Source organism: Vagococcus silagei (genome assembly GCF_004795745.1).
GTDB classification, from domain to species: domain Bacteria; phylum Bacillota; class Bacilli; order Lactobacillales; family Vagococcaceae; genus Vagococcus; species Vagococcus silagei.
Genome location: NZ_SDGV01000013.1, coordinates 1 through 43,291, shown reverse-complemented (window position 1 = coordinate 43,291; position 43,291 = coordinate 1). Strand labels below are relative to the sequence as shown.

The following is a 43,291-nucleotide window of genomic DNA, read 5'->3' as shown; positions in this document are numbered from 1 at the left end:
TTTAAAAGATATTCTGAAGAAGAACTTAATCAGGTTCAATTTCTTGTTACAGATATGAACGCTGCTTACTTTAAACTTACAAAAACATGCTTTACAAACGCTAAAATAGTGATTGATCGATTCCACGTTGTTAAGCATATCAATACTGCGTTCAATGAATTTAGAGTGAGAGAAGTAAAGAGATTAAAAAAAGAAAAACAAAAAAAACACGCTCAAAAAATTAAATCCAATTGGAAGTTACTCCTAAAAAACCAAGCCAATATTGATTGGTCGGACTTTCATACTTGGAGAAGTTTTAGAACACCTATCTATCCTTTACTTACCGAAGGTATGGTGATAGATCGATTACTATCTTATTCAACTCAATTAGAAGATACGTATTACTGTTTTCATTCATTGTTAAATGCTTTTAGAAGCAAAGATTCACATCTGTTTTTCTATCATTTAAATCATCTTCCTGAACATATTGATGAAGAGTTTAAATCCAAAGTACAAAACCTCTTAAATTATGAAGAAGGCATCACTAATGCTCTGAATTATCCATACTCAAATGGAAAATTAGAAGCTAAAAATACTCACATTAAGACATTAAAACGAGTGTCTTATGGATTCAAGTCCTTTCGTAACATGAGAATTAGAATTTTTATGATTAATAAATTAATACAAATAAAATAACGAAAAAGGAACTGATTAAGAGCTTCCGCTCCCAATCAGTTCCTAATCAAATATTTGCTCATCAGTCCAGTTTGACAAAGAGCCTTTTTATGTTTTCAAAACTATAGTTTACTCTACATTTTGTAATTCCCAGTAAAGAATTCCTTCATTATATTTTCCTTTTAAATTACCCGTAAACACATCTAAATATAATCCTACACTGTTATCAGCAGAGAATAAATTCAATTGATTACTGATTGCAGCATTTGTTTCGGTTTTTAATGTGGTCATCTGTTGTGTAGAAATTAACTTAGGTTGAGCAACCGTCGTTTCTTGGTAATACATTTGCCCTAACAATTTTTGTGAGGCTTCATTAGACATCTCTTTTTGCAGACGAACGCCTAATTTCCAAGCACTTGCACTCCCTTGGGTATTCGTCACATCAACTTTCTCCATTTTAGTTAGAGGAACGCGTTTTTGTTTCGTTGCAAGGATTTTTTGCTTCACAAAAGTTAACTCTTTTGGTGCTTGTAATTCTAAGCTCCCACGATAAATTAAGTTAACTTCAAAATTATTTTTAGGTACTAATTCAGGTAACGGTGCAAAATTATTTGTGCCATTCTTCAATGTCGCTTCGGCAAAACTATAGCCTTTTAATTTCTTATCAATTAACGGTTGTAGTTTTGACATCACAACAGTCTCAACTTGGATCGGCACCTTAATAGGATCTTTCTTTTGTTCGCCATCTTCTAAATCTTTAAGTGGCTCTAATTGATTGTTTTTATTTTTCAACCAATAATTAACGGTCATGGTCACTTCGCTAATTTCCCAATCAGCATATAATGTGCGCGAACCGCGTAATTCTTTCGTTGATATACTTTGTCCAGGGCTATATTTCACACCAACGGGATCATTTTTTCGCAAAGTCCAACCTGTAAGTTTATATCCTTTTTTTGTGACAGCTGACGTATCAAGTAACTTCACGGATTGATCTTCCATTGTAAATATTTTTTCAGTTGGCTCCGTCGAGGTCCCACCATTCAAATCATGAATTAATTTATATTCATTCGGTTTATATTTATCAACAATTTTTTGAGGTGTCGCTGATATCGTTTGAACACGTTCCACTAGATTTTGCGGTTCATAATGCTCGATATTTGCTGTTATTAATGTCCGTTTATCGCCAATTTTAATACCATCCGCATAATATTTAACTTCTTTTAAGGTTGAGCCATTTTTAGTACTGATAAACTCTTGTTGAATCGGCGCCGGAATTTTGGCGGATGCGATTGCTTGAATCTCATCTTCATCGGTATCAACCTCGACTTCACCACCATAAGGGGAGAATTCAACATAGAAGCCTAAGATTTTTGAAGTAATATAAGTATTATAGGGAATATCATTCCACCATTTCCCCCTCTGTGCAAACTGAGTCACCGCTTCGCGTCCACCTGAATCATTCGGTTCTTCTCCTCGTGGTTTTTCCGTTTCTTCTGGTGGATCATCCACCGTAAATTTCATGTTTTTAGGGTTATTAAAGCCGTGATAAACGGGTGTTTTTTCTTCATCTGATCGAGGATCAGCTAGATAGTCTTTGTATGTAGCAAAGTGATAAAATACTTGTCCCGCTTCAGGACCATCAGCCCAATACCATTTTTTTGCTTCTTTACGATCATAATTATACTTATTAATGTCTCGATCTAGTTGAACCGGATCATTAATCATTTGCTTCGTTTTAGCGTCAATCATTCGCGTCCCGCCAAAATAGCCTGAATATTTGGCGATATTATCATAAACAAAAGCGTGTTCTTTATAACTAGTTAAAGTAGCTAAATAACCACGCATCCCACGATAACGCATTTTTTTTGCATCATTATATGCATCAAACCATGTATAACCTTCATTATCACTAGGATTAGGTTTACTAACAAATTGATAATAGTGACGGACACCATCTGCACCTATTTGAGAGGTATAAACATCAGAGAATAGTGTAATCTTAATTGAAGCGTCACTCAGTTTCCCCTTTGGATTATCATCTCTGAAACGAACCGATTCCAAGAAACCTTTGATAACTGCGACATCATTATTTCCTTCCATCGATAAAGTCACATTGTTTTTCTGGTCGTCATCATCCGATTTTACCAATTGGAACCATTTTTCTGGTAACTCAATTTCATCCTTACCGGCAACTTTTTTCGTGACAACTTTAACACCCTCTGGTAAGGTAAACTCCATCATCCGATAATCGGCTTTTTTGATTTTCGCTGTATCAAGAACAACATTTTCAAAATTTAAAATATCATCTGTTCGCTTGATGAGCATTTTGACATCATTCTCAGTAGTTGGATCAAAATGCGCTTCCGCTTTATTACTTATTATTTCTTGGCCATTAATTTTTAGAATAGGTTCAATTTGTAATTTTAGGGCATTATTTTTTTCAGAATCAATCGTTTTGCTATTTATTCGAATCGAATAGCGACGATCATAAAACTCTGGATTCGTCACGCGATCGCCATTTTTCTTCGCAATAATTGATAAATTATTATTGCTTACTGATACATCAAACAGATTTGTTCGATCCTGACCTAAATCATTGACAATCTTAACATCACCTGCTGCCACTTCAAGCTTTGGCGAGAGTGGTGCCTGAATTGAGTAATCTGTAAAATACGCTTTTGGGTCTACGTGTGGCACCCTTTGCTCAATTTCATAGGTTAAAACTTTTCGGTTCCTATTTTGACCTCTAATCGTCTTTCCTTTTGAAAAAATTTCAAAATTGGTAATTTTACCTAAGGATTCAGAATTATAAAAGACGCCAAATGTTGGGCGTTCGTCCACACCTTGAATAGTCGAATTTAATTCCGATTTATTGTTAAAAGTCAGTGTTAAAAAAGTGACGTCGCCACTTGTTGGATCTTTCCCAAAGGCACTGTTTGTGAACAATGCTTGATCACCATTTAGACTATAATGAAAATCAGCATTATCTTTCACATAGTATTTATCAAATTGATGACGGTTAAACATCAATTTTTTTAAAGTATTGATTTGCGAATAGGTCCAGTGACCATTAATCGTTAATGGTTTAAGATCCTCATCTAAAAATTCATACTTAATATCAATTTTTGTTTTGTTATTCGTCTTAACTGAACTTTTTGCAAAATAAACACCTAATGCATGTGTCTCGTCTAAACTTAACGCAATCTTTTCATAATTTGATTTAAATGACATTCTAATATTTACCATTTTATTCTTTGTTCTGCCCATATTTGTATAAAGGACAGACCCAGAATTCAAGTTTGTATCACTCGCATTTTTTCTCGTAAAGGTCGCAACTTTGCCTTTAAAATAAATATCATCAAATTCTGATTCTTCTAGTTGCTGTAATTCAACATTCTTATCCGCTGTCGTTGGTGTTGCCTTTGACTCTTCTTTACTAAATTTTGGTGTATAACCATTATATTCAGGAAGTGGTTCTTGCCCACGTTCAGAGACTTTTATCACACCAGGATATTGAGTAACAGGTTGATAACTTTCGGCTGAACAACTATAGTTAGATTTAAATACAGAAAGCAATCCAATCAATAAAACAAGCCATAATCTTTTCTGTGGTCTCATATTCTAATACTCCTTTTTTGTGCATGTTATATTTATTGTATCTTTTTATCGACACATATACAACACCATCACCTAAGCTTGTCTGATTAGTTAGTCACAATCCCCAAAATAGCACACTTAAGAAGAACAATGAATTCAAAATAATAAAATTATTTTATACTTTAATTCGCATATATAAAAAAAGACAAAAGAAAAAAACAGTAGAAAAATCTACTGTTTAAATCATGTTATCCTTATTGTTTAGGTAATATTTTCTAATACGTTCAGTAACTCCTGCCTCGATTCTTTCTACGGCTTCCGAAATCACATTAAATGCTTCTTCGTAGTCATATTCACGAGCAAACAGGCTCATACTTTTATCGATTGCGTTTTTAATTTCTGGATGTGAAAAGCGGAAACGGTTAGCATATTGAATCATTTGCTCAGTTAGTGCAGCACTATCAATCAAGTTCTCCGTCTTGTCTTTCAGAGACGTGATATCTTCTTGACAAGATTGCACTAGAAAATCGATATGATTCATATCTATTCTAATCTTGTTAAGTTCACGACTTAACTCCTCAATTCTTTCTGTCGTTACAAAGAAGAACTCTAAATAATTATTCGGGATGCCCGGCAATCTTTGTTTTTCAATGTAGCGTTTCAACATACGCAATTCTAATTCATAATCATCGATACTTTCCAATGCTTTGCGCTCTCTTGGAATAAAACCTTTAATCGATTGATCAATGTTTAATTGTTCAGCTTCAATATCTTTTAACTGAGCTAAACTTTCTTTGTAAAAGGCTGCAATTTGAGAGAAAATTGCTTTCTTTTCTTCTAAAGCGATTTCTGTTACTTCTAATTCTTTATGAATTTCTTCCATTTGTGCTTGGAAACCTCTCGCTTTACCAATTTCATTATCATTTAAAACATAACTTTGAGAAACATGATCCAATTCGACCATTAATGATTCATTGTTACTTTCGGCATGTCTTAAGAAATTAGTTAGTTGAGCTTTATGATCATTTACGTATTGACGAGCTTTGATTTCTCTTTCCATCAAATCGTATAATGAATCAATATCTTTTGCCATTTCTTTATTTAATTTTGCCACATTTTCAACTTCAAGTTTTTCTAAATTCATTAAAGTTGAGTGAATACGACTTTCCAGTTTTTCGATGTTCGCTAAAATTGTGTCATTTTCAAACACATAGTGGTCTTTTTTAAGGGTCTCATAACCACTTTTAATTTCTTTGAGTTGTTTTGGAAAAACTTTATCTAAAGTTTCAAACAATGGCGGAACTTGCTCAATAACTTCTTTAATTTCATAAGTTTTATTTTCAGCTTCTTCTAATACAGTACGAGCTTCCATTGGGTCACCAGCTGTATTCAAAGCCTTAAACTGAGTGAATTCTCTTTCGATGCCTTGAATTTGTTTTTCTAATTCCTTATATGCTACCCCATAAATTTCTGGGTCTTCAGCTACTGATTGACTGATTTCATTGTAAGCATCTAAGGCTTCTTGGACAACTTCAGAGTTTCTTTCTTCACTTTCAGCTAATTCTTTTAAGCCGAGGCGAATTTCTTCCACTTCTTTTTCCATATTCGCTAAAGTTTTGCTTGCTTCCTCACAAGCATCTTTAACTTTAAAAAAGCGGAATGTTTCATTTAAGTTTTCAATTTCAAAGATAAGACTTTCTAATTCTGCAAAGGAGATAGTTGAGATGTCGACCCATTTCTGGTTCCACTCTCTAAAGGTGTTTTGACTTTGGCCTACCAAGTGCATTTTCTTCACGCTGTCAATTTCTTCAAGTATCGGCAAATCAAACAGGTCAATTTTTCGAGTTTCTAACTCCTCCAAACGTTCCAAGTTTTTTCGCTTGATCAAGAAGGTTGCTAAGTAGCCTAAAACTGCAGCAATGACTACAATTAGTAGTATCCACAACCAAAGTGTATTTTTCATGAAATTTCCTCCATATTATGTTTAGTCACCACTACCCTTTCCATACATCAGAAATGAACAGTTTTACCCGCAGCAAAAAAGCCGCAAATAAAAGAGCTGTTCTTCATGCAATCGGTTAACATATTAGAAAATTTACATCTAACTAAGATTATATCACAATCAATTGATTGTATCACTAAGAATTTATTTAAAAAAAACAAATTATGAACAGTTTTTAATAATTCAATCATTAATTCGTTTTTTCGTTATCATTATTGCCTTTGTCGTTGCTTTTCGATTTCACTTTTCAGTTTTGCTTCAGGAGCAAAATCTTTTTCCCAATTGTCTGGTTTTAATACTTTGCCAGTAATTTCATGATAATGTGGTTCGCCATCTGGAAACATTTTTCCCATATTTGCTTGATGAACAATGTTAAATAACGGTTCTGGATCGATACCCATCATCACAAATGATCCGAAAGTAAAATACAGCAAATCTATTAAGCCGTCCACCTCATCTATTAATGGATCAACTTGGCCTTGTTTCTTACTATCTATTTTCTGTAAAGATTCATCTAATTTTATTTTAAGATAATTCAAGTCTTGGGTTACTAACTCAGTATCGCCCTCTCTTGCTGCATAGAGAAATTCAACAATTTCTTCAATTTTAAAACCAGCACGATTTTTCGCAGTTTCACCGGAGAGTCTTTTGACTCCCTTAATGTCAACAGGATCAAAAAACTGATGAAATTCCTGAACACTTTCATAATAATCCTTCATTCGTTCCTCCTAGTGTATAACCTCTAATTTTTGTAATGCACGATAGATGCCATCCTCTTCATTCGATGATGTAACATCGTACGCTAGTTTTTGTACGCCTTCTGGTGCATTTCCCATCGCAATACCGTACTTAACACCTGTTAGCATCTCAACATCATTCCAATTATCGCCAAAGGCTATGCAATTATTCAAATCTAAATTCAAGTGTTTTGCTAAGGCACGAATGCCATTAATCTTTGAACCACCTTTTGGGACGATATCAACTGAAAAAGGATTAGAACGTGTAATCGTACAATTCATAAAACGTTCTTCTAACTCTTTTTGCTCGGCTTCCGGACTTAATAAAACTGCTTGATAAATTCGTTTATCATAAATTGGTAATGATTGATAATAATGTGTCCGTACTTTATTCGGAATCAAGTCTTCTAACATATGATCCATTTTTTCATTTGAATTAACTTTTGGTAAATAAGCATACATTTTTTTCATTACTTTTTTTTGACCCAAACGAATTGAGCGACTGCCATAAAACTCTTTTCGGCCACCAAATACAATTTCACGTTTGTTTTCATCAGCAAATTTGGCTAAATCATGTAACGTGTCTGCATCAAAATAATGTTCAAATACACCCTCATCTTGCGTAAAGACAAGCTGTCCGTTATATAAAACAAATGCATCCATGGGAATCCCGCGAATTAGACTCCTCGCACTTTTAGGTCCACGACCACTTGCGATTACACATAATATCCCCTCTTGATGCAGTTTTTCAATCGCACGTAATGTACTATGAAGTGGTTTTGCTTGGCCCGTTAAAAGAGTGCCGTCAATATCAAAAAATACTGCTTCTATCACATCTCTTCACTCCCTCATTTAAAATTATCTGCATCTCCATTGTATCAAATTTTCGAAATACAGCCAAAATTTAAATAAAAAGTAAAGCCTGCGCGTCCAAAACTGTAAACGCGTAGGCCTTTTAATTTGAGCTGAGAGCAGGGCTCAAATCTTTACTTAAGAACGGACTAGATTATCACTGGTTACAGGTGATAAAAATATATGTTCGTCGATTGTTCTAGTCCTGAGGAGCTGTTCTTAATCATAATATTAGTAAAACATGATTTTATTTTTTATTTTCTGCATTATTTTTTAATTTTTTTTCAAGTTGCGATAAATCAACAGTCTCCACATCTTTGGCAATCATTAAAACACCATCACCTAGTGGTAAAATTGTGACTGTTAAATCCGGATGATTTAAAACTGTATCATATAGTAAATTTAATTTACGATGAATCGTCCGTTGACTTTTAGGAACGTCCAAGCGGTCATGCATCACAGTGCCAGCTTGAAAAACATCATCAATCATTAATACACCATCTTTTTTTAAGACACGTAAGCAATCAGGTAAAAATTCGATATATTTTGATTTTGCACTATCCATAAAAATAAAGTCATAAGAGTCCGTCAAACTTGGGAGGATATCTTTGGCATCTCCTTCAAGTAAGGTTACTTGCGATTCAACACCTAATTTCTTAAAGTTGGCCTTCGCTTTTCGAATCATCACGTCAAAACGATCAATCGTTGTCACATGTGCGCCTTCGCCAGCCGCTTCTAACATCAGGCTTGCAGAAAATCCAATAGCTGTTCCAATTTCAAGAATTGATTTTGCTTTAATTTGCTTCACGAAAAAACGTAAAAATGACGCTGTTTCGTTTGGAATTACTGGAACACCATCCACTTTAGCTTGCTGTTGAATCTCGCCAACACGACCTTGAATTTCTGGTTGACGAACACGGATTAAATCGATTATTTCATCTTTCAATACAGGACGGTGCATCATTTCATTTCTCATCTTTCGTTCTTCCTTTCTCATTCCATATTGATTATACAAAGATTAATCCATGAGTTCAACATTGAAATCTCATAAGATTGGTACGGTTGACAATACCTACCTTTTCACCTATCCTTAACCTATCATAGTGAAAAGAGGTCTAGTTTTTTTATGGATAAAAATAAGTACTTTGAATTATTGGGAAAGACTTTTCAGTCGACAGAAGAAATTGTAAGCGAAATCATTAATTTAAAAGCAATTTTAAATTTACCCAAAGGAACTGAACACTTCGTCAGTGATCTCCACGGAGAGTATGACGCATTTCAACATCTCTTAAGAAATGCTTCTGGTAATATCAAAGAAAAGATTAATGATTTATTTCACCAAACTCTGACAAGTAAAGAACAAAAAGAATTAGCGACACTTGTTTACTATCCCGAATTACGTCTAGCTCGGATTGAACATGAATTATCAGCTACTTGGTATAAAGAGACGATTGATCAACTGATTCAATTGACACGACTTTCAGCAACAAAGTATACACGTTCTAAAGTCCGTAAAACATTACCAAAACGATTCAGCTATATTATTGAAGAATTGCTTTACCAAAATATCGCGACTAATGATAAAAAAGATTACTACGATCAAATTATTAATGATGTCATTCAACTTCGACAAGCACAACCTTTAATCATTGACCTCAGTTACACAATTCAACAATTAGCAATCGATCACTTGCACGTTGTCGGCGATATTTATGATCGTGGACCAGCACCTGATAAAATTGTGGAAGCACTAATTGAGTATCACTCAGTTGATGTCCAGTGGGGAAATCACGATATTATTTGGATGGGGGCTGCTTCCGGCTCGGCAATCTGTATGATGAATGTCATTCGGATTTGTGCACGCTATAATAATCTATCCATTATTGAAGATGCTTACGGCATCAACTTACGTCCTTTATTAACTTATGCTGAAAAATATTATCTTGATAATCCAGCCTTCCGACCAAAATTAGCAAGTGATGATCACGTGTCAAAAGAAAATTTAGATGAAACAACTAAAATGCATCAAGCAGCTGCCATTTTACAATTCAAACTCGAAGAACAACTCGTTCGTCGTCGTCCAGAATTTGATATGGAACATCGTTTACTCTTGTCGAATACTAATTTCCAAACACAAGAAGTCTTAATTCACGGTAAACTTTACCCACTTGAAAATACCTGTTTTGCTACCGTAAATCCTGAGCGACCTGATGAAATTACGCCCGAGGAACACGACTTGATTGAACACTTACTAAGTAACTTCGTCAATTCAGAAAAATTGCGTCGTCATCTTAATTTCTTGATGAAAAAAGGCAGTATGTACTTAGTCTATAATGAAAATCTCTTAATTCACGGCTGTATTCCGTTACAATCAGATGGCTCATTTAAAGGGATGACACTTAATGGTAAAACTTATGCAGGAAAATCACTCTTAGACTATTTCGAAACATCACTGCGCGCAGCCTATAAAGAGCCACACATCACGCAAGACTATAATACCGACTTAATTTGGTATCTTTGGTCCGGCGAATGTTCATCACTTTTTGGTAAAAAAGAAATGACAACATTCGAACGCTATTTTATTGCTGACAAAGTAACACATACTGAAGAAAAAAATGTTTACTATGAACTTCGTGAAGATGAAGCCGTGATTCGCCAATTGCTAAAAGAGTTTGACTTAAATGGTGATGATAGTCATATTATCAACGGTCACACGCCAATTAAAGAAGTCAAAGGCGAAGACCCGATTAAAGCTAACGGTAAAATGATTGTTATCGATGGCGGTTTTTCTAAACCCTATCAAAAGACAACCGGCCTAGCTGGATATACACTTCTGTATAATTCATATGGTATGCAACTTGTTGCCCATAAAGCTTTCTCTTCAATTGAACATATCTTAAGCCAGCACGACGATGTCCTCTCAATCCGACGCGTCGTCGACCGACCAGTAGACCGCAAAAAAGTCTCCGACACAACCGTCGGCGCCCAACTAAAAACCGAGATTCAAGACTTAGTAGGCCTACTCGCTTATTCATCCCTAGGTGATTTTTAAAGCGATTTGAGGTGAGTCGCAAGACGAGCTTACGAATAAATCGTTCTTTGATTTAATCGTAAGATTGACTTGGGACCGAACCCCAGCTTTAAAAAATCCTATTTCCAAAAGAAAACCCATCTCATCGTCAATTTGTACTGACTCCGAGATGGGTTTGTTTTATTATTTATTACGATTCTTTTGTACACCTTTACGCACTTTTTCAATCGTACGCATTTTATGATTCCAACATTCTTTCGATAAATCGACCGGATATTTTTGCGGGTTTAAATTACGTTTATATTCTTCCCACAATGAATCCAAACTTTGTTGAGCCGTTTGCTTAATCTCAAATAATTCAGGTAAATCATAGACACGTTTACCTTTATGATAGATATCAACTAATATTGGGCGAGCATCAAAATTTTCGACAGTTTTATTAATAAAAGTATGGACCGGATGGAACATAAATAATTCATTTTGTTTACGAGGATCTTCATGCCAAAGTGTAATATAATCACCCTCTGACTTACCATCTTCAGCAGTAATACGCCAAACTTGTTTCTTACCAGGAGTCGATACTTTCTCAGCATTACTTGATAACTTGATTGAATCGACCATTTGACCTTGATCATTTTCAATCGATACTAGTTTATAGACAGCTCCCAATGCAGGCTGATCATACGCTGTAATTAACTTCGTACCCACACCCCAAACATCAATTTTTGCTCGTTGCATTTTTAGATTTAGAATAGTTGACTCATCTAAATCATTTGAAGCATAAATTTTAGCATCAGGAAATCCTGCTTCATCTAACTGTTTACGCACTTTCTTAGAAATATAAGCCATATCGCCACTATCAATTCGAACGCCTTGGAAATTAATCTTATCACCCATTTCACGCGCAACACGAATCGCATTTGGCACACCACTTAAAAGCGTGTCATAGGTATCAACTAAGAAAACACAATCTTTATGCGTCATTGCATAAGCTTTAAAACCTTCGTAATCATCCAAGTATGATTGAATTAAACTGTGAGCATGTGTTCCCGCAATCGGAATCCCAAATAATTTACCCGCTTTAACATTACTTGTCGCGTCAAAACCGCCAATAAATGCCGCACGTGTGCCCCAAATCGCAGCATCCATCTCTTGCGCACGTCTTGTGCCAAACTCCATTACAACATCGTCTTCAACTACTGACTTAATACGAGCAGCTTTTGTCGCAATTAAAGTTTGATAGTTAATAATATTTAAGAGGGCCGTTTCAATCAATTGACATTGAGCAAGCGGACCTTCAACCTGAACAAGCGGTTCATCATTGAAGACCATTTCACCCTCAACAGCCGAACGAACTGTACATTCAAATTTAAAATCTTTTAAGTAATCTAAAAATTCTTCCGGATAATCTGTGACTTCTCTTAAATAATCAATATCATCTTCAGAGAACTTTAATTGATCAAGATAATTAACCAATCGTTCTAATCCCGCAAAAATCGCATACCCACTTTTGAAAGGCATTTTTCTAAAGTAACACTCGAATACTGCTTTTTTATCAGCACGCCCTAACTCCCAATATGTTTTCATCATATTGAGTTGATAAAAATCTGTGTGAAGCGCTTGAGAATCGATCATTTGTTGCATTACCATTATTACCCAACCTTCAATCTTAATTTAATACCTTTATTTTACGTGAGATGAAAGATATTTTCAACTTAACGAACTAGGTGGTGAAGGGAGCGCTTTGAGCTGAACATTAAGATGAGCCTGGACTACAGACGGTTTGTGTCTGAAGACCAGGATTAGCTTAATGTTCAGCTCAGCTCACTAAACCCCAATAACCAGGCGCCCCAACCTCTTCCACCTCCCCAGCAAAACAACCAAAAAAATCGAGACTATCCTCAGACAATCTCGACTTACTATTTACAATACTTCAATTAAACTTTCAAACAATAGTGCACTTGAAGCGGCACCTGGATCGATATGGCCAATCGAACGTTCACCCAAATATGAGGCACGTCCTTTTTTAGCTAACATATCTTTGGTATTGTTTTTCGCAGCTTCTACAGCCTCAGCTGTGAAATCACCTGCTTCGATTAACCCAACAATAGCATCCCACACATCAACCATTGTTTTATCATCAACTTCAGCTTTGCCGCGTTGCTTAATTCCATCTAACCCTGCCGCAATAATAGTTTGTAATTCATCTTGTGAAGTAAATGCATCCATTCCTTGCGCAGCTTTGGTCATGCCCATAAATGCTGAGCCATAAAGTGGGCCTGACGCACCACCAACTTTAGAAATCATTGCCATTGTCATAACTTTAAATGTATCGGGAATTGTCGTTGGTTTTTGTTTAGCAAGCGATTCTTGATACGCTGCAACACCACGTCCCATATTATTTCCGTGATCCCCGTCACCAATCGGTGTATCTAAATCACTTAAATAAGCTTTATTTGCTTCAATTTTTTCTGTAAATTTATCTAACCATACTTGAATTTCTTTAACTGTTAATTCCATACTTCTCTCCCTCCATTACCAAGATATTGTCTCAACAGAACGATTCAAACTTTCTAACCATGATTCGTCTTCTAAATTAATTAATGTTACTGAAACACCTTGCATATCAATGGAAGTCATATAATTACCAACCTTAGTAAAGGCCACTTCAACGCCCTGTTTTGCCAAAACATCTAGGCAATCTCTCATGAATACAAATTGTTCCATCAATGCTGTACCACCCATTCCATTGACTAAAACGCCAACACGTTTTGGTTTAGTGGCACCATCAGTTAAAATTTTGGTTACCATGTGTTCTGCCAAAACACGTGAAGGTTGGATTTTTTCACGATGATATCCTGGTTCACCATGAATACCCACACCATATTCAATTTCATCATCTGAAAGTTCAAAACCGGGTTTGCCAACTTCAGGAACAGTCGCTGCTTTTAAAGCAATTCCTATTGTTTTAATTTCTTTAACTAAGCGGTCGCCCAGCACCTTTAACTCAGTAAGTGAAGTACCTTCACGCGCAGCATCACCTAAAATTTTATGAACTAAAACAGTACCAGCAACGCCTCGTTTACCAGCCGTATAAGTGCTATCTTCCACTGCGATATCATCATCAACAACAACCATCTCAACTGAGATATCTTCTAATTGCGCAAGGTCCATCGCCATTTCAAAGTTTAAAATATCTCCCGTATAGTTTTTAACAATTAACAAAACACCTTGACCATTATTGGCAGCTTGAATGCCTGTCAAAATTTGATCTGGTGTTGGAGAAGTAAAAACATCTCCGAGAACAGCAGCTTGTAGCATACCGTCACCCACAAAACCAGCATGTGCGGGCTCATGACCACTACCACCACCAGAAACTAAACCAACTTGATTCACTTTGGCCACTTGGGTAACAACACGTGAGTCATCGACACGTTTGATTAATTTAGGGTAACTTAGAATCATACCTTCTAGCATTTCTTCAACAATTGCACCTGGTTCATTGATAATTTTTTTCATTATTTGTCCCATCCTTTTCCGCCTGATTTTTTTGCTTCAGCCATAATTTGATCGAGATCATCTATCACACCAGCTGTAATCGCTGCTGCAAACGCACCCTCAACAAGTGGCGCATCAACTAAATAATAATTTTTTTGTTGTGCCTCATCCAACATGTCATAAGCTAATTCAGAACTCATTACCGCACTACCTAAATCAGCGAAGACTAAAAAGATTTCAGTCGGTGCTGCGTCATTTACAACGGTTAAAATTTTCATTGGATCAGACCCTAATAAATCATCAAATGTGCCGCCTAACGAGTGAACTTCAACTTGATCTGACTGATTCATTTGATCAATCATTTCTTTTAAGCCATCCGTAATTTGTTTACTATGTGAGACTAAAATGATATTTTTCTTCATGCTACACACCCCTGTTCTAACTATTTGTGGTTCATTTTATAATCATGACCAATTTTATCTGCAACAATAATCGCATTCGCCACTTCTTCTTCGACAATTGGGAATGGCATTGCGTGAATTGATTCTTCTGGAATACATGCAATTTTAGCTACCGCTAAAGCTTCTTCATAAGAAATATTGTCGACACCTAAATCGTTTAAAGTCACTGGTAGATCAACCGATAAACAGAAGTCTAACACTGCTTCAAGTTCCGCCTTTTCAGCGTCTTCTAAGACCAATTGAACGATTGTTGCAAACGCTACTTTTTCACCATGTAACGCGCCATGAGCGCCTTCAAGAACTGTCATACCATTATGAATGGCGTGAGCTGCTGCTAAACCAGCACTTTCAAAACCTAAACCAGATAAAAGAATATTTGTTTCAACAATTTTATTTAATGCTTCAGTTGCTAAGTTTGCATCACAGGCAATTTTAGCTTGTAAGCCGTCTTCTTGTAAGAATTTCCAACATAAGTGTGCCATTTCTAAAGCAGCATAAGTACCTACTGCATTTGGTGTTAGACCTTCACGAGAACCCATTGGTAAACTTGCATTCACACGAGAATATGAATTATGACTTGCACGAGCTTCAAAGTATGTTGCTAACGCATCTCCCATTCCAGCTACTAAGAATCGTGTTGGTGCTTGTGCAATTACTTTTGTATCGACTAAAACGACACTTGGACTTTGTTTAAAGTACGCATAATCATCAAAACTTCCGTCTGCATGATAGAGAACTGCCGAATGAGAAGTTGGTGCGTCTTGCGCAGCAATCGTAGGCACGATAATTAAATTTTCGCCTTCCGCTACAACTTTAGAAGCGTCAATTGCTTTTCCACCACCTAAACCAATGACACAATCAGTTTTTTTAGCTAACGCTTCTTCTTGTAATCGTTTCGTTTCTTCACGTGTAACCTCACCACTGAAACCGCCTTCAATAAACTCAATACCAAATTTTTGTGCTGTCGCATCCAATTGAATACGTACTCGGTTTACATCATCTGGATGGGCAATTAATAATGCGGACTTTCCAAAAGTTTGTACAAAATAGCCTAAATTATATAATTCGTCTTCCCCTTGGACATATTTTGTTGGTAAAATAAGTGCTTTTCTCATTATCAATCATCCTCTCTTCTTAATACATTCATCATAAAGCGTTTTCACAAAGAATTCATTAGACAATCATGATGACATTTAATCTTTACATACTGACTTTTTTTATCAAATAGACTTTTTTTGCGATTTAGCACTTTTTTTTGTATAATAAATAACGAGGTGAAGAATATGGGAATGTCTTTTGAACTAGAGAAAGTATTAGATTTAGAGAAATGGGAGCGCGTTCAGGATTCAATCGCAAAAACAACAAAAGTTGCCATCATTTTAGTCGACTATCGAGGGCGTCCTGTTTCAAAACATAGTAAAATTCAACCCTTTTGTCACCTCGCACGTTCAAATCCGGAACTTTCAAAATACTGTGAAACTTGTGATGCTAGAGCTGGACTAGAGGCAGTACGGACAGAAAAACCCTATATCTATCATTGTCATTTTGACATTGTCGATATGGCCATTCCGATTCTTATCAATGACCGCTACGTGGGCGCGATTATGGCCGGTGAAATTCTGTTAGATGACGACAATCAAAAACTAGAGAAAATCTTACATGTACCTGATCAAACAATCTTAGATGATTTTAAAACTAAAAACCAAGAATTATTTAATCAATATCCCAAACTATCCTTAACAGAACTCTTACAGGTTGCAGATATGCTAGCTAGACTTAGTGAATATATTGTCTCAGAAGCAATCAAAAAAGAATACTTAATTAAAATGTACCAACAAACAATTCATCTGACACCTAAAGAGCATGATTCTTTAGTACCACCAACAACTGAGAATTTAGAAGTCATGCAAAAAGATTTGAATTCAACACTTTTAAATCAGCGACTTGAAGATTTTAGTCAAGGTTATCAAACTAAAAACCAGCAACTCCAACCTGCACTAGATTATTTATACGCAAATAAAACACAACTCGTCACACTGAAAGACTTAGCAAAAGTCACAAACCTCAGTCAAAGTCATTTAAGTCGCTTACTAAAAGAAGAACTAGGTGAGTCATTTAAAACGATGTATATCAAGATGAAAATGACTTGGGCCAAAGAACTTTTAGCAACAACTGATCTAACAATTACTGAAATTAGTGAGCAATTAGGCTATCTTGAGTCGAGTTACTTTGTTCGTCTATTCAAACGTACTCAAGGTGTCACGCCACTTAATTATCGTAAGATTTCACGAAAACATTAAAAAAAGCTCATTGCAATTGCTTGCAATGAGCTTATCATTTTCATTAAAAAGATTATTTTAATGTAATTGAAGCGCCAACTTCTTCTAATGAAGCTTTTAATGCTTCAGCTTCTTCTTTAGATACGCCTTCTTTGATTGGTGCAGGAGCGCCATCTACAACAGCTTTAGCTTCTTTAAGACCTAAACCAGTTGCTTCACGTACAGCTTTGATTACTTTAACTTTTTGGTCGCCAGCAGCTGTTAATTCAACTGTAAATTCAGTTTGTTCAGCAGCGCCACCTTCAGCAGCAGCACCAGCAGCAGCTACAGGAGCAGCAGCAGATACGCCAAATTCTTCTTCGATAGCTTTAACTAAGTCATTTAATTCTAAGATAGTTGATTCTTTTAAATCAGCAATAATTTGTTCAATGTTTAATGCCATGATATGTTTCCTCCATATTAATCTTTCGATTTGTTTTTTTATTTTTTGTTTAGATTAAGCAGCAATTAAGCAACTTCTTCTTCTTTTGTTTCTGCAACAGCGTTGACAGCGTAAGCCACGTTTCTGACTGGAGCTTGTAATACAGATAGTAACATAGATAGTAAACCTTCGCGGTTTGGTAATTTTGCTAAAGCTACGATTTCTTCTACTGAAGAAACTTCACCTTCGATTACGCCACCTTTGATTTCTAATGCTTCTGCATCTTTTGCAAAGTCATTCATGATTTTAGCTGGTGCTACTACGTCTTCGTTACTGAATGCTACGGCTGTTGGTCCAGTGAATACTTCACCTAAACCTTCTAAACCAGCTTTTTCAGCTGCACGACGTAAGATACCATTTTTGATAACTTTCATTTCAACGTTTGCGTCACGTAATTGTTTACGTAAGTTTGTTACTTCTTCCACTGTTAATCCACGGTAGTCAACGACTACGATAGATGCAGCTTCTTTAAGTTTTTCTGCAACAACGTCTACTTCTTGTGCTTTAATAGCGATTGATGCTTCACTCATTATTTTCACCTCCTGAATTAATAGATGGTGGAATTTTTTTGCAATAAAAAAACTCCATGCCACCGTTGACATAGAGGGACCTTGATTCGATCAAATCAGTCCTCGGTAGGAAATTAAGACTTGCGTCACCTACTGTCTTCGGCTTTTATTTAATAACCTAGATAACTATAACATATACAGTTATCTAGGTCAATAAATTTTTTATTAATTAGAATGAAAATTTGTCAACTTTAACCCCAGGGCCAAATGTTGTTGTTACAGTCAAGCTTTGGATGTATTGTCCTTTAGTTGCTGCAGGTTTAGCTTTCATGATTACATCATGAATAGTGTTGAAGTTTTCAACTAATTTAGCTTCGTCAAATGATACTTTACCGATTGGAACATGGATGTTACCTTGTTTGTCAACACGGTAAGTTACTTTACCAGCTTTAACTTCTTCAACTGCTTTTGTAACATCCATTGTTACAGTACCAGTTTTAGGGTTTGGCATTAAGCCTTTAGGTCCTAAGACACGTCCTAATTGACCTACTTGAGCCATCATGTCTGGAGTTGCTACGACAACGTCAAAGTCAAACCAGCCACCTTTAATTTTTTGAACTAAGTCTGCTTCTCCAACGTAGTCAGCACCAGCTGCTTCAGCTTCTTTAGCTTTTTCACCTTTAGCGAAAACTAAAACTGATTGAGTTTTACCAGTACCGTTTGGTAATACAACAGCACCACGGATTTGTTGGTCAGCTTTCTTAGGATCAATATTTAAGTTATAAGCAACTTCAACTGTTGCGTCAAATTTTGCAATGTTAGTTTCTTTTGCTAAAGCTACCGCTTCTGCGACAGCGTATTCTTTTGTTACATCAACTTTCTTTAATGCATCTTGCATTTTTTTGCTTTTCTTAGCCATTTTGTTTCCTCCTTGATTGTGGTTATAACGGATGAACCTCCCACTTATTTATATCTTTCAACATAAATTCGTCTGAGAAGCTACTTCTAGATAGTCAGTTATTAATTACTCAACAACGATACCCATGCTTCGTGCAGTACCTTCTACCATGCGCATAGCTGCTTCTACGTCAGCTGCGTTTAGGTCTTCCATTTTTGTTTCAGCAATTTCTTTAACTTGATCTTTAGTTACAGTTGCAACTTTTTTAGAGTTTGGTTCACCTGAACCTTTATCAATCTTAGCAGCTTTTTTAAGTAAAACTGCAGCAGGTGGTGTTTTTGTAATGAATGTAAATGAACGGTCTTCATATACAGAGATTACAACTGGAATAATTAAACCAGCTTGATCTGCAGTACGAGCGTTGAATTCTTTAGTGAATCCCATAATGTTGATACCCGCTTGACCTAATGCTGGACCTACTGGTGGAGCTGGTGTTGCTTTCCCTGCAGGAATTTGTAATTTAACTAATTTTTCTACTTTTTTTGCCACGAGACATACCTCCTTAAGTCCGTGATGTGGTTTAATGGAGATGAAAATTTCTCCTCCCACACTTCCATAATAAAAAATACGTATAAAACACGTACCTCATTAATTATAAACACTTTAGAGAATTTATCAAGTCTTATTGTCACTTTTGTTAAAATTTTTTCACTGTTGAAACAACTTTCTTCTATTATATAGGCACTTATTTTCAAACAGTTAAAGTTGCGAGCAGTCAGAAGTCGTGATAAAGTGTACCATGAATACTGAACGAGGAGGAAAACATATGATTAGAGCAGCTCGACCAGAAGATGCCGTTAAAGCAATGGAACTAGTAATGATTGTCCTAAAAGATATGGAACTTGAGGTCTTTAATAAATTAACTGAAGCACAACTTTTAAAACTTTTAGCTGAAGCTTTCCAAGACTTACCAGACTATCGTTATGGTTTCAATAATGCGATTGTTAAAGAAATAAACAATGACATTGCTGGTGTTGCATTTGGCTACACTGATGAAATGGAAAAAACAATTGATACACCCTATCATCAATTTCTACAACAAAAAGATTTTTCAACAGAATATCATCTCTTTGACGAACTTGAAACATACCAAGATGAGTGGTACTTGGATACCATCGTTGCGTCACCAAACTTTAGACGCCAAGGTGTTGCGACTGAGCTATTAGGTGCCTTACCATTGAAAGCTAAAGAACGTAAGCGCAATGTGATTGGTTTGAACGTTGATCAAATTAACTTAAGTGCTCAAAAAGTTTATCTAAATAATGGTTTTGAAAAAGTTGGCGAAATGATGATCGCTGGACACAAGTACGATCATTTACAAAAAAATATTTAACTTTTTAACTATGATAATAAAGGAAAAGATTACCAGTAAAAAGCGGTAATCCTTTCCTTTATTTTTTTCTTAAAAAAGTTCATTTTTTAGTTGTCATTTTCACTATAATATGATATGATATTCATATGAACAGGTATTCATATCAAAAGAGGAGGTTTTTACTATGTCAAATCACGAACACAACCATGATCATGAACATGACCACAATCATTCACACGATCATAACCACGAACATAGTCATGGCGCATTGCCAACAATTTTATACTTTATCGGGTTGGGAGCATTTATCTTAAGTTACTTCCCATTTGGAACCCTTACAGCAAATATTTTAGCTACAGTGACAATCTTTTTATCAGGGTATCATATTATTATTGAGGGCTTCTCTGATACAATTTCGCAAACAAAAGAAAATCGTAAATTCACACCTAATGTTCATATCTTAATGGCATTCGCTGCCTTTGGTGCGGCAATTATTGGTGACTTCAAAGAAGGTGCCCTACTGATCGTTATCTTCGCCGGTGCTCATTTCCTTGAAGATTATGTTGAAGAAAAAAGTAAAAAAGAAATTACAAACTTGATGGCAATGAACCCAACAGAGGCGCGCTTAATTTTAGACAACGGCGACACAAAAATTGTACCTGTTGGCGAACTAAAAATTGGCGACCATTTACAAGTCTTAAATGGTGATCAAATCCCAACTGACGGGGAGATTCTTTCAGGATTTGCCAACATCGACGAATCATCAATTAACGGTGAAAGTATTCCCGCTGAAAAAACAACTGGGGATTTCGTTTTTGGTAGTACAATGAACGGCCAATCTTCATTTACAATGGTTGTTACAAAAGATAGTAGCGACACAGTTTTCGCTAAAATTTTAGAATTAGTAAACCAATCACAAAGCAACTTATCAAAAACAGCAACTAAAATTAAAAAATTAGAACCTAAATATGTCACTCTTGTATTAGTGTCGATTACTTTATACATTATTTTAATGCCACTCGTATTTGGTCATACTTGGTATGAAAGTTTCTATAAAGGTATGGTCTTCCTGACTGTTGCTTCTCCTTGTGCCTTAGCTGCAAGTGATGTACCGGCTACACTTTCTGGTATTTCAAATCTTGCTAAACGTGGTGTTTTATTCAAAGGTGGTTCTTACCTTTCAAACTTAGTCGACATTAAGGCATTTGCTTTTGATAAGACTGGTACTTTAACTCAAGGTAAACCAAGCGTTACTGATGTTTATTTCTTAAATGAAAACAAAACTGAAGCAGAAAACTACAAAAATATTATTGTGGCAATGGAAAAACAAGCAAACCATCCATTAGCAACTGCAATTATTGAAGGTATCCCTGTGACTGAAGAACTTGACTTAGTCGTTGAAAATCAAATTGGTCATGGTTTAGTCACAAGTATCCAACAAGATCTATACAAAATTGGTAAAGCAGAACAATTCAACGTCTTGCCTCTACAATTGGAACAAAAACGTGAAGAATTTGCTCGTGAAGGTAAAACTGTCGTTCTCTTCGGTAAGAACGATCATGCGATTGGTTTAATTGCCATGATGGACTTACCAAATGAAAAAGCTGTTGATATGATTAAATACATGAAACAAGCCGGTATTCATACAATCATGATTACTGGTGACAATGAAGTGACTGGTCAAGCCATTGGTAAAACTTTAAATGTTGATGACGTTAAAGGAAATGTCTTACCTGAAAACAAAGCGCAAGCTGTCGAAGAACTTCAAAAAGTTTACGGTCAAGTTGCGATGGTTGGGGATGGCGTCAATGATGCCCCTGCACTTGTTAAATCTGACATCGGAATTGCCATGGGTGAAGGTACTGATATCGCGATCGATGTAGCTGATGTAGTCCTAATGAAAAACGATTTAGATCAATTGACATATGCACATCGCATCTCTAAACGCTTAAATCGCGTTGTCATGCAAAACATTACATTCTCAATGGCAGTTGTCTTACTCTTAGTTGTCTTAAACATCTTCGGTAAGATGAACTTACCAATCGGTATTCTAGCTCACGAATCAAGTACAATCCTTGTTTTACTTAATGGTATTCGCTTATTAAAACCATTAAAATAAAAAATAAAAAAGCATTTCCTTCTATTATATAGGGGAAATGCTTTTTACTATTTAAATGAAATTAACCGATGTACATCGCGGAAAACTTTTTTATCAAAATTTAGATTATTATAAACAGCAACTTTTTCTGTTGCCTGAAACATCAAGATTCGAATTTCTTTGGTGAAGTCAGCCATATCCTCTTCAAGTAAAGGTGAGTAACTTTGCAAGAACTCTTTTTCATACTTCGACAATTTTGAACGTCGTCCCTCATATTGACTCCAATCAAACGTCGCATTAGGTGCATAACCTTTTTCGATATACCACATTGACACCAGTGAATGTTTCAGATAAAGCGAAATAAATTCAAGATCATTGAGCTCTTTTCGTTTCAAACTACGATATAAAGCAAAATAATGTCCATAATATTTAAAGACTAAATCATCAAACTCAGCTTGATCAATTCGATAAACGACACTTTGAGAAACATATTGCAATTCGCGAATCATACCATTGTCTTTAACAATTTCAATATTTTTTGACCAAACACTTGGTTCCAAGTCTGCTTCATAATAAACAAATAAATCCAATTTAATAAATGTAGCGTAATGAATCACAGCATAATTTAAGCCTTGTGTTTCAATAAAGAGGTGTTCACCAATTGCATTAATAATTTCACGCTGTTTTCTTTTGAGATTAACATGTGGTTTGACGACAATTCGAGCATCAATATCCGAATAAAAGTCTTCTTGATTACTCCCAATTGATCCATCAAAGAAACATCCCACAATTTCTCGGTCTTCTTTGACTAAACGAATCAATCTATTTTTCAATCGATCACGTTCTACAGGTAAATTTGAGTCTACTATCATTATCTCACACCCTTCATCTTTAACTTTTTAGTGTTGTCTGATACTAGTATAAGAAAAAACGGCTTAAATAGCTATTTTTTTCGCACATTTTTCATCAAAACAACTCCAAAAACCCATAATTTAATGCTACAAACACATTTCAAGCGTGATATATATGTAACACTTGTAATAATTATGACTAATAACTTTCAAACTTTGATAACTGGTTTCATCTCTAACATCATCTATTATACAACATTTGTAAGGGTTTATTAATAACAATTTCATAAAACTTGTTCTTTTTAACGTTAATTTAGAATCATTACAATATTTCTTAACGTACAGAAATATTACATATTTGACGATTCTTGTTACCTAATTTCATTCTTTTATTCACCTACGAAATCTTTTTTGATGATAAAGTATATTTTGTTGAGGCAAGCTAAAAATTATTGCCCAACCGAAAAAATTTTTAAACACAGAAGGGGATTTAATTATTTATGAAATCACTAAGATATTTATTATTTGGGTCAACGTTAGCCTTTGGATTATTTTTGGGAACTGAAGCAAATGCAGAAACTTTATACACTGTTAAAGCTGGCGACACTTTATCAGGCATCTCACATCAATTTTCAGACAGCAATGCGTTAATTGATTCAATTGCAAAAGACAACAAAATTCAAGACATTAACTTAATTCATGTTGGTCAACAATTAGTGATTAACGATGATAAGAAAAAAGTTGAAGCAACAACTGCTCCTGCTGTTCAAGAAGAAACTTATGTTGAAGAACCAATTCCAGCAGAAGAATTCCAAGCAGAAGAATTCCAAGCAGAAGCTATCGAAGCTCCAGCAGTAGCATCAAACGCTGGTTCTAACTATGCTGGTCAATCTTCAAGTGCTAAAGAATGGATTGCTCAAAGAGAATCTGGCGGTAGTTATACAGCATCTAACGGATACCATGTTGGTCGTTACCAATTAGATCCAAACTATTTAGGTGGAGACCACTCTCCAGAAAATCAAGAACGTGTTGCTGATCAATACGTAGCTGATCGTTATGGTTCATGGGAAAATGCACAAGCATTCTGGATGAACAACGGTTGGTACTAAAATTAGTTACTAAGGAGTCGGGATTATTCCCGGCTTTTTTATTTTGCATATTTTCAATATATCAAAAAAGGCCCTCGTAAAATGATGATCATTTTACAAGTGGCCTTATTTATTTAAATAATATCTAACTCTTTAAAGTCACTTAGTATTTCAACATCATGCGAGACACTTACGAACGCGTGCTCATCGACGTCTTTCATTAATTCTTTTAATATTTCCATTTCATAGCGCGTGATAACAGTAATCAAAACGGCTTTATCTTGATGCATGTAACCACCTTTAGCGTTTTCTATTACCGTAATCCCTCGCGTTAACCCCTCTTGAAGTCTGGCTACAACTCTATCGGGATAATGCGTAATTATCATTACTTGAACCTTTTGATGCTTAATATAGACCATATCTGTTGCCTTTGCGCTCACAATAATAGATAAGACACTATAAAAAGCATGTTGCCAACCAAAAATAAAGCCAGCTGTTAAAACAATAATCCCATTAATAATCATCGAAAAATGGCCAATGCTCTTACCCGTAATTCTTCTTAATCCGATTAAAACAATATCCATACCACCAGTAGACATACCATATTTAAGTGCTAGTCCTAATGAATAGCCCCCAATAGCTCCACCAAAGATTGCACAAATTATGGGATCTTTCGTGAGCGCTACGACAGGCATTGTATCAATCGCAAACGACGCAAAAGTAACACCAATAATCGTGAAGACCACAAATTTACGATCAACAATAAACCAGCCCACTAAAAGAAGTGGAATATTTAGTGCATAATAGATATACGCAATTGGGATATCTAGGGTTGTAGTTTTACTTAAGAAAGTCGTAATGATTTGCGAAATTCCAGTGATTCCCCCTGAATAAATATTACCATTCTGCCAAAAAACATTCAGTGCTATCGAATACAGAAACGCATAAACCATTAAAACAAATATTTTGGTACCATACTCGTATAAGCGATTGCTATACGGTTTTACCTTGTCCAACTAAACCCTCTCCTTGATAAAAAGTAATTACTCCCATTTTAGCTAAAAAATCACCGATTGTAAAACAGAAATTTGAGTTTTCATGAATAAATTTTCATAAAAACCTATTTTTCACTATCAAAAAAAGACAGACCTGTAAAAAGTCTGTCTTTAAAATATAGAGGATTAGAATTCGATTGTTAAATCGATTTTTTCTTCAACAGCTCTTAATAGGTCGCCCTTGATTAATACATCTGTTGCTTTTTCTAATTCGTCATAGATTTCGATTTCTTTGTCTAACTCTAAGAATTTAACGTGTTGACGGAAGAAGTCGTACGCGATTTGAGTACCTTCTCCTAGTTGTCCACGGTCTTTCACGAAGTCGATACCTTGACAAGCAGCCATTAATTCAGTTGCTAAGATACGACGAGAGTTTCCAACGATGTCACGAGCAGTACGAGCTGCAGTTGTACCCATAGAAACAAAGTCTTCTTGGTTTTCACATGAAGTGATTGAGTCAACACTTGCTGGATGAGCTAAAATTTTGTTTTCTGATGCTAATGATGCAGCAGCATATTGAGTGATCATGAAACCAGAGTTAACACCAGGGTGTTTAACTAAGAATGATGGTAAGCCACTTAAGTTAGTGTTTACTAAACGTTCAACACGACGTTCAGATACGTTACCAATTTCTGATGCACCAATTCCTAAGAAGTCAAATGGTTGTGCCATTGGTTCACCGTGGAAGTTACCACCAGAGATAACATCACCACGACGAGTAATGATTGGATTGTCAGTTACAGAGTTGATTTCAATTTCAACTTTTTTAAGTACGTAAGCGACAGTATCTTTACTTGCACCATGAATTTGTGGCATACATCTTAGTGTGTAAGGATCTTGTACACGTTCAGCAGTAGCTGGAGTTGTAAGTGTACTTCCTTTGATTAGATGGCGGATATTTCTTGCTGTAGCTAATTGTCCACTTTGAGGACGGATAGTATGTAAATCTTCGTCAAACGCATTTACGATACCATTGTGTACTTCTAATGATAAAGCACCGATGATGTCTGATAATTTTAATAATTCAATTGCATCATATGTTGCTAAAGCACCGATACCAGTTAAAACTGTAGTACCATTGATTAAAGCTAAACCTTCTTTAGCTTCTAGGAAGATTACTGGCACGCCAGCTTTTTCCATTGCAACTTTACCAGGTAATAATTCACCATTGTAGAATGCTTTACCTAAACCTAACATTGGTAATACCATGTGAGCAAGTGGTGCTAAGTCGCCTGATGCGCCTAGAGAACCTTTTTCAGGAATGTGTGGCACAACGCCTTTGTTTAACATAGCCATTAATGTTTGGATTGTTAATAGACGAATACCTGAATATCCTTTTAATAATGAGTTGATACGGATTAACATAATCGCACGAACTTCATCTTCTTTTAATGGATCACCGAAACCGCTTGAGTGAGTACGGATTAAGTTTTCTTGTAGTTGACGAGTTTCTTCTTGAGGAATACTTACTTTAACTAAAGAACCAAATCCAGTGTTAACACCGTAAGTTACTTTTTTGCTTGCTACGATGTCGTCGATGATTTTACGAGAAGTATTAACAGCTTCAACTGCACCTTCTGAAATTGATACTTTAGCGCCTTTTCTTGCTACTTCGATCACTTGATCTAATGTTAAGCTTTCGCCATCTAAAATAATTTCTTTTGTCATAATTCTAATTCCTCCTAAAATTTATACATAAGTTTTTAATAATGTAATACTCTAATTAATTAAGCTTCTTTAGCACCACGGTTAAAGATGAAGTAGAATGCTAATGCTACTACAATACCAATACCTCCGGCGATTAAACTTTCTTTAGAAGCTCCAACGATTAACATCCAACCACTGACTAAGATAGCTAGAAGTGGAATTACTGGACCTAACGGAAGACGGAATGCAGTCTTCATATCAGGATTTTTCTTACGTAACATAATTACAGCACCTGCTGTTGGGATGTATTGGATGAAACGGAACACTACAGAAAGTTCTGCTAATTGTTCAAATTCGCCCCATGCTAACAAGCCACAAGTTAAGATTGCTGAGATGATGATTGCGATAATTGGTGCATTTTTACCATTCTTTTTAGCAACTGGTGCAGGTAATAAACCTTCATCAGCAATTGATGCACCGTAACGAGGAATCATCATTGAATCTCCAACGTTTAAGCCTAAAATTGAAATTAAGGCACCAATTGAGATTATCCAGCTACCTACAGGTCCAACCATTTCTTTAAATGCGTCTTGAACTGGTGCACCACTTTGTAAAATACCAGTACCTAACATTGCAATTGTACCAGCAATAATCATGAAGTAAAGGATTGACACGATACTAATTGAACCAACAATTGCTTTTGGAACGTTTTTCTTAGCATCACGCATTTCACCAGCAACAACTGGTAAAGCTTCGAATCCGATAAATGCGTAGAAAATTGTAAGTGACGTAGCACCTACGGCTTTTGAAACTGTCATTCCTGGTTGTAATTGTAGGAATGGTGTAAAGTTACCTTTATCAAATCCACCTTTGATAAAGAAGATACCGATAAATACAAATGCGATAATTGGGATTAATTTAGCAACAGTAATTGTGATTGTAAAGATTTTTGACGTTTTAAGACCAGTACTATTAATAATAGATAGTAAAATAACTAAAGCGATACTAATGAACTTATTTTGACCTTCCAATGCAGGAAATGCCATAATCAACAGTTTTGCAAAACCAGCAGCCATTGCTGACCATGCAATAATCGTTACAAACCAACCTAGTAAACCGACAATAAATCCAACAACATCACCAAAGGCAGCTTTAGAATATTGGAAAGCTCCTCCGTTTTTGTCAAAGTAACAAGCAACTTCCGCGAAACATACTGCTAATAATAACACTAATATGGCATCAAAAATCATTGCTAAAAGGGAAGCTGGTCCTAAGTCTTTATAAATTGTTGCTGGAAGTAAGAAAATACCTGATCCGATTACGGCATTAATTCCGTAAAGGGTTGCTCCACCCAGACTAAACTTAGATTTTTCTAATTCATCCATTTCTTCTACGCGAACATCTTCCGCTGTGTTTTTAGTTTCCATTATTCTTATCCTCTCTCGATTCCCGGCACACTACTATTTAGTCTATACCTATTTTTTATTGAATCTTTGAACAAATGACAATTGGTTGAAAACTTTCTTGAGAATTAAATTCTAACTGATATTCATCAGTCATATCCTCGAGAATAAGACTACTATATTTTTCTAACTGATAACTTTTTATCAACTCTTTATTTTTTTTAAGATCGATTGCGACATCTGCTAAACAGTAGATAATCGTTACTCCTGTATCCAAAGTCTCTTGTTCGGCTTTGTTAAGCGCTTTCATACTACCTTTATACATTGGCTTATAAATCAAATTAAAATCTGTACATTGTCCGTACGATGTTGTTTGGTCATCTCCTGAAAAGGCATGTGCCTGAAATGGCGGTAATGTCAATTCTTGAATACCTTCTGGACTTTCATGTTTTAAGCGTATTTCATTGTCGAGGGACATGATCAACCGATGATAGTCAGTGAGTTCAGAGAAAATTGACTCTTTTAACTCAACCGTTGCTGAAGATAACCGATAATCAAATTTTCCAATTTCATAAACCCCATGGGCGGGAGAGAGAAAGACTTGTCTTGTCTCTCCTCCACTCCATTGAGAAATTTTCAACTCTTCTTTCGCTAGGACACGAATCTTCATTTTAGAATAATCCTGAAATGTTTCCTTCAGCATCAACATCAATTCTTTCTGATGCAGGTGATTTAGGTAAACCAGGCATTGTCATTACAGCACCTGTTAACGCTACGATAAATCCAGCTCCTGCTGAAACTTTTAAGTTACGGATTGTAACTGTAAAGTCTTTTGGTGCACCAACTAATGTTGCATCATCAGAGAATGAATATTGTGTTTTTGCCATACAGATTGGATAATTTCCAAAGCCAAGTTTTTCTAACTCTTGTAACTCACGACGAGCTACTTTAGTTAATTCAACACCTTTACCTCCATAAACCTTTTGCACAATTTTATTTAATTTTGTTTCGATTGAATCTTCTTCATCATATACAAAACTAAAGTTGTTAGGTTTATCTGCTAATTCAACCACTTTTTCAGCTAATTCTTCGGCACCTTCGCCACCTTTAGCCCATACATCTGCTAAAACGATATCAACGCCTTGTGCTGAAACAGCATCTTCAACAGCTTTGATTTCTGCATCTGTATCTAATGGGAATTTATTAATTGCGACAACAACTGGTAAACCATAAACATTTTGAATGTTATCTAAATGTTTTTCTAAGTTAACGATACCAGCTTTTACTGCTTCAACGTTTTCTTCGCCTAATTCAGTTTTTGGTACGCCACCATGCATCTTAAGCGCACGAACTGTTGCTACTAAAACAACTGCATCTGGACGAACTCCTGATAAACGACATTTAATATCGATGAATTTTTCTGCTCCTAAGTCTGCACCGAAGCCTGCTTCAGTGATTGTATAGTCAGCATATTTCATTGACATTTTTGTTGCGATAACACTGTTACAACCATGAGCGATATTTGCGAATGGTCCACCGTGGATAATCGCTGGTGTATGTTCTAAAGTTTGAACAATGTTTGGATGAATTGCATCTTTAAGTAATGCAGTTAAAGCTCCTTCAGCTTTCAAGTCGCCAGCAGTAACTGGTTCACCAGTGAAGCTATACGCCACGATCATTTTTTTTAGTTTTTCTTTTAAGTCAACGATATCATTAGCTAAACATAAAACAGCCATGATTTCAGAAGCTACAGTAATATCATAGCCATCTTCACGGGGAACACCATTTACGCGACCTTGTAAACCGTTTACGATATGACGTAATTGACGATCATTCATGTCAACAACACGTTTCCAAGTAATTTTACGGCTATCAATTTGTAAAGCATTACCATGGTGAATATGGTTGTCTAATAAAGCAGCAACTAAATTGTTAGCAGCGCCAATCGCATGGAAGTCACCAGTAAAGTGTAAGTTAATATCTTCCATTGGGACAACTTGTGCATGTCCACCACCAGCAGCTCCACCTTTAACACCAAATACTGGTCCTAATGATGGTTCACGCAAAGCGATCATTGATTTTTTACCAATACGGCTTAATCCATCTGCTAAACCAACTGAAACAGTTGTTTTTCCTTCGCCAGCTGGTGTTGGCGTAATTGCAGTTACTAAAATTAATTTTCCGTCTTCTTCGTCTTTCATCTTAACAAGTTCGTTAACATCTAATTTTGCTTTGTATTTACCATATAGTGTTAAATCATCTTCTGTTAAGTTTAAAGTTTTTGCAACCTCTGTAATAGGTTTCATTTCAACTTGATTTGCAATTTCGATATCTGATAAATGTGCCATGTATGTAAAACTTCCTTTCTAGATTTAGGGATATATTAAACTTGTTTTAAAATTTCTACGTAAACACGATCTGCGATTTGGCAACCTTCTTCTAATAAAGCTTCGCCTTTTTCGCGATATGTTTTCACAAATGCTTCGTCTTTAATACTTGATAAGTTAATTAATACGTTTAACCATGCTCCCTGAAGGCCTGCTTTAAGGTTTAATGCAGCAACACCTAAGTCACTTGCAGCGTTAGCGTTTGATTTGCCAACTCCTTTTTCAGTTACTTTAAGCGCGGCAACCATTAGAACCATCATATTAAATGGTGATTTAGCTGCACCTTGTAATGCAGTTTGCATTGCTTCACGACGCGCTGCTTTATCTGCATCAGTTTCTTTTGGCATTGAGAAAACTGCTGATACTTCATTAAATGCTTCCGTATCTTTATCGATTGATTCAAGTAATTCGTCTTGTAAACGAATTGCTTCAGACATAATTTCATCTGTTAAAGTTTCAAACTCAGCATATTTTTTCTTACCTTTTGTTAATTCAGAAACCATTTTTACTAAAGAAATACCCATTGTTGCTGATAATGCTGCTGCCGAACCGCCACCTGGAGCTGGTTCGTCTGAGCCTAAAACTGTCATAAATTCATGAACTTTTAAATCAACTAATTTCATTGTATGTTAATCTCCTTTAAAGTTATTAGTTTAATAAGTGGTTTTCTAATACTTGTTTACCATAATCGAAATCTTCAATTTGTAGGTAGTATTCAGCCACGTCAACTAACGCTTTAGCTGGAGTTAAACCAATTACTTCACTACCGATAATGTTAACGCCGTAACGTTTAGCTTCGAAACGAATTGTTTCAAATGCACGGTAAAGTGGAGTTCCTTCAAAGTTAACCATGTTCATAGAAACTTGAGCAATGTTACGATCTTCTAACATTACGCCAATTCCTTTACAATATTTGAAACCGCCACCAGAAGCACGGATAATTTTAGCAATGTTATTTGCAATTGTAATATCTGATGTATCTAAGTTTACGTTAAAAGCAACTAATGGCATTCTAGCGCCAACTGCAGTAATACCAGCTGTTGGATGAATTGCTCTTTCACCAAAGTCAGGAGCCCAATCTTCTTCTTTTAATTTTTCAGGCATGCCTTCGAATTGACCTTTTCTTACGCGAGCTAAGTTTTTACGATCAGGTTTTTGTGCTGAGTCTTCATATAAGAAGATAGGAATATTTAATTCATCATTAATACGTTTTGCAACTTTTTTAGAAATTTCAACACATTCTTCTGCTGTAATATCTTTAATTGGTACAAAAGGAACAACGTCAGTTGCGCCCATACGAGGATGTTCTCCGGTATGTTTTGTCATATCAATATTTTCACTTGCAAATTTTACTAATCTAAATGCTGCTTCTTGAATTCCCTCTTCGTCTCCCACTAAGGTGAAAACACTACGGTTATGACTTGCATCTGATGAATGATCTAAAAGTGTAACACCGCTAACGCTTTTTGCAGTTTCTACTAAACCATTGATGATTTTTTCATCTCTACCTTCACTAAAGTTTGGGATACATTCTACTAATTTTGCCATTTAATTCCTTCCTTTCAATTAAAAAAAATATAATACTTTATTCATTGAATCAAATACTATTAGATAAAACTTTGATCTTGCCATAAAATGACTCAACATCCACAAAGAAATACAACGTCTTTTCACTTGTTGTCCTAAAACACCTTAGGAAATTGCTCTATTATAAAAAACAATCTTCATCTCCAGTTTTTCCGTTCGCCCCGAATAAATTTACGACTATCACGACTTTTGTTTCCTTTTAAAAGATGTTTTTGTTGAATTCACTCTCCTTTAGCAAGTTATTAAGCTAAATCACGAATAATACTTGATTCAACTCATAAAAACTATTTCTTTCAATAACTCAATCTGACTGACCTAAAAGTACCATTCTGGTGCTTATAAGTCAAATTATTGTAAACGCTTATATACCAACGTTTACACGTATATTTTTGACTTTTTAATCGACATTCTCTACATTGAAACCGTTATCAATTATCCTGTTTAGACTTTTTTTAGACTCACCTGAGCTATAATAAAGTTCGTACTGACTATTTTACACTTTAACGCCAATAATACATTAGTTTAAAGGTATTTCGATACCTTTTACACTCCGAAATAAATTGTGCTTTTAACAAGATTCACATAACTTTTAAAACCAGATTATCGAATTTTTTGTGAGGAATTATACAAATTTGACGTCTTTTAGATTATCGTTTTGACGTTTTGACGAAAAAACTCTAATCAAATTTTAATGTTTAAAGCTATAAAGGGGGAGTTCCATCATGGCACACCATGTTTTATTAATCGATTTCGGAAGCACAGACACAAAAGCAACCTTAATCAATTTAGACCAAGAAGAAATAATCGCAACTACAAAAACAAAAACAACCGTAACATCTAATTTAATGAATAGTTTTCTTCAATTGAAAAACGATTTACTACAATTTTCAAATCGTGATGTAATCGAAGAAGCAGAAGTTTTGATTTGTTCCTCAGCTTTTGGTGGCTTCAAAATGATCGCCATTGGCTTAACTGATAGTTTAACAACGGATGCGGCGAAGCGTGTCGCTCTCGGAGCTGGAACTCGAATCATGAAAACTTTCTCTTACACATTAACTGATGATAATATAGAAGAAATAAATAATGACAAACCAGATATCATCCTTTTAACAGGAGGAACAAACGGTGGTAATCGCGATTTCATCGTAGAGAGTGCTACCAAATTGGCTCATACTTCACCTGAGATTCCAATCTTAATTGCTGGAAACGAGCAGATTCAAAATCAAGTAGAAGAAATATTAACATCTCGTGGTAATTTCTTCACTTCAGATAATGTTATGCCAAAATTAAATGTCCTAAATCCCGATAAAACGAGAAAACTTTTACGTAAAATATTTTTCGAAAAAATTATTTATGCCAAAGGCTTTGGCGAAATCGTCAAATTAACTGACCAGCCAATTATTCCAACACCTTCAGCAGTTCTTTCCGCAGCCAATCTGCTTTCAGTTGGAACAGAAAAACAAGCGGGAATTGGTACCTTAAGTGTTGTCGATGTTGGTGGGGCAACAACTGATATCCATTCCGTAGCGCATAATATCTCCGGACTACAAGAAGTCGTCTATGAAGGATTACAAGAACCTTTCTTAAAACGAACTGTCGAAGGTGATCTTGGCATGCGTTACTCGGCTAAGAGTGTCTTAGAAACAACCGGAGTTAACGCCTTCAAAAATTTCTTACCTCTTTTAAGCGACCAAGACATTTTTGATGCTTGCGCTTTTCGTGAAAAAAACACAGAATTTATTCCTAAAAAAGCTGAGGATCGTGAATTTGACTACACAATCGCAAAACTAGCGATTGCAAACGCAATGCGACGTCACGTTGGACACTTACGTGTTGAACAAAGACCAAACCATAATCTCTATTTTCAAACAGGAAAAGATTTGAGAACAATTAAATATCTCATTGGAACAGGAGGCGTCCTCGTACACAGCGAAGACCCAGCAACACTCTTAAAAGAAGCCCTCCAAACCAAACCAAGAGAACTCTCACCACAAAACCCAACACTCATGCTAGACGAAGACTACCTCCTATCATCATTAGGATTACTAGGAGAAAAATACCCCGAACACGCATTAAGAATGCTGAAAACCAAAGTGGTGAAGAAGGCGGTTAGGAGCGAGCAGTAAAAAAAGTGATGAAGCTGGTGTTTAGGGATGAGCAGTAAGGTAGTTCTGATAATCAGGCGCACTTTGCCTGAATAACAGAACGGACTTAGTGCCGAATCCCTGCCAGCTAAATCCCGTTCGTAAGGTGATTTTTGGAGCGCTTTGGAGCGATCAATAAGGCGTGCACGAAAAAAACTGGTTTTTAGTTTATTTTCGTAATTGACTTATTGCCGAGCTCCAGCACAGAAAATCCCGATATTCTCAAACCCAAATCAAAACTCAATACATCAAAAAACCAGCTCTTACATCAACTTAAATGTAAGAACTGGTTTTAATTATTTAATCATGATTTTGATTAATACTAACCTCTGGACTCTTAGTTAATATATCGTCAAATGTTCGATGCAAAAGATTCGTTTCAAGTTTATTACGGTTAGGACTCAAATGATTAATCGCTTTTTCGAAATAATACGCTTCATCTTTATTCAAGATTTCATTCAAATCTTTTCCCTTATCTTCAGGAAAATTCACTAACTCATGTTTAATCATCGCTTCAGCAAAGTAAATCGTGCCCAAAACACGAGAACTATTAAACTGTTCCATATACTTTTTAGAACTTGAAAGATAAACAGCTACCTTGTCATAATTTCCCTCATACATATTGATTAATGACATATAAGCATCTAACTGCGGACGTTTCCATAAAGAAGAAAAATGTTCATAGATTTGGTAAGCCTTGTTAAAGTAAATCTTTGATTTTCCATAGTCTTTCTTACCAAATAGAATAATGCCCATATTAATATAGAAAACAGATAAACTAGAATAGGCACGTTTGTTTTCACATAAATCAATCGAATGTTGTTGTAAGACAATCGCCTCATCAAATTTTTCTTGAATGCTGCGTATCTCAGCCAAATAATCATAAGCAGCCGCAATATTGACTGCATATTTTTTCTCAATGGCTTCCGTCAATTTAAACGTTCGGATTGATTCGTTTAACTGTTGTTCGGCCATCGCAAGATTACCAACCATTAGATAATACAAGCCTTTTAATCGCAGTAAGATTCCAATTAATTCATGGTTATTACTACGAATCGCTTCACTTAAGGCTAACTCCACATAACGGTTCATCTCTTTTTCGTCTTCAATTTGAATGCAATAATAAATTAAATGTTTATATCCTTCAAGAAGGAACGTACTATCATTTAATTCTTTCGCAATCTGAATCACGAGATGACTAGCTTTAAGCCCTTCTTCATATTGACCATAACGAATATAAAAACGACCTTCCATACTGTAAAATTGCATCAATAATCGCTCATAAACAGGATCATTCTCATAAGTTGGTTTTAACTCATCCAAACGAACGCGAATTTTCTCAAACTCAGCAATCGTTTCTTTCTTTTCAAACTTAATCTGTTCGACTGCCATCTCTTCAGGATGATCATTAACAGGGAAAAGTTCATGGTAAAACTTATAATATGTTTGAAGATACTTAATTTGATATTCTAAAGCCTTTATTTTTTCTTTTGCTCGGTCAAAATGATATGAAATTTTTGCGTAGATCAAATGATCATCATTCAAACGTGGTAATTCTTTTTCCAATAACTCGGCAATTTCACGATGGACTAAACACTTCTTAGACTCGAGTTCATTCATGTATATAAATTCACGAAAACGATTATGACAAAAACTAATTTTAATATCTTCGTTCACAACGTGTTCCGTAAAAATAGACTCATTAACTAGTTTTTCAATCATCTCTGCTAATTCAATATTAGGTATTTTTAAGATTTCAGATAAAAATTTAATCGAGACGTAATCATAAAAATAAGAAACAATACTCACAACACGCAACTCTTGCGAAGTTAAATTAATAAATCGATTCCGAAGTGCATCCTGCATTTTGATATTCATGATATCCAACTTATTATTGTTTTTAATCATATTAATATACTCAACTAAAAAGAAAAAGTTTCCCTCTGTTAATTGATAGAGACGATCCACGATTTGAGTCGTTGCTTTTTTTTCGCCCAACTCTTTAATCGCATATTCTTTTGTTTCATCATAACTCAATGGCTTTAGTTTTAATTCCATTAATAAATCATATGAGTTTAGAACCGCTAGGAAATTATGCACATGCATCGGGATATCATCTCTTAAAGTAAAGACAAATAGGACTTGATCATTATTAATATGTAACATTGTGCTAAGTAATAAATTAAAACTCGCTTCATCAATCCACTGAATGTTTTTACAAACAATGACAACTTTAGTGTTACCTGAAATAATGCGTAACGCATCGACTAAAACTTGCGACAGCATGTTCAAATCTAAATGTTTCTTACTTTCTGTGTCAACAGTTTGCGTGATATCACCTTCAACACTTGGGAAATAAGTTGCCACAATCGATTCCCAACCCTTTGGTGCCTGAATTTGTTCTTGCGCTAAAATTTTTGTGATTTGAGAAAATATTTGACGCCACATTCGTAAGTCATAATTAATTTCGAGTTCATAACATTGTGTTTCGAGAATATGATAATTATCATCAACATTGTCTAACACACGATTGACTAAGCCTGTTTTTCCAACGCCACCCGGTCCTTCAACTAAGACTGAATAGGCCTTTTCGCCTTTTGAGAAAGACTTAAAGTTGCTCTCCAACTGCTTAATTTCTTCTAATCTTCCAAAGAAACCTGAAGTAAAGCGTTTTGGTTTAGAAATATTGTTAACGTTCACAATATTTAGCGAAGTTTCAAATAATTGACGTGTCTCTTGACTTGGGTCAATTCCAAGTTCTAAATGAAGAATATCAGCCACTTCATAATAGACTTCTATCACCTTATCATGACGATTAATTTTTTGATAATAATCCATTAATAGACGATAATTTCGTTCGTCAAATTCATCAATATCGATCAGTTGTTGAATATGTTTCTCAACATCTTTGTATTCTCCTTGCGCAATATCATCTTTAACTTTTCGATAACATTCATTTATAAAAGTTTTCTCAAAATAACTACGCATTTTTATGGTCCATAATTCAAAATCCTCAGAATCTTTTAGGAAAAAGCCTTTTAGAAATTGATTACGATAAAGATTTAAAAATTTATCGGGTTGTTCTTTAAACTTTTCCACATCGCTAGTAATTTTAAGTTCTTGATTTAGAACTAATACTTTACGATTTGGTGAATAGATAAAATCATCGCCAAGAATTTTATTCGCTTGATAGATGGTATTGCGGAGATTTTTTTTCGCATTTTTCTCATCCATCTCTGGCCACAATAAACCGGCAACTTCATCACGACTGACAGTTTTATTTACGAACATATAGAATAACAAAGCATTAATTTTGCCAAAAGAAAAAATGACAGGTTGTCCGTCTAAAAAAACTTGCGGGCTGCCAAATAATTGACCGTATACTTCTTTGCTCAAACACGTCACCACCTCAATCAAGATTGTTTTGTACCATTACTAATAATCATACTACAAAATTGTGTAAAAAAACAGAAAAGGAAAACCCCTATTTTAATAATAGGGGCTCAAAACAAATTATCACTAAATTCTTGCGAAATCTTTCACAACTAGTTGACCATCTTTGTAAACATCTTTCACCAAGTTGGTAGCAAAGAAGTAAAGTGGGTAGTCGATATTAGCTGCATCAAAGATTGCAATATCGGCACGTTTTCCTTCTTTAAAGCTTCCAATCGTATCCCCACGATCGATTGAATAAGCAGCATTAATTGTGACTGCATTAAAGACTTGAATTGGTGTTAATCCCATTTCGAAACACCCAAGTTGCATCATAAATTGAATGTTTGCAGTTGGACAACTTCCTGGATTACTATCTGTTGAAAGTGTAATTGCCATGCCTGCGTCTAACATTTTCTTAGCTGGTGCATAAGTGTTAACCATTAAACTAAATGTTGTTCCTGGTAAAAGATTACCAATGACATTTGCGTCTGCCATTTTTTTGATACCTTCATCTGTAGCAGCCATTAAGTGTTCCGCACTAACTGCGCCAACTTCAGCCGCAACATCCACACCACCAATTGAATCAATTTCATCCGCATGAATTTTTAATTTGAAGCCCATTTCTTTAGCTGCTAATAATAATTTACGTGATTCATGAGCATTGAAGACTCCTGTTTCACAGAAGATATCGCAAAATTCTGCAAGATTTTCTTCTTTAACTTTTGGTAACATTTCTTCAATAATAATATCGATAAACCCTTCAGGATTTTCTTTAAATTCTGCTGGAATCGCATGTGCTCCCATGAATGTTGACACAAGATCAATTGGTTCCATCTCGTCTAATTTCTTCACAACGTCCATTTGACGTTTTTCAGTTTCCCAGTTTAAACCATAACCACTTTTAGCTTCAACTGTTGTCACACCATGGACTAACATTTTATCTAAAAGATTTTTTGTTTTATCATACATTGTGTCAAACGAAGCTGCTTGTGTCGCACGGACTGTACTTAAAATACCGCCTCCTTCTCTTAAAATATCTAAATAGCTCACACCATTTAATTTTTTAGAGAATTCATTTTCTCGACTACCTCCATAAACTAAATGCGTGTGACAATCAATCAAACCAGGTGATGCCATTTTACCTGTATAATCGATAATTTCTGTTTGCGCATTAACTAAACTTGCGTCTGGTTCACCACTACCTAGCGCTAAAATTTTTCCATCTTTAATGGCAATAAATCCATCTTCAATAATTGTTGCGTCTGACATTTCTTTTCCTTTTAAAGGACGACCTAAATCAATCGGAGAAAAAATTTGGTTAAAATGTACTAATACTTTATCTGCAAACATAATATGAATCACCTTTTCTTTCTATTTATTCACTATCCATTATATTACTCTTTTGTCAAAAATTCGTCAAAACTTATGGTAGCGCATTCAAAAACACTTTTTTAAAATTTTCACACATAATTGACCTTTATTTGACAGAAGGAAGGTATACTTAACTCATAACTTTCAAATAATTTTTAATCTGACTCATTAAAAACTATTTAATTTTCTTAAGGAGGAAATTTGAATGAACATTGATAACCTAAAGATTAGTGACGCAATGACAGTTAAATTAGATAACATTTTACCAGAAATGCCTGAATTCCAAGAAGGCATTCGTCGTGCTCCAGATAGAGGTTTCCGTCTATCTAAATCACAAACAAAATTAGCTTTACAAAACGCTTTACGCTACATTCCTGAAGAATTACATGAACAAGTAATCCCCGAATTCTTACACGAATTAAAAACTCGTGGACGTATCTATGGTTATCGTTGGTATCCAAAAGAAACAATTACAGGTAAACCAATTGATGAATATAAAGGAAACTGTACAGCTGGTAAAGCTATCCAAGTTATGATGGATAACAACCTTTGTTTTGATATTGCATTATATCCTTACGAATTAGTAACTTATGGTGAAACTGGACAAGTATGTTCTAACTGGATGCAATATCAATTAATCAAAAAATATTTAGAAGTTTTAACAGACGAACAAACATTAGTTATCAGTTCTGGACACCCTATGGGATTATTTGCTTCTAAAAAAGACTCGCCACGTGTCATCATTACTAACGGTTTACTTGTTGGAGAATATGACAATATTGAAGACTGGGAAGTTGCCGAAGAAATGGGTGTAACTAACTACGGTCAAATGACTGCTGGAGGTATGATGTACATTGGACCTCAAGGGATCGTACATGGTACATTCAATACTTTACTAAATGCTGGTCGTCTAAAACTAGGTATTGCTGATGATGGCGATTTAACTGGTAAATTATTCGTAACATCTGGTTTAGGTGGTATGAGTGGTGCTCAAGGTAAAGCGGCTGAAATTGCGAAATCTGTTTCAATCGTAGCAGAAGTTGATATGTCTCGTATCGACACTCGTTTAGAACAAGGTTGGATTAGTAAGTTAGCTAAAACACCAGAAGAAGCCGTAGCAATTGCACAAGAATATTTAGCTAAAAAAGAATCCACTTCTATTGCTTTCCATGGTAATATCGTTGACCTATTAGAATACATGAACGAACATAACGTTCATATTGATTTGTTATCTGACCAAACTTCTTGTCATAATGTTCACGAAGGTGGGTACAATCCTGTTGGTATCACTTTTGAAGAACGTACTGAGCTATTAGCAACAGACAAGAAAAAATTTGTTGAATTAGTAGACATGACTTTAGGTCGTCATTATAAAGTTATCAAAGAATTAACTGCAAAAGGTACTTACTTCTTTGACTATGGTAATGCATTTATGAAATCAGTCTTTGATTCAGGTATTAAAGAAATCTCTAAAAATGGCGTAGACGATAAAGATGGCTTTATCTGGCCTTCATACGTTGAAGATATCATGGGACCTATGTTATTTGACTATGGTTATGGACCATTCCGTTGGGTATGTTTAAGTGGTAAACACGAAGACTTACAAGCAACTGATAAAGCGGCTATGGATGCAATCGATCCGAACCGTCGTTACCAAGACCGTGATAACTACAACTGGATTCGTGACGCTGAAAAGAACCAATTAGTTGTTGGGACTGAAGCTCGTATTCTTTATCAAGATGCGATGGGGCGTGTAAACATTGCACTCGCATTCAACAAACTTATCCGCGAAGGAAAAATCGGACCTGTTATGTTAGGTCGTGACCACCATGACGTATCAGGTACTGACTCTCCATTCCGTGAAACATCTAACATTAAAGATGGTTCTAACGTGACTGCTGATATGGCAACACAATGTTACGCTGGTAATGCTGCCCGTGGTATGAGTTTAATTGCTCTACATAACGGTGGTGGTGTTGGTATTGGTAAATCTATCAACGGTGGTTTCGGTATGGTTCTTGATGGTTCTGAACTATGTGACGAAATTATCAAATCTGCAATTGCTTGGGATACTATGGGTGGCGTTGCTCGTCGTAATTGGGCTCGTAACGAACATGCGATTGAAACTTCTATCGAATACAATGAAATGCGTAAAGGAACTGATCATATTACAATTCCTTACCTTGCGGACGAAAACTTGGTAGATAACGCTGTAAATAGTCTATTTAAATAATCTCCTTGAAACTATATTTTAAAAGCTGGCTCATGTTTAACAACATGAGCCAGCTTTTTTTGATCATTCAGTTATCTTCGGCACACTTTCAAGCGACCAAACTATTTTTGTTGAGTATTGATCAATTAGATTTCCTTGTTTTTGCGTTAATACTAGTCCCTCTTGAGTAGTACCTTTAAAATCAATTTCTTGGACCAGTGTTTCACGTTCTTGATCTATCACGTGTTGCCTTGCATCATTGATTTGCTTAAACTTCCCTTGTTGATACAAACGCAATTCGCCATTAAACAAGCGATCTTGTTTTTCATTTTTCATTGATGAACCTGTTGCATATAGTTGCCAGTCTTTCTCTAACTTTGAATTGATAATTTTTAAAACACTTGGTTTAGTTAAAGCATAATGCTCTATTTGCCAAGCAACGTTCATTTTATCAAAATCAAACGTTGGAGCTTCGACTAATGCTACCTGTCCTTCATAATGAATCACAAGTTCAAATGATCGACGCGGTACGGGATAGTTTTCTTCAATTTGATGACCGTTAACTGTCATTTTTTTGTAGTCATAACCTTCGTAAGTACGATTTATATTTAAATTTTCAAGTAATTCAGCCATCGTCCCCTGACTTAAAAATTCATAAGTTAGTGGATCTTCAGAGGGTACTTTATGTTTTAAATTCTGATAAATGCTTTTTGATGTGTCTTCATAAACATGCTTAACTGTCATCTTAATTTCATACTGTTTCAAAAATACAGCTAGTTCTTCTTGTACACCGTCCAATTCAAGTTTGACAACAAATGGCATATTTGGCTTCCAAATTGACGAATCTCCCTCAATGATAATTTCAGGATCGGTCGGCTTAAATTCTGTCTCAGTAATCAAAAAACCTTCTACTTTTCCCTTATTTCGAACATTTTTTTCACGTTCTTCAGGTGAAAAATCTAACCATGACACATAGTCCTCTTGATAATCCTCATATAAAATAATTGCTTTCTTAGGCGCTTCATCTTCGTAAACAAAGATGGGCATTGAGATAGGTTCACTTATATTACCTGCCTCATCGGTTAGCTGGCCAAGAGCTTCTTTAAAACCTGTTGTCTTCACTAACTCAGTCAATTCAGCATCTGTTGAGATGACTTCTTTCAAGATATTTTCTTCCAAACTAGAATCATCCATTACATCGTAAAACGCATCACGTAATATTTTTTATTCTCATTCACTGGTGTCCCTTTTTTAGCAATACCGGCTTCACCTTACCTGTCGGTGGTGTTGTATCCACGACTTTAATCCAGATAGAAGAATTACCACAAAATTCATAGTGAATCGTCAATTTGCCATGTGTACCAGATTTAACGTTGGCAAGTTGAGCTGAATCAATGATCCAGCTACCATTCGCTGATTGGATAGGCGTTGAAGTTTCGCGACCAGCAATCGAAAAAGTAATACTTCCGTTAGTAACTAGTTGATGGGTCAATTGGCCATTTTCAGCATAAAAGGTTTGTCCAGAAAGCGTTAAGTCACTATTTTGAAACAAATAAACATCTCGTTCATCTTGTGCGTAACCAACCGGGATAATTTGCGGTTGGAGATGACGATTTGACAAATAATTGAGCTAATTTCATAA

The 43,291-nt window shown here is 35.5% G+C and carries 34 protein-coding genes and 1 other annotated feature; of the genes, 8 read left to right on the top strand and 26 right to left on the bottom strand.

Annotated features, from left to right (window positions below; all coding sequences use genetic code 11):
* Positions 1-675: transposase (locus tag ESZ54_RS05610; protein ID WP_136136680.1), on the top strand; the 675-nt coding region annotated here is incomplete at its 5' end.
* A gap of 108 nt (positions 676-783) precedes the next feature.
* Here ESZ54_RS05610 and ESZ54_RS05605 read toward each other — a convergent pair.
* The 5 genes from ESZ54_RS05605 to ESZ54_RS05585 all read right to left on the bottom strand — a co-directional run bounded on the left by ESZ54_RS05605 (position 784) and on the right by ESZ54_RS05585 (position 8,818).
* Positions 784-4,272 (bottom strand): InlB B-repeat-containing protein, encoded by a 3,489-nt coding sequence (locus tag ESZ54_RS05605; RefSeq protein ID WP_136136679.1) that lies wholly within the window; start codon positions 4,270-4,272, stop codon positions 784-786.
* 217 nt (positions 4,273-4,489) lie between these two features.
* Positions 4,490-6,214, bottom strand: a complete 1,725-nt coding sequence (locus ESZ54_RS05600) for a septation ring formation regulator EzrA (protein ID WP_136136678.1) — start codon at positions 6,212-6,214, stop codon at positions 4,490-4,492.
* A gap of 251 nt (positions 6,215-6,465) precedes the next feature.
* On the bottom strand, positions 6,466-6,972 hold the full coding sequence (locus ESZ54_RS05595) for a pyrophosphohydrolase domain-containing protein (protein WP_136136677.1): 507 nt from the start codon (positions 6,970-6,972) through the stop codon (positions 6,466-6,468).
* Positions 6,973-6,981: 9 nt separating this feature from the next.
* Positions 6,982-7,824 (bottom strand): HAD family hydrolase, encoded by an 843-nt coding sequence (locus ESZ54_RS05590; protein WP_136136676.1) that lies wholly within the window; start codon positions 7,822-7,824, stop codon positions 6,982-6,984.
* A gap of 265 nt (positions 7,825-8,089) precedes the next feature.
* The gene (locus ESZ54_RS05585) at positions 8,090-8,818 is read right to left on the bottom strand and encodes an O-methyltransferase (protein ID WP_136136675.1); all 729 of its coding nucleotides are present in this window, start codon (positions 8,816-8,818) and stop codon (positions 8,090-8,092) included.
* Between the two features lie 150 nt (positions 8,819-8,968).
* On the opposite strand from ESZ54_RS05585, the gene ESZ54_RS05580 reads away from it, so the two are divergent.
* Positions 8,969-10,894 carry a fructose-1,6-bisphosphatase gene (locus ESZ54_RS05580; protein ID WP_136136674.1) on the top strand — a complete coding sequence of 642 codons (1,926 nt, stop codon included), beginning with the start codon at positions 8,969-8,971 and terminating at the stop codon, positions 10,892-10,894.
* 162 nt (positions 10,895-11,056) lie between these two features.
* Here ESZ54_RS05580 and ESZ54_RS05575 read toward each other — a convergent pair whose 3' ends face one another.
* From ESZ54_RS05575 to ESZ54_RS05555, 5 genes are all read right to left on the bottom strand, one after another.
* Positions 11,057-12,523, bottom strand: coding sequence for a nicotinate phosphoribosyltransferase (locus tag ESZ54_RS05575; RefSeq protein ID WP_420824355.1), 1,467 nt, complete (start codon positions 12,521-12,523; stop codon positions 11,057-11,059).
* Between the two features lie 273 nt (positions 12,524-12,796).
* Entirely contained in the window at positions 12,797-13,393 is a 597-nt protein-coding gene (dhaL, locus tag ESZ54_RS05570) for a dihydroxyacetone kinase subunit DhaL (protein WP_136136673.1), read from the bottom strand.
* Between the two features lie 15 nt (positions 13,394-13,408).
* Positions 13,409-14,392: a dihydroxyacetone kinase subunit DhaK gene (gene dhaK, locus ESZ54_RS05565; protein WP_136136672.1), complete on the bottom strand. Its 984-nt coding sequence runs from the start codon at positions 14,390-14,392 to the stop codon at positions 13,409-13,411.
* On the bottom strand, positions 14,392-14,793 hold the full coding sequence (gene dhaM, locus ESZ54_RS05560; RefSeq protein WP_136136671.1) for a dihydroxyacetone kinase phosphoryl donor subunit DhaM: 402 nt from the start codon (positions 14,791-14,793) through the stop codon (positions 14,392-14,394). The genes dhaK and dhaM overlap by 1 nt, the downstream gene beginning before the upstream one ends.
* 20 nt (positions 14,794-14,813) lie before the next feature.
* A complete protein-coding gene (locus ESZ54_RS05555) occupies positions 14,814-15,947 on the bottom strand; it encodes a glycerol dehydrogenase (protein ID WP_136136670.1) in 1,134 nt (377 codons plus the stop codon).
* Positions 15,948-16,121: 174 nt separating this feature from the next.
* On the opposite strand from ESZ54_RS05555, the gene ESZ54_RS05550 reads away from it, so the two are divergent.
* Positions 16,122-17,132, top strand: coding sequence for a PocR ligand-binding domain-containing protein (locus tag ESZ54_RS05550; protein WP_136136682.1), 1,011 nt, complete (start codon positions 16,122-16,124; stop codon positions 17,130-17,132).
* A 52-nt stretch (positions 17,133-17,184) separates the two neighbouring features.
* Here the strand turns inward: ESZ54_RS05550 and rplL are convergent, their stop codons facing one another.
* From rplL to rplK, 4 genes are all read right to left on the bottom strand, one after another.
* Positions 17,185-17,553 (bottom strand): 50S ribosomal protein L7/L12, encoded by a 369-nt coding sequence (gene rplL / locus ESZ54_RS05545; protein ID WP_136136669.1) that lies wholly within the window; start codon positions 17,551-17,553, stop codon positions 17,185-17,187.
* Between the two features lie 65 nt (positions 17,554-17,618).
* Positions 17,619-18,122, bottom strand: a complete 504-nt coding sequence (gene rplJ / locus ESZ54_RS05540; protein ID WP_136136668.1) for a 50S ribosomal protein L10 — start codon at positions 18,120-18,122, stop codon at positions 17,619-17,621.
* A gap of 36 nt (positions 18,123-18,158) precedes the next feature.
* Positions 18,159-18,282: a sequence feature (ribosomal protein L10 leader region), on the bottom strand.
* 48 nt (positions 18,283-18,330) lie between these two features.
* Positions 18,331-19,020, bottom strand: a complete 690-nt coding sequence (gene rplA, locus ESZ54_RS05535; protein WP_136136667.1) for a 50S ribosomal protein L1 — start codon at positions 19,018-19,020, stop codon at positions 18,331-18,333.
* Between the two features lie 105 nt (positions 19,021-19,125).
* Entirely contained in the window at positions 19,126-19,548 is a 423-nt protein-coding gene (rplK, locus tag ESZ54_RS05530; protein ID WP_136136666.1) for a 50S ribosomal protein L11, read from the bottom strand.
* A 277-nt stretch (positions 19,549-19,825) separates the two neighbouring features.
* Here rplK and ESZ54_RS05525 point away from each other — a divergent pair, with 277 nt between their 5' ends.
* Positions 19,826-20,392 (top strand): GNAT family N-acetyltransferase, encoded by a 567-nt coding sequence (locus ESZ54_RS05525; RefSeq protein ID WP_162615105.1) that lies wholly within the window; start codon positions 19,826-19,828, stop codon positions 20,390-20,392.
* Positions 20,393-20,555: 163 nt separating this feature from the next.
* On the top strand, positions 20,556-22,490 hold the full coding sequence (locus tag ESZ54_RS05520) for a heavy metal translocating P-type ATPase (RefSeq protein WP_136136664.1): 1,935 nt from the start codon (positions 20,556-20,558) through the stop codon (positions 22,488-22,490).
* Positions 22,491-22,537: 47 nt separating this feature from the next.
* On the opposite strand, the gene ESZ54_RS05515 is transcribed toward ESZ54_RS05520, so the two are convergent.
* On the bottom strand, positions 22,538-23,341 hold the full coding sequence (locus tag ESZ54_RS05515) for a nucleotidyltransferase domain-containing protein (RefSeq protein ID WP_136136663.1): 804 nt from the start codon (positions 23,339-23,341) through the stop codon (positions 22,538-22,540).
* 479 nt (positions 23,342-23,820) lie between these two features.
* Here ESZ54_RS05515 and apf point away from each other — a divergent pair, with 479 nt between their 5' ends.
* Complete coding sequence (apf, locus tag ESZ54_RS05510; protein WP_136136662.1) at positions 23,821-24,429, top strand: aggregation-promoting factor; 609 nt, start codon at positions 23,821-23,823, stop codon at positions 24,427-24,429.
* A gap of 113 nt (positions 24,430-24,542) precedes the next feature.
* Here the strand turns inward: apf and ESZ54_RS05505 are convergent, their stop codons facing one another.
* From ESZ54_RS05505 to ftcD, 7 genes are all read right to left on the bottom strand, one after another.
* Complete coding sequence (locus tag ESZ54_RS05505; protein ID WP_136136681.1) at positions 24,543-25,361, bottom strand: YitT family protein; 819 nt, start codon at positions 25,359-25,361, stop codon at positions 24,543-24,545.
* A 228-nt stretch (positions 25,362-25,589) separates the two neighbouring features.
* Positions 25,590-27,131, bottom strand: a complete 1,542-nt coding sequence (gene hutH, locus ESZ54_RS05500; RefSeq protein WP_136136661.1) for a histidine ammonia-lyase — start codon at positions 27,129-27,131, stop codon at positions 25,590-25,592.
* Positions 27,132-27,190: 59 nt separating this feature from the next.
* The gene (locus ESZ54_RS05495) at positions 27,191-28,540 is read right to left on the bottom strand and encodes an APC family permease (RefSeq protein WP_420824356.1); all 1,350 of its coding nucleotides are present in this window, start codon (positions 28,538-28,540) and stop codon (positions 27,191-27,193) included.
* 52 nt (positions 28,541-28,592) lie between these two features.
* Positions 28,593-29,216, bottom strand: coding sequence for a HutD/Ves family protein (locus ESZ54_RS05490; protein ID WP_204249514.1), 624 nt, complete (start codon positions 29,214-29,216; stop codon positions 28,593-28,595).
* On the bottom strand, positions 29,185-30,861 hold the full coding sequence (locus ESZ54_RS05485; protein ID WP_136136658.1) for a formate--tetrahydrofolate ligase: 1,677 nt from the start codon (positions 30,859-30,861) through the stop codon (positions 29,185-29,187). Before ESZ54_RS05485 ends, ESZ54_RS05490 begins: the two co-directional genes overlap by 32 nt.
* Positions 30,862-30,896: 35 nt before the next feature.
* On the bottom strand, positions 30,897-31,523 hold the full coding sequence (locus ESZ54_RS05480; protein ID WP_136136657.1) for a cyclodeaminase/cyclohydrolase family protein: 627 nt from the start codon (positions 31,521-31,523) through the stop codon (positions 30,897-30,899).
* 25 nt (positions 31,524-31,548) lie between these two features.
* The gene (ftcD, locus tag ESZ54_RS05475) at positions 31,549-32,448 is read right to left on the bottom strand and encodes a glutamate formimidoyltransferase (RefSeq protein ID WP_136136656.1); all 900 of its coding nucleotides are present in this window, start codon (positions 32,446-32,448) and stop codon (positions 31,549-31,551) included.
* A 761-nt stretch (positions 32,449-33,209) separates the two neighbouring features.
* Between ftcD and glmL the strand changes: the two genes are divergently transcribed.
* On the top strand, positions 33,210-34,613 hold the full coding sequence (gene glmL, locus ESZ54_RS05470) for a methylaspartate mutase accessory protein GlmL (protein WP_136136655.1): 1,404 nt from the start codon (positions 33,210-33,212) through the stop codon (positions 34,611-34,613).
* 318 nt (positions 34,614-34,931) lie between these two features.
* On the opposite strand, the gene ESZ54_RS05465 is transcribed toward glmL, so the two are convergent.
* Both ESZ54_RS05465 and hutI read right to left on the bottom strand, forming a co-directional pair.
* Positions 34,932-38,027, bottom strand: a complete 3,096-nt coding sequence (locus tag ESZ54_RS05465; RefSeq protein ID WP_136136654.1) for an ATP-binding protein — start codon at positions 38,025-38,027, stop codon at positions 34,932-34,934.
* Positions 38,028-38,150: 123 nt separating this feature from the next.
* Positions 38,151-39,416 carry an imidazolonepropionase gene (gene hutI / locus ESZ54_RS05460; RefSeq protein ID WP_136136653.1) on the bottom strand — a complete coding sequence of 422 codons (1,266 nt, stop codon included), beginning with the start codon at positions 39,414-39,416 and terminating at the stop codon, positions 38,151-38,153.
* Between the two features lie 226 nt (positions 39,417-39,642).
* On the opposite strand from hutI, the gene ESZ54_RS05455 reads away from it, so the two are divergent.
* On the top strand, positions 39,643-41,670 hold the full coding sequence (locus ESZ54_RS05455; protein WP_136136652.1) for a urocanate hydratase: 2,028 nt from the start codon (positions 39,643-39,645) through the stop codon (positions 41,668-41,670).
* A 63-nt stretch (positions 41,671-41,733) separates the two neighbouring features.
* Here ESZ54_RS05455 and ESZ54_RS05450 read toward each other — a convergent pair whose 3' ends face one another.
* A complete protein-coding gene (locus tag ESZ54_RS05450; RefSeq protein WP_136136651.1) occupies positions 41,734-42,843 on the bottom strand; it encodes a hypothetical protein in 1,110 nt (369 codons plus the stop codon).
* A gap of 40 nt (positions 42,844-42,883) precedes the next feature.
* Complete coding sequence (locus ESZ54_RS05445) at positions 42,884-43,270, bottom strand: hypothetical protein (protein ID WP_136136650.1); 387 nt, start codon at positions 43,268-43,270, stop codon at positions 42,884-42,886.
* Between the last annotated feature and the right edge of the window lie 21 nt (positions 43,271-43,291).

Bases quoted from the DNA above. Each gene is read 5' to 3' on its own strand.
- ESZ54_RS05605 (WP_136136679.1), bottom strand. From the start codon at position 4,272: ATGAGACCACAGAAAAGATTATGGCTTGTTTTATTGATTGGATTGCTT.
- ESZ54_RS05600 (WP_136136678.1), bottom strand. From the start codon at position 6,214: ATGAAAAATACACTTTGGTTGTGGATACTACTAATTGTAGTCATTGCT.
- ESZ54_RS05595 (WP_136136677.1), bottom strand. From the start codon at position 6,972: ATGAAGGATTATTATGAAAGTGTTCAGGAATTTCATCAGTTTTTTGAT.
- ESZ54_RS05585 (WP_136136675.1), bottom strand. From the start codon at position 8,818: ATGAGAAATGAAATGATGCACCGTCCTGTATTGAAAGATGAAATAATC.
- ESZ54_RS05580 (WP_136136674.1), top strand. From the start codon at position 8,969: ATGGATAAAAATAAGTACTTTGAATTATTGGGAAAGACTTTTCAGTCG.
- ESZ54_RS05575 (WP_420824355.1), bottom strand. From the start codon at position 12,523: ATGGTAATGCAACAAATGATCGATTCTCAAGCGCTTCACACAGATTTT.
- dhaL (WP_136136673.1), bottom strand. From the start codon at position 13,393: ATGGAATTAACAGTTAAAGAAATTCAAGTATGGTTAGATAAATTTACA.
- dhaK (WP_136136672.1), bottom strand. From the start codon at position 14,392: ATGAAAAAAATTATCAATGAACCAGGTGCAATTGTTGAAGAAATGCTA.
- dhaM (WP_136136671.1), bottom strand. From the start codon at position 14,793: ATGAAGAAAAATATCATTTTAGTCTCACATAGTAAACAAATTACGGAT.
- ESZ54_RS05555 (WP_136136670.1), bottom strand. From the start codon at position 15,947: ATGAGAAAAGCACTTATTTTACCAACAAAATATGTCCAAGGGGAAGAC.
- ESZ54_RS05550 (WP_136136682.1), top strand. From the start codon at position 16,122: ATGTCTTTTGAACTAGAGAAAGTATTAGATTTAGAGAAATGGGAGCGC.
- rplL (WP_136136669.1), bottom strand. From the start codon at position 17,553: ATGGCATTAAACATTGAACAAATTATTGCTGATTTAAAAGAATCAACT.
- rplJ (WP_136136668.1), bottom strand. From the start codon at position 18,122: ATGAGTGAAGCATCAATCGCTATTAAAGCACAAGAAGTAGACGTTGTT.
- rplA (WP_136136667.1), bottom strand. From the start codon at position 19,020: ATGGCTAAGAAAAGCAAAAAAATGCAAGATGCATTAAAGAAAGTTGAT.
- ESZ54_RS05525 (WP_162615105.1), top strand. From the start codon at position 19,826: ATGATTAGAGCAGCTCGACCAGAAGATGCCGTTAAAGCAATGGAACTA.
- ESZ54_RS05520 (WP_136136664.1), top strand. From the start codon at position 20,556: ATGTCAAATCACGAACACAACCATGATCATGAACATGACCACAATCAT.
- ESZ54_RS05515 (WP_136136663.1), bottom strand. From the start codon at position 23,341: ATGATAGTAGACTCAAATTTACCTGTAGAACGTGATCGATTGAAAAAT.
- apf (WP_136136662.1), top strand. From the start codon at position 23,821: ATGAAATCACTAAGATATTTATTATTTGGGTCAACGTTAGCCTTTGGA.
- ESZ54_RS05505 (WP_136136681.1), bottom strand. From the start codon at position 25,361: ATGGTTTATGCGTTTCTGTATTCGATAGCACTGAATGTTTTTTGGCAG.
- hutH (WP_136136661.1), bottom strand. From the start codon at position 27,131: ATGACAAAAGAAATTATTTTAGATGGCGAAAGCTTAACATTAGATCAA.
- ESZ54_RS05490 (WP_204249514.1), bottom strand. From the start codon at position 29,216: ATGCTGAAGGAAACATTTCAGGATTATTCTAAAATGAAGATTCGTGTC.
- ESZ54_RS05485 (WP_136136658.1), bottom strand. From the start codon at position 30,861: ATGGCACATTTATCAGATATCGAAATTGCAAATCAAGTTGAAATGAAA.
- ESZ54_RS05480 (WP_136136657.1), bottom strand. From the start codon at position 31,523: ATGAAATTAGTTGATTTAAAAGTTCATGAATTTATGACAGTTTTAGGC.
- ftcD (WP_136136656.1), bottom strand. From the start codon at position 32,448: ATGGCAAAATTAGTAGAATGTATCCCAAACTTTAGTGAAGGTAGAGAT.
- glmL (WP_136136655.1), top strand. From the start codon at position 33,210: ATGGCACACCATGTTTTATTAATCGATTTCGGAAGCACAGACACAAAA.
- hutI (WP_136136653.1), bottom strand. From the start codon at position 39,416: ATGTTTGCAGATAAAGTATTAGTACATTTTAACCAAATTTTTTCTCCG.
- ESZ54_RS05455 (WP_136136652.1), top strand. From the start codon at position 39,643: ATGAACATTGATAACCTAAAGATTAGTGACGCAATGACAGTTAAATTA.
- ESZ54_RS05450 (WP_136136651.1), bottom strand. From the start codon at position 42,843: ATGGATGATTCTAGTTTGGAAGAAAATATCTTGAAAGAAGTCATCTCA.